At 32.4% G+C, this 57,671-nt stretch carries 58 protein-coding genes (1 of these 58 running past the window's edge); 56 read left to right on the forward strand and 2 right to left on the reverse strand.

Annotated elements, in window-relative coordinates:
- Positions 1-188: 188 nt before the first annotated feature.
- The 18 genes from ACZM4J_RS07240 to ACZM4J_RS07325 all read left to right on the forward strand — a co-directional run bounded on the left by ACZM4J_RS07240 (position 189) and on the right by ACZM4J_RS07325 (position 18,480).
- Positions 189-932, forward strand: a complete 744-nt coding sequence (locus tag ACZM4J_RS07240) for a segregation and condensation protein A (RefSeq protein WP_022165305.1) — start codon at positions 189-191, stop codon at positions 930-932.
- A gap of 2 nt (positions 933-934) precedes the next feature.
- Complete coding sequence (gene scpB / locus ACZM4J_RS07245) at positions 935-1,501, forward strand: SMC-Scp complex subunit ScpB (RefSeq protein WP_022165306.1); 567 nt, start codon at positions 935-937, stop codon at positions 1,499-1,501.
- Positions 1,502-1,705: 204 nt separating this feature from the next.
- Positions 1,706-2,917: a D-alanyl-D-alanine carboxypeptidase family protein gene (locus ACZM4J_RS07250; RefSeq protein ID WP_022165307.1), complete on the forward strand. Its 1,212-nt coding sequence runs from the start codon at positions 1,706-1,708 to the stop codon at positions 2,915-2,917.
- A 139-nt stretch (positions 2,918-3,056) separates the two neighbouring features.
- Positions 3,057-3,890, forward strand: coding sequence for a diaminopimelate epimerase (dapF, locus tag ACZM4J_RS07255; protein WP_412622577.1), 834 nt, complete (start codon positions 3,057-3,059; stop codon positions 3,888-3,890).
- A 101-nt stretch (positions 3,891-3,991) separates the two neighbouring features.
- Positions 3,992-5,467, forward strand: a complete 1,476-nt coding sequence (locus ACZM4J_RS07260; RefSeq protein WP_428244682.1) for a UDP-N-acetylmuramoyl-L-alanyl-D-glutamate--2,6-diaminopimelate ligase — start codon at positions 3,992-3,994, stop codon at positions 5,465-5,467.
- A 29-nt stretch (positions 5,468-5,496) separates the two neighbouring features.
- Positions 5,497-7,380: an asparagine synthase (glutamine-hydrolyzing) gene (asnB, locus tag ACZM4J_RS07265; protein ID WP_428244681.1), complete on the forward strand. Its 1,884-nt coding sequence runs from the start codon at positions 5,497-5,499 to the stop codon at positions 7,378-7,380.
- 187 nt (positions 7,381-7,567) lie between these two features.
- Entirely contained in the window at positions 7,568-8,980 is a 1,413-nt protein-coding gene (locus ACZM4J_RS07270) for an acyl-CoA carboxylase subunit beta (RefSeq protein WP_428244680.1), read from the forward strand.
- A gap of 9 nt (positions 8,981-8,989) precedes the next feature.
- A complete protein-coding gene (locus ACZM4J_RS07275) occupies positions 8,990-9,823 on the forward strand; it encodes an OadG family protein (RefSeq protein ID WP_302689671.1) in 834 nt (277 codons plus the stop codon).
- 32 nt (positions 9,824-9,855) lie between these two features.
- Complete coding sequence (locus ACZM4J_RS07280; RefSeq protein ID WP_117999545.1) at positions 9,856-10,218, forward strand: acyl-CoA carboxylase biotin carboxyl carrier protein subunit; 363 nt, start codon at positions 9,856-9,858, stop codon at positions 10,216-10,218.
- A gap of 28 nt (positions 10,219-10,246) precedes the next feature.
- Positions 10,247-11,386 carry a sodium ion-translocating decarboxylase subunit beta gene (locus ACZM4J_RS07285; protein WP_302689670.1) on the forward strand — a complete coding sequence of 380 codons (1,140 nt, stop codon included), beginning with the start codon at positions 10,247-10,249 and terminating at the stop codon, positions 11,384-11,386.
- 40 nt (positions 11,387-11,426) lie between these two features.
- Positions 11,427-12,833: an oxaloacetate decarboxylase subunit alpha gene (locus ACZM4J_RS07290; RefSeq protein ID WP_022166043.1), complete on the forward strand. Its 1,407-nt coding sequence runs from the start codon at positions 11,427-11,429 to the stop codon at positions 12,831-12,833.
- A gap of 76 nt (positions 12,834-12,909) precedes the next feature.
- Positions 12,910-14,139, forward strand: a complete 1,230-nt coding sequence (locus ACZM4J_RS07295; protein WP_428244679.1) for a BaiN/RdsA family NAD(P)/FAD-dependent oxidoreductase — start codon at positions 12,910-12,912, stop codon at positions 14,137-14,139.
- Positions 14,140-14,154: 15 nt separating this feature from the next.
- Positions 14,155-14,808: a (d)CMP kinase gene (cmk, locus tag ACZM4J_RS07300; protein ID WP_022166045.1), complete on the forward strand. Its 654-nt coding sequence runs from the start codon at positions 14,155-14,157 to the stop codon at positions 14,806-14,808.
- A 20-nt stretch (positions 14,809-14,828) separates the two neighbouring features.
- Positions 14,829-15,680 (forward strand): 4-hydroxy-3-methylbut-2-enyl diphosphate reductase, encoded by an 852-nt coding sequence (gene ispH, locus ACZM4J_RS07305; protein ID WP_022166046.1) that lies wholly within the window; start codon positions 14,829-14,831, stop codon positions 15,678-15,680.
- Positions 15,661-16,761: a 30S ribosomal protein S1 gene (rpsA, locus tag ACZM4J_RS07310; protein ID WP_022166047.1), complete on the forward strand. Its 1,101-nt coding sequence runs from the start codon at positions 15,661-15,663 to the stop codon at positions 16,759-16,761. Before ispH ends, rpsA begins: the two co-directional genes overlap by 20 nt.
- Before the next feature lie 72 nt (positions 16,762-16,833).
- A complete protein-coding gene (rsmD, locus tag ACZM4J_RS07315) occupies positions 16,834-17,394 on the forward strand; it encodes a 16S rRNA (guanine(966)-N(2))-methyltransferase RsmD (RefSeq protein ID WP_022166048.1) in 561 nt (186 codons plus the stop codon).
- A gap of 1 nt (position 17,395) precedes the next feature.
- Positions 17,396-17,884, forward strand: a complete 489-nt coding sequence (gene coaD / locus ACZM4J_RS07320; protein WP_022166049.1) for a pantetheine-phosphate adenylyltransferase — start codon at positions 17,396-17,398, stop codon at positions 17,882-17,884.
- Positions 17,885-17,886: 2 nt separating this feature from the next.
- Positions 17,887-18,480, forward strand: a complete 594-nt coding sequence (locus ACZM4J_RS07325) for an ATP synthase subunit B family protein (RefSeq protein ID WP_022166050.1) — start codon at positions 17,887-17,889, stop codon at positions 18,478-18,480.
- Positions 18,481-18,637: 157 nt separating this feature from the next.
- Here ACZM4J_RS07325 and ACZM4J_RS07330 read toward each other — a convergent pair whose 3' ends face one another.
- Positions 18,638-19,570: a hypothetical protein gene (locus ACZM4J_RS07330; RefSeq protein WP_489485922.1), complete on the reverse strand. Its 933-nt coding sequence runs from the start codon at positions 19,568-19,570 to the stop codon at positions 18,638-18,640.
- Between the two features lie 108 nt (positions 19,571-19,678).
- On the opposite strand from ACZM4J_RS07330, the gene ACZM4J_RS07335 reads away from it, so the two are divergent.
- From ACZM4J_RS07335 to ACZM4J_RS07345, 3 genes are read left to right on the forward strand one after another with little or no spacing between them, the layout of a single operon-like run.
- Positions 19,679-20,485 carry an MBL fold metallo-hydrolase gene (locus tag ACZM4J_RS07335; protein ID WP_022166052.1) on the forward strand — a complete coding sequence of 269 codons (807 nt, stop codon included), beginning with the start codon at positions 19,679-19,681 and terminating at the stop codon, positions 20,483-20,485.
- Between the two features lie 32 nt (positions 20,486-20,517).
- Entirely contained in the window at positions 20,518-20,790 is a 273-nt protein-coding gene (locus ACZM4J_RS07340; protein ID WP_117999554.1) for an ACT domain-containing protein, read from the forward strand.
- Positions 20,791-20,807: 17 nt separating this feature from the next.
- Positions 20,808-22,172 carry a PFL family protein gene (locus tag ACZM4J_RS07345; protein WP_022166054.1) on the forward strand — a complete coding sequence of 455 codons (1,365 nt, stop codon included), beginning with the start codon at positions 20,808-20,810 and terminating at the stop codon, positions 22,170-22,172.
- 181 nt (positions 22,173-22,353) lie between these two features.
- Here ACZM4J_RS07345 and ACZM4J_RS07350 read toward each other — a convergent pair whose 3' ends face one another.
- Complete coding sequence (locus tag ACZM4J_RS07350) at positions 22,354-23,571, reverse strand: nucleotidyltransferase (RefSeq protein ID WP_428244678.1); 1,218 nt, start codon at positions 23,569-23,571, stop codon at positions 22,354-22,356.
- Between the two features lie 143 nt (positions 23,572-23,714).
- On the opposite strand from ACZM4J_RS07350, the gene pta reads away from it, so the two are divergent.
- From pta to ACZM4J_RS07525, 35 genes are all read left to right on the forward strand, one after another.
- Positions 23,715-24,710, forward strand: coding sequence for a phosphate acetyltransferase (gene pta, locus ACZM4J_RS07355; RefSeq protein WP_428244677.1), 996 nt, complete (start codon positions 23,715-23,717; stop codon positions 24,708-24,710).
- A 135-nt stretch (positions 24,711-24,845) separates the two neighbouring features.
- Entirely contained in the window at positions 24,846-26,039 is a 1,194-nt protein-coding gene (locus ACZM4J_RS07360) for an acetate/propionate family kinase (RefSeq protein WP_412335002.1), read from the forward strand.
- 150 nt (positions 26,040-26,189) lie between these two features.
- Positions 26,190-26,714, forward strand: a complete 525-nt coding sequence (locus ACZM4J_RS07365; protein WP_022166058.1) for a YceD family protein — start codon at positions 26,190-26,192, stop codon at positions 26,712-26,714.
- A 3-nt stretch (positions 26,715-26,717) separates the two neighbouring features.
- Positions 26,718-26,897 (forward strand): 50S ribosomal protein L32, encoded by a 180-nt coding sequence (gene rpmF, locus ACZM4J_RS07370; RefSeq protein ID WP_022166059.1) that lies wholly within the window; start codon positions 26,718-26,720, stop codon positions 26,895-26,897.
- Positions 26,898-27,074: 177 nt separating this feature from the next.
- Positions 27,075-28,088, forward strand: coding sequence for a phosphate acyltransferase PlsX (gene plsX, locus ACZM4J_RS07375; RefSeq protein WP_022166060.1), 1,014 nt, complete (start codon positions 27,075-27,077; stop codon positions 28,086-28,088).
- Positions 28,089-28,090: 2 nt separating this feature from the next.
- The gene (gene acpP / locus ACZM4J_RS07380; protein WP_022166061.1) at positions 28,091-28,318 is read left to right on the forward strand and encodes an acyl carrier protein; all 228 of its coding nucleotides are present in this window, start codon (positions 28,091-28,093) and stop codon (positions 28,316-28,318) included.
- Between the two features lie 71 nt (positions 28,319-28,389).
- Positions 28,390-29,079, forward strand: a complete 690-nt coding sequence (gene rnc / locus ACZM4J_RS07385) for a ribonuclease III (protein ID WP_022166062.1) — start codon at positions 28,390-28,392, stop codon at positions 29,077-29,079.
- Between the two features lies 1 nt (position 29,080).
- Complete coding sequence (gene smc, locus ACZM4J_RS07390) at positions 29,081-32,641, forward strand: chromosome segregation protein SMC (protein ID WP_428244676.1); 3,561 nt, start codon at positions 29,081-29,083, stop codon at positions 32,639-32,641.
- A gap of 14 nt (positions 32,642-32,655) precedes the next feature.
- Entirely contained in the window at positions 32,656-33,573 is a 918-nt protein-coding gene (gene ftsY / locus ACZM4J_RS07395; protein ID WP_302689661.1) for a signal recognition particle-docking protein FtsY, read from the forward strand.
- A 19-nt stretch (positions 33,574-33,592) separates the two neighbouring features.
- Positions 33,593-34,813, forward strand: coding sequence for a threonine ammonia-lyase (gene ilvA, locus ACZM4J_RS07400; RefSeq protein ID WP_022166065.1), 1,221 nt, complete (start codon positions 33,593-33,595; stop codon positions 34,811-34,813).
- A gap of 103 nt (positions 34,814-34,916) precedes the next feature.
- On the forward strand, positions 34,917-35,249 hold the full coding sequence (ylxM, locus tag ACZM4J_RS07405) for a YlxM family DNA-binding protein (RefSeq protein WP_022166066.1): 333 nt from the start codon (positions 34,917-34,919) through the stop codon (positions 35,247-35,249).
- Positions 35,250-35,260: 11 nt separating this feature from the next.
- Positions 35,261-36,610: a signal recognition particle protein gene (gene ffh / locus ACZM4J_RS07410; protein ID WP_022166067.1), complete on the forward strand. Its 1,350-nt coding sequence runs from the start codon at positions 35,261-35,263 to the stop codon at positions 36,608-36,610.
- Positions 36,611-36,655: 45 nt separating this feature from the next.
- A complete protein-coding gene (gene rpsP / locus ACZM4J_RS07415; protein WP_022166068.1) occupies positions 36,656-36,901 on the forward strand; it encodes a 30S ribosomal protein S16 in 246 nt (81 codons plus the stop codon).
- Between the two features lie 17 nt (positions 36,902-36,918).
- On the forward strand, positions 36,919-37,146 hold the full coding sequence (locus ACZM4J_RS07420) for a KH domain-containing protein (RefSeq protein ID WP_022166069.1): 228 nt from the start codon (positions 36,919-36,921) through the stop codon (positions 37,144-37,146).
- Positions 37,147-37,245: 99 nt separating this feature from the next.
- Positions 37,246-37,755 (forward strand): ribosome maturation factor RimM, encoded by a 510-nt coding sequence (gene rimM, locus ACZM4J_RS07425; RefSeq protein WP_022166070.1) that lies wholly within the window; start codon positions 37,246-37,248, stop codon positions 37,753-37,755.
- Positions 37,755-38,483, forward strand: coding sequence for a tRNA (guanosine(37)-N1)-methyltransferase TrmD (gene trmD, locus ACZM4J_RS07430; protein ID WP_428244675.1), 729 nt, complete (start codon positions 37,755-37,757; stop codon positions 38,481-38,483). The genes rimM and trmD overlap by 1 nt, the downstream gene beginning before the upstream one ends.
- A gap of 95 nt (positions 38,484-38,578) precedes the next feature.
- Positions 38,579-38,923 carry a 50S ribosomal protein L19 gene (gene rplS / locus ACZM4J_RS07435; protein WP_022166072.1) on the forward strand — a complete coding sequence of 115 codons (345 nt, stop codon included), beginning with the start codon at positions 38,579-38,581 and terminating at the stop codon, positions 38,921-38,923.
- A gap of 72 nt (positions 38,924-38,995) precedes the next feature.
- Positions 38,996-39,835 carry a ribosome biogenesis GTPase YlqF gene (gene ylqF, locus ACZM4J_RS07440; protein ID WP_022166073.1) on the forward strand — a complete coding sequence of 280 codons (840 nt, stop codon included), beginning with the start codon at positions 38,996-38,998 and terminating at the stop codon, positions 39,833-39,835.
- 12 nt (positions 39,836-39,847) lie between these two features.
- The gene (rnhB, locus tag ACZM4J_RS07445; protein WP_022166074.1) at positions 39,848-40,606 is read left to right on the forward strand and encodes a ribonuclease HII; all 759 of its coding nucleotides are present in this window, start codon (positions 39,848-39,850) and stop codon (positions 40,604-40,606) included.
- An 87-nt stretch (positions 40,607-40,693) separates the two neighbouring features.
- The gene (locus ACZM4J_RS07450; protein ID WP_022166075.1) at positions 40,694-41,044 is read left to right on the forward strand and encodes a YraN family protein; all 351 of its coding nucleotides are present in this window, start codon (positions 40,694-40,696) and stop codon (positions 41,042-41,044) included.
- The gene (pgeF, locus tag ACZM4J_RS07455; protein WP_022166076.1) at positions 41,044-41,892 is read left to right on the forward strand and encodes a peptidoglycan editing factor PgeF; all 849 of its coding nucleotides are present in this window, start codon (positions 41,044-41,046) and stop codon (positions 41,890-41,892) included. The genes ACZM4J_RS07450 and pgeF overlap by 1 nt, the downstream gene beginning before the upstream one ends.
- A gap of 54 nt (positions 41,893-41,946) precedes the next feature.
- A complete protein-coding gene (gene der / locus ACZM4J_RS07460; RefSeq protein ID WP_022166077.1) occupies positions 41,947-43,269 on the forward strand; it encodes a ribosome biogenesis GTPase Der in 1,323 nt (440 codons plus the stop codon).
- 26 nt (positions 43,270-43,295) lie between these two features.
- A complete protein-coding gene (plsY, locus tag ACZM4J_RS07465; protein ID WP_022166078.1) occupies positions 43,296-43,955 on the forward strand; it encodes a glycerol-3-phosphate 1-O-acyltransferase PlsY in 660 nt (219 codons plus the stop codon).
- Position 43,956: 1 nt separating this feature from the next.
- On the forward strand, positions 43,957-44,967 hold the full coding sequence (locus ACZM4J_RS07470; RefSeq protein ID WP_022166079.1) for an NAD(P)H-dependent glycerol-3-phosphate dehydrogenase: 1,011 nt from the start codon (positions 43,957-43,959) through the stop codon (positions 44,965-44,967).
- A gap of 41 nt (positions 44,968-45,008) precedes the next feature.
- The gene (gene cls / locus ACZM4J_RS07475) at positions 45,009-46,577 is read left to right on the forward strand and encodes a cardiolipin synthase (RefSeq protein ID WP_302689656.1); all 1,569 of its coding nucleotides are present in this window, start codon (positions 45,009-45,011) and stop codon (positions 46,575-46,577) included.
- 64 nt (positions 46,578-46,641) lie between these two features.
- Positions 46,642-48,108 (forward strand): stage IV sporulation protein A, encoded by a 1,467-nt coding sequence (gene spoIVA, locus ACZM4J_RS07480; RefSeq protein WP_428244674.1) that lies wholly within the window; start codon positions 46,642-46,644, stop codon positions 48,106-48,108.
- 95 nt (positions 48,109-48,203) lie between these two features.
- Positions 48,204-49,430 carry a tyrosine--tRNA ligase gene (gene tyrS, locus ACZM4J_RS07485; protein WP_022166083.1) on the forward strand — a complete coding sequence of 409 codons (1,227 nt, stop codon included), beginning with the start codon at positions 48,204-48,206 and terminating at the stop codon, positions 49,428-49,430.
- A 17-nt stretch (positions 49,431-49,447) separates the two neighbouring features.
- Entirely contained in the window at positions 49,448-52,084 is a 2,637-nt protein-coding gene (gene alaS, locus ACZM4J_RS07490; RefSeq protein ID WP_428244673.1) for an alanine--tRNA ligase, read from the forward strand.
- A 119-nt stretch (positions 52,085-52,203) separates the two neighbouring features.
- Positions 52,204-52,380 (forward strand): 30S ribosomal protein S21, encoded by a 177-nt coding sequence (gene rpsU, locus ACZM4J_RS07495; protein ID WP_005362674.1) that lies wholly within the window; start codon positions 52,204-52,206, stop codon positions 52,378-52,380.
- Between the two features lie 124 nt (positions 52,381-52,504).
- Entirely contained in the window at positions 52,505-52,756 is a 252-nt protein-coding gene (locus ACZM4J_RS07500; protein ID WP_022166085.1) for a YabP/YqfC family sporulation protein, read from the forward strand.
- On the forward strand, positions 52,737-53,960 hold the full coding sequence (locus ACZM4J_RS07505) for a sporulation protein YqfD (RefSeq protein WP_302689652.1): 1,224 nt from the start codon (positions 52,737-52,739) through the stop codon (positions 53,958-53,960). Before ACZM4J_RS07500 ends, ACZM4J_RS07505 begins: the two co-directional genes overlap by 20 nt.
- A gap of 4 nt (positions 53,961-53,964) precedes the next feature.
- Positions 53,965-54,969 carry a PhoH family protein gene (locus ACZM4J_RS07510; RefSeq protein ID WP_302689674.1) on the forward strand — a complete coding sequence of 335 codons (1,005 nt, stop codon included), beginning with the start codon at positions 53,965-53,967 and terminating at the stop codon, positions 54,967-54,969.
- Positions 54,970-55,054: 85 nt separating this feature from the next.
- Positions 55,055-55,552: an rRNA maturation RNase YbeY gene (ybeY, locus tag ACZM4J_RS07515; protein WP_412622142.1), complete on the forward strand. Its 498-nt coding sequence runs from the start codon at positions 55,055-55,057 to the stop codon at positions 55,550-55,552.
- 2 nt (positions 55,553-55,554) lie between these two features.
- Positions 55,555-56,640: a DUF3048 domain-containing protein gene (locus ACZM4J_RS07520; protein WP_022166089.1), complete on the forward strand. Its 1,086-nt coding sequence runs from the start codon at positions 55,555-55,557 to the stop codon at positions 56,638-56,640.
- A 50-nt stretch (positions 56,641-56,690) separates the two neighbouring features.
- Positions 56,691-57,671 carry the 5' portion of a putative polysaccharide biosynthesis protein gene (locus ACZM4J_RS07525; RefSeq protein WP_428244670.1) on the forward strand. The gene runs 675 nt beyond the window's last position, so only the first 981 of its 1,656 coding nucleotides appear in the window; the start codon lies at positions 56,691-56,693; the stop codon falls past the right edge of the window.

The raw sequence follows: 57,671 nt of genomic DNA on the forward strand, positions 1-57,671 counted from the left end.
AAAGAGAAACCCGACAGGGTTTATTTGGCATACAAAAAAGTAGATAATAATCGTATAGAAAAAGAGAAAAGGAAAGTTGCCAACGATTACTTGACACAAACGTATGTATAATAAAAGTTGAAAAAAATCTGATTTTTTTGTACAATACTATTTTGAGTAAAAATATAAATTATGAGGATTAATATTTAATGGAATTAGAAGTAAAGTTAGAAGCGTTTGAAGGTCCGTTGGATTTGCTTTTACATTTGATTGAAAAAAATAAGGTTGATATATACGATATACCAATTGTTGAAATTACAGAACAATATTTGGATTATGTAAGTAAAATGCCAAAAGATGATTTAGATCTTGCAAGTGAATTTCTTGTAATGGCTGCAACTCTTATTGATATAAAAAGTAAAATGCTCTTACCTAAAGAAATTGACGAAAATGGGGAAGAGATTGATCCAAGAGCCGAACTTGTTGAAAAATTAATTGAATATAAAATGTATAAATATGCATCTGTTGAGTTACGTGACATGCAGGTTTATGCCGGAAAGTCCTTATACAAAGAACCTACAATTCCTGAAGAAGTTAGCAAGTATCAGCAACCTGTTGATTTAGACCAACTTTTAGAGGGTGTTGATTTATCTAAACTTAATGAAATATTTCAGATGGTTTTAAAACGTCAGGTAGATAAAATTGATCCTGTTCGTAGTAAATTTGGAAAAATTGAAATGGAAGAAGTAAGTTTGCCGGACAAAATTGATTATGTGGCAAACACTGTAAGGAAAAAGAAAAAATGTAGCTTTAAACAATTACTTGAAAAATCAAAGTCAAAAGTTGAAGTTATTGTTTCTTTTTTGGCTGTTTTAGAATTAATAAAGATAGGAGAAATTGAGGTTCATCAGGAGAAAACTTTTGGTGATATATATATTGACTCAATAGTATAATTATGGAAATAAGTTACAAAGCACAGGTAGAGGCGATTCTTTTTACAATGGGAGAATCAGTTGAAAAAAATAGAATTGCAAAAGCTCTTGACATAACACAGGGACAATTGAAAAAAATTGTAAAAGAAATGCAGGAAGATTATGCAAAGGATGAAAGAGGAATTAAAATCATAGAATTGGAAAATTCCTATCAGTTATGTACAAAGCCTGAATTATATGAAACTTTAATAAAAGTGGCTAAGCAACCTAAGAGACAGGTTTTAACAGATGTCATGATGGAAACATTGTCAATTATTGCATATAAACAGCCTATTACTAAGTCAGAAATTGAAAGAATAAGAGGCGTTAAATCTGATTTCGCAGTTAATAAATTAGTAGAGTATATGCTTGTTGAGGAAGTTGGCAGATTACAGACTCCAGGAAGACCCCTTCTTTTTGGAACAACGGAAGAATTTTTAAGAAGATTTGGAGTTGAGTCTTCAGATAAATTACCAATTATATCTCCTGATATGATTGAAGAGTTTAAACATGAGGCAGAAGACGAAATAACATTGAAATCAAATGACTAATAAAATTATGCCTAAAAAGTCAGAAGAATAATTAAAGTTAAGACATAGATATGTATTTTAGCAACAATGTAAGAAGAATAAATAAGTAAAAAGAAAAATGATATGTATTCCTGTAATAAAGTAAGGAGACATATCATTTTTTTGTGTAATAAAAAATAAAACCATGAATATATTTAATAGATAACAATTAAACAGGTATATGGTATGCTACGTGAGAAAACAATATTTATTAAATTAACTAAAATAATATTTACTAAATCAACTAAAATATCAAAAAGAAAAATAAGTAGAATGGTTATATTTGCTCTTTTGTGTTCTTCTATAAATTTTGTAAATAATACATATGCAAAAGAGAGAAGTATAGATGAAAGTGATTTGTCAGCCAAGGCTGCTGTCTTAATTGATGGTGAAAATGGTAGGATTCTTTTTGGAAAAAATGAAAAAGAAAAAAGAGCAATGGCAAGTACCACGAAAATTATGACTTGCATTGTAGCACTGGAAAACTGCAAAGCAAATCAAGTTGTGGAAATAAGTTCAAAGGCTGCATCCATGCCGAAAGTGAAAATGAATGTTATAAAAGGTGAGCAATATTACCTGAAAGATTTACTATATGCAATGATGCTTGAATCTTATAATGATGTAGCTGTTGCAGTGGCAGAGAGCATTGGTGGAAATGTTGAAAACTTCGCAAAGATGATGAATGAAAAAGCAAAAAAAATCGGTGCAAATAATACAAGTTTTGTAACTCCAAACGGATTAGATGCAAAGGAACATTATTCCACAGCCTATGATATGGCAAAAATCGGAGCCTATGCCATAAAAAATAAAAGTTTTTTAGAAATTATAAATACAAAAAAATATAATTTGACGGAAATAAAAAACAAACGTAACATAACGGTGTTTAATAAAGACAATTTTTTGAATTTAGAAAATGATGCCATAGGAATTAAAACAGGCTTTACATGTAATGCAGGATATTGCTTTGTAGGTGCAATAAAAAATAATAGTCGGACATTTGTATCCTGCGTTTTGGCTTCCGGTTGGCCACCAAATAAAGGGTATAAATGGAAGGATACTATTAAACTTATGGATTACGGAAAAGATAACTACGAATTCAAGAATATTATTGAAAAGAACAAACCGATAATGCTACCTGTTGAAAACGGAATAAAAAGTGAAATAAAGTGTACTTTAGATTCTTCCCTGAAAGCACTTGTTAGTAATGAAGATAAAATAAACATAAAAACAAAAATAGATTACAAACTTCCTATTAATGTTAAAGATAAAGTAGGAAGTGTGTGGGTTTATATAAACAACAAAAAAGTAAAAAACATTAAAATTATCTCAAAAGAAAAAGTATATAAATTTGATTTTACTTATTGTTTAAGAAAAGCTCTTTCGTATTTTATTTTGTAAGAAAATAGTAAAAGGAATAAAGCAAATATATTGTAATATTAACTTTATTTATATAGTTAGATGTGGTATATTTAAAGCTAATGTGGGTGTAAAAAAACTTACATGAATAATGGTAGATGACGCATATTTAGGAGGCATTATGGAATTTACAAAAATGCAAGGGTGTGGAAACGATTATGTTTACGTGAATGGCTTTGAAAATAAAATTGATAATCCAAATAAATTATCAGAAATAGTTAGCGACAGACATTTTGGCATTGGCTCAGATGGACTTATTGTTATTAATCCTTCAGAAAAGGCAGATTTTAAAATGAGCATGTATAATGCAGATGGCTCAGAAGGAAAAATGTGTGGCAATGGAATTAGATGTGTGGCAAAGTATGTTTATGATAACAAGATGACTGATAAAACAACAATTACAGTTGAAACTCTTTCAGGTATAAAAACTTTAGAATTAAATGTTAAGAATGATAAAGTTGAAACTGTAAAGGTTAATATGGGAACACCTATTTTGTTACCAAAATATGTGCCGGTTGTTTCTGATAAAGATAAGGTTGTTGACGAACCTATTGTTATTGATGATAAAGAATATAGAATCACATGTGTTTCTATGGGAAATCCACATGCTATAACATTTATAGAGAACACTGATGATTTGGAAATAGAAACAATTGGACCGAAGTTTGAAAATAATCCTATTTTCCCAGACAGAGTTAATACAGAATTTATTCAGGTATTAGACAGAAATACTGTTAAGATGCGCGTGTGGGAAAGAGGTTCAGGTGAAACATTTGCCTGTGGTACAGGTGCCTGTGCAACAGTTGTGGCCTGCGTGCTTAATGGATTAACAGACGACAAAGTTACAGTGAAACTTTTAGGTGGTGACTTGTTTATTGAATATAACAGAGAAGAAAATACTGTTTATATGACAGGTCCGGCAAAAGTTTCTTTTACAGGAAAAATTGAAGTTTAAGTTAGTGGAAAATGTACTAATAGCTTTATGTGTAGGCAATGTTATACAGAAGGTTTGTACACGAAAATATTTATACAAAGTTTTTTAAAGAAGGCGGAAATATGTTATTAAAAGATTTATTGGAAAAACTTGAATATAAAGTTGTAAATGGTGATGATTCCGTAGAAATCAATCACTTACAGAATGATTCAAGAAAAGTAGAAAAAAACGATGTTTTTGTTTGCATTAAAGGTGCAGGTTTTGACGGACATAAATTTGTCAAAGATGTTTATGATAAAGGCGCAGTAGCTGTAGTAGTTATGGAAGATGTAGAACCTGTAGAGGGGCTTACAATAATTAAGGTTGAAGATACAAGACTTGCTTTGGCATATATGTCTGCTGCATATTTTGGCAATCCTGCAGAAAAAATTATTACTGTAGGTATTACAGGAACAAAAGGTAAAACAACTACTACATATATGGTAAGACAGGTTCTTGAAAGTGTTGGTATTAAAACAGGTTTAATTGGTACAATTGAAACTATTATTGGCGATAAAGTTATACCGGCAAAAAATACAACCCCTGAGTCCTATGTTGTACAGGAAACTTTTGCTGAAATGGTAAAAGAAGGTTGTAAGTGTGTTGTAATGGAGGTTTCATCACAGGGACTAATGCTTCACAGAGTGTCAGGCTTTACATTTGATTATGGTATTTTTACAAACATTGAACCGGACCATATTGGCCCAAATGAACATAAGGATTTTGATGATTATCTAAGATGCAAGAGCATGTTATTGAAACAATGTAAACATGGCATTGTAAATATGGATGCAGATTTTATTGATCAGGTTCTTGAAGGCCATACCTGCGATTTGGAAACATTTGGCGTTAACGGAGATTATGATTTTAAGGCTTCTGATATTAATTTGTTTACTAAACCCGGTTGCCTATGTGTTTCATATAATTTGTCAGGCAAGATGAACTTCTCGGTGGAAATTCATGTTCCGGGAAATTTCAGTGTATATAATTCCCTTTGTGCCATTGCAATTTGCAGTCATTTTACACAGGATATTGAGGCGATAAAACAGGGACTTTTAGATGTTAGGGTAAAAGGCCGAGTTGAAATTGTACCGGTTTCAAAAAGATTTACTTTAATGATTGATTATGCTCATAATGCCATGAGCTTAGAAAGTCTTTTGACAAGTTTAAGAGAGTACAATCCTAAACGTTTGGTAACTGTGTTTGGCTGTGGTGGTAACAGGTCAAGAGACAGACGTTTTGAAATGGGTGAAGTTTCATCAAAACTTGCAGATTTTACAATAGTAACATCTGATAATCCAAGATTTGAAGAACCTATGGATATTATAAATGACATTTTAGTTGGTATTAAAAAAGGTGACGGAGAACATGTTACCGTTCCTGATAGAAAAGATGCTATCAGATATGCAATACAACACGCAAAAGACGGCGATGTAATTGTTCTTGCAGGTAAAGGACATGAAGATTACCAGGAAATTAGAGGTGTTAAACATCCAATGGATGAACGTGTTTTAATAAAGGAAATTATTAATGAAGATGAAATAAAAGCAATTTTGTAAATAATAACTAATGAAAGAGAGAATTTATTATGTGTGGAATTTGTGGCTTTATAGGAGAAGTTGAAAACAGTAAAGCAGTTTTAAAAAGAATGATGGACAAGATTGCCCATAGGGGACCTGATGACGAGGGAATGTATGTTGATGAACATGCTGCAATCGGTCATAGAAGACTTAGTATTATTGATTTAAATCATGGTGCACAGCCAATGTACAACGAAACAGGAGACATTGCTATTGTGTTTAATGGAGAAATATATAACCATTTAGATGTAAGAAAAGAACTTATTGCAAAAGGACATGTTTTTGCAAATGAGTCTGATACAGAATGTTTGGTACATGCTTATGAAGAGTACGGTACAGACATGCTGTCAAAACTTCGTGGTATGTTTTCTTTTGTGATTTGGGACAGCAAAAACAAAACAGCATTTGGTGCAAGAGACCATTTTGGAATTAAACCTTTTTATTATTCACAAATTAATGGCTCTTTAGCATTTTCATCAGAAATAAAAGCAATTTTGGAATTTCCGGGCTTTAAGAAGGAAGTAAATGAAGAAGCTCTTGAACAGTATTTAAGTTTCCAGTATTCTGTTCTTCCTGAGTGTTTCTTTAAGGGAGTGTATAAACTTCCGGCAGGACATTATATGATTTATAAAAATGGTGAAATGACTGTTAAAAGATATTTTGACCCGATGATGGAACCAAAGGAAAAGGGTGATTTGGAAAAAACTGTATCAAAGATAGAAGAAATTGTTGACAATACAGTAAATGCGCATATGATTGCTGACGTAGAAGTAGGTTCACTTTTATCAAGTGGTGTTGATTCAAGTTATGTTGTTTCAGAGTTCCCTGGAACAAAAACTTTTACAGTAGGATTTCTTGATAAACAAAGCAAGTACAATGAAATACGTTATGCTGAAAGTCTTGTTGATGAATTAGGAAAAGAAAATTACAGTAAAACAATTGACAGTGATGAATATTTTGATTCTATTTCATCAGTAATGTATTATATGGATGAGCCTTTAGCAGATCCATCATGTATAGCTCTTTATTTTGTTGACCAGCTTGCGGCTGAACAAATTAAGGTAGTTTTATCAGGTGAGGGGGCTGACGAATTCTTTGGGGGGTACAATATTTATCATGAACCATTGTCATTAAAAGGTTATCAGAAGATACCTAAGTGTATAAGAAAAGGTTTAGCTAAAGTTGCAAGTGTTATGCCTGATATAAAAGGGCGTGATTTTATTATAAGAGGTAGCAAAACAGTTGAAGAGAGATTTATTGGTAACGCTAATATGTTCTCAGTAAAAGACAGAGAAAAACTTCTTAAGACAAAATTAACACACAAGTCACCACAGGACATCGTTGCTCCAACATATAAGAAAGTAAGTCATTTAAATGATATAGCTAAAATGCAGTATATTGATACAAATTTCTGGCTTCAGGGAGATATCCTATTGAAAGCAGATAAAATGAGTATGGCTCATTGTCTGGAATCAAGAGTACCTTTCCTTGATGTTGAAGTGTTCAATTATGCAAAAACATTACCTATTGATTTTAGATGTAATGAAGAGGCTACAAAGAGAGCTTTTAGAATTGCAGCTAAGAGACATATACCTGAAAAAACAGCGAACAAGAAAAAATTAGGCTTCCCTGTTCCAATCAGAGTATGGTTAAAAGAGGAGAAATATTACAACAAAGTAATGGAAACATTAACATCAGATGCATCAAAGAAATTCTTTAATACTGACATTTTGGTTAAGTTAATGGAAGACCACAGAAACGGAAAAGCAGATAACAGCAGAAGAATCTGGACTGTATATGTTTTCCTTGTTTGGTATAATGTTTACTTTGAAACAGAGGACTTTAAACCTATTAATAGTGAATGGATTAAAAACAGAATAAGAACAGCATAAAATAATTAAGTTTTTGTTTGGAAAAATTTTGAAATATAAATTGCTATTTGACACGAAAAGTGTTAATCTATACAAGGCGAAAAAGTGGTTGTTTTTTGCAAACACAAGTAAAGCCAATGACGGTATTTAGAATATTGTCAGTGGCTTTTACTATGTAAAACTTTATTAATATAATGGAGGACTGATTATGAGTACATCAGCTAAAACTTCAGCAAGAACGAGAATTGAAGCTCTTCTTGATGACAACAGTTTTGTTGAAATCGGTGCATTAGTAACAGCTAGAAGCACAGATTTTAACATCAAAGCCATTGATACTCCATCAGACGGTGTTGTTACCGGTTATGGATTAATTAATGGTAGATTAGTTTATGTATTTAGCCAGGATTCATCAGTGCTTGGTGGCTCTGTTGGTGAAATGCATGCTAAGAAAATTTCAAATATCTATGATATGGCTCTAAAAATGGGAGCACCTGTTATTGGTTTAGTGGATAGCACAGGCCTTAGATTACAGGAATCAGTAGATGGACTTGAAGCATTTGGTTCAATTTATATGAAACAAAGCGAAGCTTCAGGAGTAATTCCTATGGTAACAGCCATATTTGGAAATTGCGGTGGAGCATTAAGTGTAATGGCAAATCTTTCTGATTTTACATTTATGGAGAAAGATAATGCTGCATTATTTGTTAACTCACCTAATGCTATTGATGAAAACAGAAAAGAAGTATGTGATACTTCAGCAGCTAAATTCCAGAGCGAAGAAGCTGGTAATGTAGATTTTGTTGGAACAGAATCAGAAATAATTTCAGGTATTATTAACTTGGTTTCAATTTTACCTTCAAATTATGAAGATGAAGTTTTGTCAGACTGCACAGATGATTTAAACAGAGCAGCAACAGGCTTTGATTCAGGATTAGAAGATACAAAGTTAGCTTTAACAGCTATTTCTGATGACGGTTTCGTTGTTGAAACAAAGAGTGCTTACGCACCTGAAATGTTAACTGCATTTATAAAATTAAATGGAGCAACAGTTGGTGTAGTAGCTAATAGAACAAAAGTTTACGACGACAATATGGAAGTTGTAGCAGAATACGAACCTAAGCTTACAGCTAATGGTTGCGATAAGGCTGCACAGTTTGTATATTTTTGTGATGATTTTTCAATTCCTGTTCTTACACTCACAAATGCTACAGGATTCAAAGCATGCAAGTGTCAGGAAAAACGTGGCGCTAAGGCAACTGCAAGATTAACTTATGCATTTGCAAGTGCGACAGTTCCAAAAGTAAATGTTATTATTGGTGAAGCTTTTGGTAGTGCCTATGTAACAATGAACAGCAAGTCAATTGGTGCAGATATGGTATTTGCTCTTCCAACTGCAAAGGTAGGAATGATGGATGCAAACGCTGCAGCAAAGATTATGTATGCAAAAGAAATTGAAGAAGATGCAAGCGTTCTTGCTGAAAAGACAGCAGAATATGCTCAGTTACAGGGAAGTGTAACAAAGGCAGCATCAAGAGGATATGTTGATAATATCGTAGAACCTGTTGATGTAAGAAAATATGTTATCGGTGCCCTTGAAATGTTATACACAAAGAGACAGTAGGAGGATATTATGAAGGTTATGAAAAGATTGCGTTTAGTAATTTCTCTTGCTTCATTACTTATGTGTTTAGTATTTTCAAACACATGTGTTTTTGCAGATCAAACTGTTGATTTAGGTGGCACAAATGCTGCTGAAACAACTTTATCAGCAGAAGATCAGAAAACATTTGCAAACGGTAAAATTACAATGGCACAGATTAAGTCATTGTTTGAAAACTATGTAACAAACGGATTAGCTAATTATGGAGAATGTTCTAAGGATGAGTTAGACTATCTTGGTGAATATTATAGTTCACAGACAGATATGTTTGAAAACTTTGCTAAAACTGTTGGAGATGAACCTTGTGGTACATACAAAGACTATGGCAAGATTGAAGTAACAGAAAATGAAGATGGAACAATTGATGCAACTTCAATGTTACATTTTGAAAATAAAGATTTAAAGATGATTATGCATATTTCTTTATTTGATACTTTAGGACCACAGGCTACATCTGTAGAATTCAGTTTGCCTGACACAGCAGAAAATTCTATCGGAGCAAAAATGGCTTCTGCAGGAGCTAATACATTAATGGGAATGGGAACAGTATTCGCTGTACTTATTTTTATTTCATTAATTATTTCATGCTTTAAGGTTATTCCAAAGATTACTGAAGCTAGAGCAAATAAAAACAAAAAAGCAAATATTACAACAGAAGAAGGCAAGTCTGAAACTGTATCAGCAAATGAAACAGTTGATGCGTCAGATGATTTGGAATTAATTGCTGTTATTGCATCAGCTATTGCAGCCAGTGAAAATACATCAACAGACAGCTTCGTTGTAAGATCAATTAGAAGAAGATAAATTACTTTTGTAAATTTAGGAGGAATTTAAAAATGAAAAGTTATACAATAACAGTAAATGGTAATGTTTATGACGTTACTGTAGAAGAAACAGGTTCTACACCTAGTGCACCTGTAAAGGCAGCTGCACCTGCAAAGGCTCCAGCCGCTGCTCCAGCTCCAGCTGCAACAGGCAGTGAAGGAAGCGTTAAGGTAACAGCACCAATGCCTGGTAAGGTATTATCAATTAATGCTAACCCTGGACAGTCAGTAAAGAAGGGTGACACAATTTTAGTATTTGAAGCAATGAAAATGGAAAACTCTGTAGTTGCTCCTGAAGATGGAACAGTTGCAAGTGTTGCATTTGGCGTAGGTGATTCATTTGAAGCAGGCGCAGTTATTGCAACATTAAATTAGTTGTTTTACAAAGAACTGGAGGTAACAAATGAACATCTTAGATACATTGGGAAATTTGGTAAACCAAACAGCATTTTTCAGCTTAACTGTTGGAAACTACATTATGATTTTGGTTGCCTGTGTTTTCCTATATTTAGCAATAAAAAAAGGATATGAACCATTGCTTTTGGTTCCAATCGCTTTTGGTATGCTATTAGTTAATATGTATCCGGACATTATTAAAGCTCCTGTAGGAGATGAAGCAGGTGGATTACTTCACTATTTTTATATTTTAGATGAATGGAGTATTTTACCATCACTTATTTTTATGGGTGTAGGTGCAATGACTGACTTTGGTCCGCTTATTGCAAACCCTAAGAGTTTCTTACTTGGTGCTGCAGCACAGTTTGGTATATATTCAGCATACTTTTTGGCAATTTTCATGGGATTTGGTGGAAAGGCAGCTGCTGCAATTTCAATTATCGGTGGAGCTGATGGACCTACATCAATCTTCCTTGCTGGTAAATTAGGTCAGACAGATCTACTTGGACCTATTGCTGTTGCGGCTTATTCATACATGGCATTAGTTCCAATTATACAGCCACCAATTATGAAATTGTTCACAACTGAAAAAGAAAGAAAAATCAAAATGGAACAGCTTAGACCTGTTTCAAAGTTAGAAAAGATTCTTTTCCCAATTATTGTTACAATAATTGTAGTAATGATTTTACCTACAACAGCACCATTAGTAGGTATGCTTATGTTAGGTAATTTATTTAGAGAATCTGGTGTTGTTAAACAGTTACAGGAAACAGCTAGTAATGCACTTATGTATATCGTAGTTATTTTACTTGGTACAAGTGTAGGTGCAACAACATCTGCTGAAGCATTCTTAAATGTTAGTACAATTAAGATTGTTATTTTAGGACTTGTAGCATTTGCTGTTGGTACAGCGGCAGGTGTACTGTTTGGTAAATTATTGTGTTTAGCAACTCATGGTAAGGTTAACCCACTTATTGGTTCAGCTGGTGTATCAGCGGTACCAATGGCAGCAAGAGTTTCACAGAAGGTTGGAGCAGAAGCTGATCCAACAAACTTCTTATTGATGCATGCTATGGGACCAAACGTAGCCGGTGTAATTGGTACTGCAGTAGCAGCCGGTACATTTATGGCTATTTTTGGAATCTAAAGTTATCCTATTACATGAGAAATATTGGAGGAAAATTAAAATGGCAGAAAAAAGACCAGTAAAAATTACTGAAACTATATTACGTGATGCTCATCAGTCATTAATCGCAACAAGAATGCCTACTGAAGAAATGCTTCCTATCATTGATACAATGGATAAGGTTGGATATCATGCTGTAGAATGTTGGGGTGGTGCAACTTTTGATGCTTCACTTAGATTCTTAAAAGAAGATCCATGGGAAAGATTAAGAAAATTAAGAGATGGATTTAAGAATACAAAATTACAGATGCTTTTTAGAGGACAGAATATTTTAGGATACAGCCATTATTCAGATGATGTTGTTGAATATTTTGTTCAAAAGTCAATTGCTAATGGTATTGATATTATTAGAATTTTTGACTGCTTAAATGACTTAAGAAACTTAGAAACAGCAGTAAAGGCTGCTAATAAGGAAAATGGTCATGCACAGATTGCATTATCATACACACTTGGTGATGCGTATACACTTGATTATTGGAAAGAAACAGCTAAGAGAATCGAAGATATGGGTGCTAACTCACTTTGTATCAAGGATATGGCCGGCCTTCTTACACCATATAAGGCAACTGAATTAGTTCAGGCTTTAAGAGAAGGAACAGATATCCCTATTGATCTTCATACACACTATACATCAGGTGTTGCAGCTATGACATACATGAAGGCTGTAGAAGCAGGATGCGATATTATCGATACTGCAATTTCACCATTCTCAATGGGTACATCTCAGCCTGCTACAGAAGTTATGGTAGAAACATTTAAGGGAACACCATACGATACAGGCTTAGATCAGAAGTTATTAAAAGAAATAGCAGATTACTTCAAACCATATAGAGAAGAATGTTTAGCTAATGGATTATTAAATCCAAAGGTTATGGGTGTTAATATCAATACACTTCTTTATCAGGTACCAGGTGGTATGCTTTCAAACCTTGTTTCACAGTTGGATGAAATGGGTGCGTCAGATAAGTTTGATCAGGTGTTAGAAGAAGTTCCTAGAGTTCGTAAAGACTTTGGTGAACCACCACTTGTTACACCATCAAGCCAGATTGTTGGTACACAGGCAGTTCTTAACGTAGTTATGGGCGAAAGATATAAGATGATTAACCAGCAGGCTAAAGATCTTCTTGCAGGAAAATATGGCCAGACAGTTAAGCCATTTAACGAAGAAGTTCAGAAGAAGGCTATCGGTGATGAAGAAGCTATTACATGCAGACCTGCAGATTTACTTGAACCATCACTTGATAAGTTCGAAAAGGAATGTGCTCAGTGGAAACAGCAGGATGAAGATGTGTTAACATACGCTTTATTCCCACAGGTTGCAAAAGAATTCTTTGAATACAGAGAAGCTCAGCAGACAAAGGTTGATCCATCTGTAGCAGACAAAGAAAACGGAGCATATCCAGTTTAAATTTGTATTATATGACACCTTATGCTTTAATAGGCATAGGTGTCATATTTATATAACGATTAGGATGTTTTAATATATGAGTAGTGTTTTAATTATTGGCGGTGGAGCTGCTGGAATGATGGCTGCGATTGCTGCCGGATATAATGGAAATGAAGTTCATTTATTTGAAAAAAATGACAGATTAGGTAAAAAAATTTTTATAACAGGAAAAGGCAGATGCAATATTACAAATGCATCTTCAATTGAAAATCATTTTTCGAATATAATTTATAATGAAAAATTTCTGTACAGTGCATATAATAATTTTTCCAGTGAAGATATATGCAATATGATAGAAAGTACAGGCGTAGAAACAAAGATAGAAAGAGGGAACAGAGTTTTTCCTTTAAGTGATAAATCATCTGACGTTATATGGGCGCTTGATAAAATGATGAAAGATATTGGCGTTAAGGTTCATTTAAAGTCAGAGATTATTAAAATTGAAAATTCTAACAATAAGGTTATTTTAATAGATAAACACAATAATAAGTTTGCAGGTGATAAATGTATAGTGGCTACAGGTGGTATGTCTTATGAGTCTACCGGGTCAACAGGTGATGGCTATAAGTTCGCAGAAAAAATGGGACATACTGTAAGTAAAACATATCCATCACTTGTGCCTTTCAATATTAAAGAAGAAATGTGCAAGCGATTGCAGGGGCTTTCCCTGAAAAATATAAAACTTACTATAACCGATGAAAAGGGAAAGGTTTATTTCCAGGAACAGGGCGAAATGCTTTTTACTCATTTTGGTATAAGCGGGCCCCTTGTATTATCAGCAAGCTGTTATATATGCGATAAATTTAAAGAGCATGATTTTTATGCATATATAGATTTGAAACCAGCATTGGATAAAGAAACTTTAGATAAGAGAATTCTAAAAGATTTTAATGAAAATATAAATAAGAATTTCAATAATTCTTTGGACAAGTTATTGCCTAAAAAGATGATTGAACCAATTATTGAATTGTGCAATATAGATCCTTATAAAAAAGTCAATGAAATTACAAAAGAAGAACGAGAAATTCTTATTGAAAACATAAAAAACATACCTTTAACAATTTCAGGAACGAGAGGATTTAATGAGGCAATTATAACCAGAGGAGGAATTTCTGTTAAAGATATTAATCCGAAAACAATGGAGTCGAAAATTGTTCCGAATATGTACTTTGTTGGTGAAGTATTGGATTTGGATGCAAAAACAGGTGGCTATAACCTGCAAATCGCCTGGAGCACAGGATATTTGGCAGGAAGTAGTATATATTAAATAGTGGAGGAACAAATGTATAATATAGCAATTGATGGTCCTGCAGGAGCGGGAAAAAGTACAATAGCAAAAATTGTGGCAAAGGAGTTAGGCTTTATTTATGTTGACACAGGTGCAATGTATAGAACAATGGCTTTAGCTTGTTATAGAGAAGGCATTAGTGCAAAAGAACATAAAAAGGTGGCAGAAAAATGTGAGTCCGTAGATGTTTCCCTTGGCTATGAAGATGGAACACAGAAAGTATTTCTTAATGGAGAAGATGTGAGTACATTAATTAGACAGGAAGAAATTGGTAATATGACAAGTGCTATTGCAGTATATCCTGAAGTTAGAAAAATTTTGGTTGAAATGCAAAAGAAACTTGCAAAAGAAAACAATGTAGTTATGGATGGCAGAGATATTGGTACAGCAGTATTACCAAATGCTGATTTGAAAATATATTTAACTGCCAGCTCAAGAACAAGAGCAATGAGACGTTATAAAGAACTTGTGGAAAAGGGAGAACAATGTGATGTTGATGCAATAGAGGCAGACATCAAAGACAGAGATTATAGAGACATGCATAGAGAAGTTTCTCCCCTTTGTCAGGCAGAAGATGCAGTGCTAGTTGATTCATCTGACATGTCAATTGAACAGGTTGTGGAAAAAATTACAGGTTTAGTTAAATAAAAAATTACACAGGTGTTTAAATGGAAATATTAGTGGCAAAAAGCGCCGGATTTTGCTTTGGAGTTGAAAAAGCGATTGAAAGTGTTTATAAAGAAATTGAAACAGGAAAGAAACCGATATATACTTTTGGACCGATAATTCATAACGAACAGGTTGTGGAAGATTTGGAGAAAAAAGGCATTTCGGTTATTGATACAGTTGAAGAACTTGAAAATCTTCAATCAGGAAGTGTTGTAATCAGATCCCATGGTGTTCCAAAGAAAATCTATGATGCCATAGAAAAACAAAATTTGGAAATAGTAGATGCTACCTGTCCTTTCGTTAAAAAGATTCATAACATTGTTAAGAAAGAAAGCGAAGAAGGTAAAAGAATTGTAATCATAGGAAATGACAATCACCCTGAAGTTGAAGGTATAAAAGGTTGGGTTGTAGGTGAAGCTATAGTTATAAAAGATGAGGAAGACATAGAAAAAATAGATTCCTTTAGAAATGAAAGTATATGTATTGTTTCACAAACGACATTTAACTACAATAAATTTAAATATTTAGTTGAAATTATAACTAAAAAGGGTTATGATATAAATGTTGTAAATACGATTTGCAATGCGACACACTTAAGACAAGTTGAGGCAAAAGAAATTGCATCAAAAGTGGATGCAATGATTGTTATTGGAGGTAAGAATAGTTCCAATACACAGAAGTTATATGACATATGTAAGAATGAGTGCAAGGATACTTATTATATACAAACTGTTAGTAACCTTAATTTGAAGAATGTCGATTCATTGAGGTCTATAGGTATTACAGCAGGGGCATCGACCCCAAAGAAAATTATTGAGGAGGTCGTTCTTAATGTCAGAGATGAGTTTTGAACAAATGTTGGATGAATCATTCAAGACAATTCATAATGGAGAAGTTCTTGAAGGAAAGGTAATCAGTGTAAGAGAAGACTATGCAGTTCTTAATGTTGGATATAAGGCTGACGGTATTCTTACAAGAGATGAATACTCTAACACACCAGTAGATCTGACAACTGTAATTTCAGTAGGCGATGAACTGACAGTTAAAGTTCTCAAGGTAAACGACGGCGAAGGTCAGGTTGCTTTATCTTATAAGAGACTTGCTGCAGAGAAAGCAAATGAGAAGATTAAAGAAGCTTTTGAAAATAAAGAAGTTCTTAAAGCACCAGTTGTACAGATTTTAAAAGGTGGTTTGAGTGTTGATGTTGAAGGTGGTAGAGTATTTATACCTGCAAGCCTTGTATCAGACGTATTCGAAAGAGATTTAGATAAATATTTAAATCAGGAAATCGAATTTGTAGTAACTGAATTTGATCCAAGAAGAAGACGTATTATTGGAGACAGAAAGCAGTTAGTTGTTGCAGAAAAAGAAGCAGCTAAGAAAGCTTTATTTGAAAAGATTCAGGTTGGAGACACAGTTGAAGGTGTAGTTAAGAGCGTTGTTGATTTTGGAGCATTCATTGATATCGGTGGTGCTGACGGACTTTTACATATCTCAGAAATGTCATGGGGTAGAGTTGGAAATCCTAGAAAGTTATTTAAGCCGGGCGACAAGGTTACAACATTTATTAAAGAAATTAATGGTGATAAGATTGCATTAAGCTTAAAGTTCGAAGATACAAATCCTTGGGCTAACGCTGAAGAAAAATTTGCAGTTGGAGCAATTGTTACAGGTAAGGTAGCAAGAATGACAGACTTTGGAGCATTCGTTGAAATCGAACCTGGTGTTGATGCTTTACTTCATGTATCACAGATTGCAAAACACCATGTTGAAAAGCCATCTGATGAATTAAAGGTTGGTCAGGAAATTGAAGCTAAGATTGTTGATTTTAATGAAGAAGAAAAGAAAATCAGCTTAAGTATCAAAGCTTTACTTCCAGATGAAGACGAAACTGAAGATGTTCAGGAAGATGTAGCTTCAGAAGAAGAATAATTTTTAAACAATATAGATTAAAGGCAGGCATTTTTTGCTTGCTTTTAATTTTATAAGGCTTATGGAGAATTAATGAGAGTAATAGCAGGAACAGCAAGAAGAATACAATTAGAAACAGTTAAAGGAAATAATACAAGACCTACAACTGATAGAATTAAAGAAACATTGTTTAATATTATAAATAATGATTTATATGATATTGATTTTTTGGATTTATTTAGTGGAAGTGGCGCTATTGGAATTGAAGCTTTAAGTCGTGGAGCTAGTAGTGCAACTTTTGTAGAAAATAATAGAAATGCTATTAAATGTATAGAGGCTAATTTGGAAAAAACTCATCTAAAAGAACAGGGAAATGTTGTTTTTGGTGATGTTATGCGAGCACTTGAAAGTTTACAATTAAAAAAACAGACATTTCACATTATTTTCATGGATCCACCTTATAATAAGCAATTAGAAAACAAGGTTTTAGAGTTTCTAAAAGATTCATGTATTTTAGATAATGACACTTTGATAATTGTTGAAGCTTCGTTGGAGACTGATTTCTCTTTTGCTTTGAATTTAGGATACGAAATTATAAAAGAAAAAATATACAAAACAAACAAACATATATTTTTGAAAAAACTAGGAGAATAATATGACAAGAGCAATTTATCCTGGAAGTTTTGACCCGGTTACGCTAGGACATTTAGATATTATTAAAAGAGCATCTAAAATATTTGATGAACTAATAGTAGGTGTTTTAAATAATAATTCTAAATCTCCGTTGTTTTCAGTTGAAAAACGTGTTAAAATGTTAAATGATGTTGTAAAAGATTTACCAAATGTCAAGGTTATGTCTTTTGAGGGATTACTTGTGGATTTTGCAAGAAAAGTAGATGCTCAAATTATTGTTAGAGGTTTAAGAGCTGTGACAGATTTTGAGTATGAACTTCAAATGTCTCAGACAAACACAGTTTTAAATGAAAATGTAGATACAATATTTTTTACAACAAGCTTGGAATATGCTTACCTTAGCTCAAGTACAGTAAGGGAAGCAGCGTATTTTGGAGCTGATATTAGCAAATTTGTACCAGAATCTGTTGTACAACAGGTTTACGATAAATTTAAGGAAAGAGGAGAATAAAAATGAGTAGTAAGATTGAACAGATTATTACAGAAATTGAGGAATATATTGATAACTGTAAGTTTCAGCCTTTATCAACATCTAAGATTGTAGTAAATAAAGACGATATTGATGAATTATTAGCTGAATTAAGATTAAGAACTCCTGATGAAATCAAGAAATATCAGAAGATTATTGCTAATAAGGATGCAATCTTAAACGATGCTAAGGAAAGATCAGAAGCTATGATTGCTGAAGCTACAGCACACATTAATCAGTTGGTTAGTGAACATGAAATTATGCAGAAAGCATATGATGAAGCTAACAAGGTTATTGAACAGGCACAGCAGGAAGCTCAGGATATTTTGAACAATGCTACATCAGAAGCAAATGATTATAGAATGAGAGCTATGCAGTATACAGATGATATTTTATCAAATGTTCAGAGCATACTTACAACAGGTATGAATAGCTTTGAAAATGCACAGAGCCAGATGATGACATCGTTAAACAGTTCATTAAATGTTGTTGTTGAAAGCAGAAAAGAATTAAATGGTCAGGATGAAGATAATTCACAGCCTGAAAATAATGATGACATTGCAGTTGATTTAATGTAATTATTATACTTTATACAGAAAAGAAAGCTATGTTTAGCTTTCTTTTTTGTATATTTAAATAACACTAAGAAAATTATTTACTATTTCTATTTATGAAATTGTTATTTGTTATTACCGTTGCATAAAAAATGTTGTTTGTTATAACTATCACACAAAATTACAAACTATAGATAATTAAATATAAAATAGTAAAAAATAAACAACATTCTATTTTGCCTAAAACATAATATAACATAATTGATTTATCTTTTATTTGGGATAAGGATTGCATAAAAATAGAAATACCACCCAATATTACACATAGAAGCATAAAATATATTTTATAAACATCCTCTAATTGACACTTTGTTATAAGAAAGCAACCGTTTGTAATTTCTAAAAATGAAATTGCTATATTTTTTTGAAAAAAAGATAGTGGTATGATATTGATTAACTGCGTTAATGCTGAAAAAAATATAACGTATGTACATAATGTCATTATAGAAAAATATGTTTTTTTAATTATGTTTTCGTTTTTGCTTAATGTGTTTATGCTTGTTTGAAAAGCGGGATAATGTGTTTCTCTAAAATTTAGAATTAATTTATTTAATATCCCGGTTATGATGGAAGGCAGAAAAACAAACAAAACAATATGCAAAGTGGTAAGTTTAGTATCACCCAAAACTGGTAACGAACTTTTCAAACATGTGCATATTATATAATTTATAAGAAAAGAGATGCTTGTGTTATTACAAAAAGTTATAAGGTATTTCCCTTCGGCTTTTGAAATATTGCCCGATGAGACCATTTCTCCAATAACTTTTGCACCTAACGGATAGCCTGACAAAAAGCCCACAAGTATAATGTAAGCACCATTTATTGTTACTTTGAAGAAAAAATTTAGTAATGGATACAAAAGTTTTCCGATGTAATAGCATAAACCTTTTTCGTACATATAATTAGTAATTAGTATGAAAGGTAATAGCGATGGAATTACAGAGTACAATGAAAGTATAATGCCTTTTTTTATACCTGCAGAAATTTCAACGGGAAAAGTTAAAGTTAAAGTTATGCATAGTGCACAAAATATTAATAAATATAATTTTTTCATAGGCCTTTTTTATTATAATATTATTTTGAAACAAATTATATTACTTTAATGTGTTGAAATTAATTGCAAAATACAATAAAATATATGGAGAAGAATTGAGGTATATATATGGAATTATTTTCAATTTCCAGTAGCAGTAAAGGAAATTGTATTTTATTAGATAATAAAGAAACAACATTGATGATAGATGTTGGAATAAGTAGGAAAAGAGTTGTCGAAGGGTTTGAGCATTTTGACAAAGATCCGGAAGATTTAGATGGGATATTAATTTCTCATGAACATAGTGACCATATTAAAGGGTTGGGAGTATTTTTGAGAAAATATCATATTCCTGTTTATGCTACTGAAGATACAATAGACTATATTTTAAATAAATCATCCATTGGAGAAGTTGATAAAGAATTATTTTTTCCAATAGAAAAAAATAAAAGCTTTTACATAAAAAATACTAAAATATCACCGCTTCAAATTAGCCATGATGCTGTTGATCCTGTATGCTATAGGTTTGATGATGACTCTGTGGACAATTCATCAGGTGCCATAGTTACGGATTTAGGTACATATGATGGAAAGTTGGTTAATGGCTTACAGGAGTTAGACAGTATTTTAGTGGAATCAAATCATGATGTAAGAATGTTACAGATGGGCCCATATCCCTTTCGTTTGAAACAAAGAATATGGGGAACTAAAGGTCATTTGTCAAATGAAGCATGTGGTGATTTTCTTAATAAAATCATTAATAAAAGAATGAAACATATTATTTTGGGTCATTTAAGTGGCGAAAATAATTATCCCGAATTAGCGTTTCAGGCTGTAAAAAACGAGTTGAATTTTGCCAAGGCGGTAGAGGATGTAAATCAAATTGATTTAAAAGTTGCAAGTAGGTACGAACCTTCCTGCAATATTAAATTTTAAATATATAATATCATAATTACTAGGAGGAACTTATGAAAAAGACAATTATTACAGTGGTAGGTAAAGACACAGTAGGCATTATAGCAGCGGTATGTTCATACTTAGCAGACAATAAAGTAAACATACTTGATATTTCTCAGACAATTGTTCAGGAATATTTTAACATGATGATGATTGTTGATTGCAATAACGCATCAAAGCCTGTGCATGAATTATCAGATGATTTAGAAAAAATCGGCGATGAAATCGGTGTTGTAATTAAAATGCAGCATGAAGATATTTTTAACAGTATGCACAGAATCTAGTTAATGGGAGAAAAAACATGATTAATAAATTTGAAGTTATTGAAACTAATAAAATGATTGACGATTACAATCTGGATGTAAGAACTATTACATTAGGTATTAGTCTTATGGATTGTATTAGTAATGATTTAGAAACGTTAAATAATAATATTTATAATAAAATTAAAAAACTTGCAGGTAATTTAGTTCAAACAGGAGAAGATATCTCAAAAGAATACGGTATTCCTATTGTTAATAAAAGAATTTCCGTTACACCAATTGGTTTAGTTGGGGCAAGTGCCTGTAAGACACCTGATGATTTTGTGACTATTGCAAAAACATTAGACAAGGTAGCAAAGGAAGTTGGTGTTAATTTCCTTGGTGGATACACAGCATTAGTTAGCAAGGGTATGTCAAAGGCAGAAGAAAATCTTATTAAATCTATACCAAAGGCTTTAGCTTGCACAGAACGTGTATGCAGTTCAGTTAATGTTGGTTCAACAAAAACAGGTATTAACATGGATGCTGTAAGATTAATGGGAGAAATTGTTAAGGAAACAGCAGAAGAATCAAAAGAGGATGATTCATTAGGTTGCGCTAAACTTGTTGTTTTTTGTAATGCTCCTGACGACAATCCTTTTATGGCAGGTGCTTTCCATGGTGTTACTGAAGCAGATGCAATTATTAATGTAGGTGTTTCAGGACCTGGCGTTGTAAGACATGCATTAAAGAAAGTTCGTGGAGAAAACTTCGAGGTTCTATGTGATACAATCAAAAAGACAGCTTTCAAGATTACAAGAGTTGGCCAGTTAGTTGCAAAGGAAGCTTCGAAGAGATTAAATGTTCCTTTTGGTATTATAGATTTATCTTTGGCACCTACACCTGCAATTGGTGATAGTGTGGCTGATATTTTAGAGGAAATTGGTTTACAGAGAGCCGGTGCGCCTGGTACAACAGCAGCTCTTGCACTGTTAAACGATCAGGTTAAAAAAGGTGGCGTAATGGCATCTTCATATGTTGGAGGTTTAAGTGGTGCCTTTATTCCTGTAAGTGAAGATCAGGGTATGATTGATGCTGTAAAAGAAGGCGCTTTAACTATTGAAAAATTAGAAGCAATGACATGCGTATGCTCAGTTGGACTTGACATGATAGCAATTCCGGGAGATACAAAGGCTACAACAATTGCCGGTATTATTGCAGATGAATCAGCAATTGGTATGGTCAATGCTAAAACAACAGCTGTAAGAATTATTCCTGTAATTGGAAAGGGAGTTGGAGAAACAGTAGAATTTGGTGGCTTACTTGGATATGCACCTATTATACCTGTAAATAATTTCTCTTGCGATAATTTCGTAAATAGAACAGGTCGTATTCCTGCACCAATTCATAGCTTTAAAAATTAATATTATATTTGAATTTTATAATATATAGAAAATATAGAAAAATAAAAAAGTTGGCTTATGTTTTCTATCAAATTTAATATAAGTACAAAAAAGAAGATTATAAAACAATTGCTTTTATAATCTTCTTTTTGTTGTGAATACAAGTGATGATTATTCTAAAATGTTTATTTTAAATTACATATTATAAAACAATAATTTTTCTTTGAAATTCCCTTGGAATCTTCTTTTGGCATTTATTCATGTAAACTAATCGGTATAAATCATCAGCCTGCAAGGATAAGTTTAACATCTTTTTTGTTAAACCTGATGAATAGTTGTAGTAGCTTGAAAATTTTCCAATTAAGTCTATGGATGCGTTCTTTTTTAATAATCTCATTATAGATGAATCTCTGTTAAAACCTAAAACTCTTGCGTAGAAAACATAGCCGTTGGAAATAAAGGAATTTACGTCTTCCTGCTTAATGTTAAGTGCAATATGCATTAAAACTCTTGATAATCCGGCACAAGTATAATTTTTTGATTGTAAATCTTTTATAAATTCTTCTACATTACAAAAATTATATTTCAAATTATTGATTCGATTGCTTAAATCTTCGTTTATATCATAATAAACAGTAAAATCTTCTTCGCTTAAAAGTTTGTAAGCAAGTATTTGACTAAAATCATTTAGTTCCAAATAATTGTTACCATATAAATTATTACAGTTTGAAGGAATCAGGCTTTCAATGGGATTACCTGATGCTATTTCATTTCTTATACCTGTAGCAGAAGCAAAAGTTGTGTTAGTCTTTTTAGAATTATATCCTGCACCCACTCTTTTTATGGCAACTGGTTTGATACTTGAATTTAATCTTTTAATAGCCTTTAAATATTCAATAGCAAGAATATTATTAGGTTTGTTAAGAAGATTATCCAATTCATCAAATTGTAAAATATTATTTTCTAAACAATAATCTGTAAGAGCTTTGGCTCTTGCTTTTGGAAAAGAATATCCGTTTTTTAAATATAATGACAGCATATTTTTGAAATCATCAGGTTCCTTTAAAAGAATACTTACGATATTAGGTAAAACTTTTATGTTGTCAGTTTCGCAGCCGAAACACAAATAGTCCACACAATTTAAACTGTCCAAAAGTTTAACTGCTGATGCTGCGAAAGTTTCTGCAGAAGCAGTTGCATAGCAACATGGAAGTTCTAAAACAACATCTGCACCATTTCTCAATGCTGCTTTGGTGCGAAGGGATTTATCATAAAAAGCAGGCATCCCCCTTTGAACATAATTGCCGCTGCAAACTATAATGGCATTTTCGGCACCTGTAATTTTTTTAGCTTTTTCTATTAAATATTTATGTCCGTTGTGAAACGGATTGAATTCTGCTATAATTCCCATTGTTTTCATATATTGTCACCTCACAAGTGAATATTTTATCATTATTGCACCAACCTTTCAACAAATTAGGGCACTTTTAGGTGTTGTTTAAAATTTATGCTTATACTATAATAAATATTGGATTGAAGAATAATTTTTAGAAGGAGAAAAATATGAGCTTTATTGAAGAGTTAAAAGAAAAAGCAAGAAAGAACAGAAAAAAGATTGTATTACCGGAAGGAATGGACAAACGTACATACGAGGCTGCTGAACAAATTATAAAAGAAGATTTTGCGGACATTATAATTTTAGCAACTGACGAAGAATTAGAAACATATGGAAGTGGTTATAACATTGAGGGTGCTACGATAATTAATCCTTTAAATTATGAAAAAACAAAGGAGTATGCTGAAGGTTTTTATGAGTTAAGAAAAGCAAAAGGAATGACACAACCCCAGGCTTTAGCCATGGTTGTTAGTGATCATATGTATTTTGCATGTATGATGGTTAAATGTGGAGATGCAGACGGCGTAGTATCAGGTGCGTGCCACTCATCAGCTAACACACTTAGACCTTCACTTCAGATTATAAAGACAAAACCTGGTAGCAAGTTAGTATCAGCATTTTTTGTAGTTTGTGTAAAGAATAAAGATATGGGAGCTAATGGTGTATTTGTTATGGGAGATTGTGGTCTGAATCAGAATCCTAACCCAACACAGCTTGCAGATATTGCTGCAAGTAGTGCAGAGTCATTTGAATATTTAGTTGGTAAAAAGGCGAGAGTAGCAATGTTATCACATTCTTCATACGGAAGTGCTGCTCATAACGATGTGGATAAAGTTGTTGAAGCAACAGCTATTGCAAAGAAAGAATATCCACAGTTCTTAATAGATGGCGAATTGCAGACAGATGCAGCTTTAATTCCTGAAATTGCAGAATTTAAAGCACCGGGAAGTCCTGTTGCAGGAAAAGCTAATGTTTTGGTTTTCCCTGATTTGGATGCAGGAAATATCGGTTATAAATTATTACAGAGATTAGGTGGTGCAGAAGCTTACGGACCATTATGTCAGGGAATTGCAAAACCTATTAATGACTTATCAAGAGGTTGTAGTGCAATGGATATTGTTGGTGTAGTAGCAATTACAGCAGTTCAGGCAAAAATAGTTTAATTTTTATTTGAAAAATCTTTTGAATTTGATATTATAATATATGTATTTATTAGCTTGTATTTTTTTAATACAAGCTAATTTTTAGGATAACAGAAAATATAATTATATTTAAAACAATTTATATGGGAGGAGCAAATGGAAGTATTAGTTATAAATTGTGGAAGCTCATCACTTAAATTTCAGTTAATTGATTCAGAAAAAGAGCATGTTTTAGCTAAAGGTTTGTGTGAGAGAATAGGAATTGATAAAAGTTCTATTACATACCAGAGCGATAAATGTGAGAAAATGACTAAAGAAGTTGACATGCCTACTCACAATGAAGCAATCAATGCGGTTATATCTGCTTTAACAGATGAAAAAACAGGTGTTATAAATGATATGAGCGAAGTTAAGGCTGTTGGTCATAGAGTTGTTCATGGTGGAGAATATTTTTCATCTTCAGCTATTGTTGATGAAGATGTTCTTGAAAAGATTGAAAAGTGCAATTATTTAGCACCTCTTCATAATCCGGCAAATGTAATTGGAATTAAGGCGTGTATGAAGATAATGAAAGATACACCAAACGTTGTTGTGTTTGATACAGCCTTTCATCAGACTATGCCAGAAGAAGCATATTTATATGGTATTCCAAGAGAATACTATGAAAAACATAAGATAAGACGTTATGGTTTCCATGGTACTTCGCATAGTTATGTATCAAAGAGAGTTGCTCAAATTATGAATAAGCCTGTAGAAGAACTTAAAACAATTGTTTGCCATTTAGGAAACGGTGCAAGTATTTGTGCAGTAGATGGGGGAAAGTCGGTTGATACAAGTATGGGACTTACACCCCTTGCAGGAGTTATGATGGGTACAAGATCAGGTGATATTGATCCCGGAATTTTAGAAGTATTAGCTAAAATGGAAAACAAAGATGTATCTGAAATAACTAATATTCTTAATAAAAAATCGGGTGTTGCCGGCTTGTCACAGGTTTCAAGTGACTTCAGAGATATAACTAAAGCTATTGAAGAAGGCAATGCAGTTGCAAAATCAGCCCTTGATGCTTACATTAGAACTGTTGTAAGATTTGTTGGTGCTTATGTTGCCGTTATGAATGGTGTTGATACAATTGTATTTACAGCAGGTGTTGGCGAAAATAACAGTGCAGTAAGAGCAGGAGTTGTAAAGCATCTTAAATATTTAGGTGTAGAGTTAGATGAAGAAGCTAATAAGATAAGAGGTGAAGAGAAACTTATCTCAACTGCAGACTCAAAAGTTAAAGTTTATGTAGTGCCAACTAATGAAGAATTAGCTATTGCAAGAGAAACAGTAGAACTTGTTAAGTAAAGCAATTTTGTAAGATATAAGCGTTTTTCAAGCTTGTTATTACAAAATTAAATATAAAACAATTCTTAAATTATATAAAAAAATAATGACGCTTGACAAATATATGATGGATATGTATAATTGTTTAGGTGTCTTTGAAGAAGGAATATTATGATAATTGATTTATATGAACTTCTACAGGAAGAAGACGGGGAGAAAGTTTTTTCTCCAACTTATGAAAATGAGAAATTCAAAACTAAAAGAGAATCATATCCTGTAAAGGATTGTGATATTAAGTTTATTTTTCATAATGATGGTAAGAAGCATATTGCTTTTACATCAAAGGGATATGTTGTATTGGCTATTCCTTGTAATAAGTGTTTAGAACCTGTAGATTACAAGATTAATATTGACAGTTTCAAGGACTTAGATTTGAATAAAACATCTGAACAACGTATAGCAGATCTGGATGAAACTAATTATCTGGACGGTACAAAGATTGATTCAGAGGTATTTATTAATAACGAGATTCTGGTTAATTTTCCTATGAAAGTTCTTTGCAGTGAAAACTGTAAGGGAATTTGTAATAGATGCGGCGCAAATCTCAATTTGAGATCCTGTAATTGCGAAGACGCAAAACCAGGAACGGGAATGTCGAAAATATTAGATGTTTTTAATCAGTTTAAGGAGGTGTAAACCATGTCTATCTGTCCAAAGAACAAATCTTCAAAAGGAAGAAGAGATAAGAGAAGAGCAAACTGGAAGATGTCAGCTCCAAACCTTGTAAAGTGCAGCAAGTGTGGAACATTAATGATGCCACATAGAGTATGCAAGGCATGCGGAAGCTACAACAAAAAAGAAATAGTTTCAGTTGACTAATTATAAAAATAAGACTTTGTGAGTTTTCACAGAGTCTTATTTTTGTGTGATAGGAAGTTTTGATACTGTATATTGCTATACATATAGCATGTACAGTATTTTTCTTTTAGTATATGTTTCTTGATTTTATTAGGATTTTTTAGTATATTATCATTATGCGTAAAAGGAGGACTATATATGTCGAAGACTATAATTGCATTAGATTGCATGGGTGGAGATAATGCACCTGGTGAAATAGTAAAGGGAGCTGTTTTAGCTGCTAATGAAAATAAAGATATGCTAATAAAGCTTGTTGGTAGGGAAGACGATATAAAAAAAGAACTTGAAAAATATCCTTCATCTGACAAGTTGGAGATAGTTGATGCTAAAGAAGTTATTGAAACAGGAGAACCCCCAGTGGCAGCTATTAGAAAGAAAAAAGATTCTTCTTTAGTGAAATGTATGTATATGGTCAAAAAAGGTGAAGCAGATGCTATGGTTTCCGCAGGTAGTACAGGAGCCAATCTTGTTGGTGGACATGTTATTATTGGCAGAATAAAAGGTGTCGAAAGACCTCCTCTAGCACCATTAATTCCCACAAAAACAGGTTTTTCTTTATTAATTGACTGTGGAGCAAATGTAGACGCAAGACCATCACATTTATTACAGTTTGCTAAGATGGGTTCCGTTTATATGGAAAATGTTGTTGGAGTAAAGAATCCAAAAGTCGCACTTGTTAATATTGGTGCTGAAGAAGAAAAAGGAAATGCTTTAGTTAAAGAAACATACCCACTATTAAAAGAAATGGAAGGCATTAATTTTATTGGCAATATAGAAGCAAGAGACATTCCTAACGGGGATGCAGATGTTATTGTTTGTGATGCTTTTGTAGGTAATGTAATTCTTAAATTATATGAAGGTGTTGCAAGTGTTTTAATTGACAAGATTAAAGGTTCTATGATGAATTCTATCAAAACAAAGATTGGAGCACTTTTAATTAAGAAAGATTTAAAGAAAACTCTTAAGGGATTTTCTTTGGAAGAACATGGTGGAGCACCGTTATTAGGACTAAATGGGTTGTTAGTTAAGACACATGGAAGTTCAAAAGCAATTGAAATTAAAAATTCAATTTTACAATGTATAACATTTAATGAATTGGATATTAACAATAAATTTAAGGAAAAGCTTTCATTAGAAAGCAAGGAGGATTAATTATGGAATTAGATAGACTTATTAATGCCATTGCAGAGGTTTTAGATTTAGACAAGGATAAAATTACTGCCGACAGTAAGTTTGTAGATGATTTAGGAGCAGATTCACTTGATGTTTTAGAAATAATTATGGGAATTGAAGATGAATTTGGTATTGAAATTCCAACAGATCAGGCAGAATCAATTGTAACAGTTGGAGATGCTTACGAAAAGATAAAGGAAGCTCTTTAAGAACAAAACATTACAAGTATACTAAAGCCCTATTTTAATAGGGCTTTAAGTTGCGTTATAGAGGTATTTTTATGAACACAGATTATTCTATTTTGGAAGACAATATAAATTATGTATTTAAAGATAAAGATTTATTGATAAATGCTCTTACACATACGTCTTTTGCAAATGAACATAAGGTTAAGAAAATCAAAGATAATGAAAGATTGGAATTTTTAGGCGATGCCGTACTTGAAATGGTTTCAAGCGAATTTTTATTTGAAAACATGAATGAAATGCCTGAGGGAGAAATGACAAAACTTCGAGCAAGTCTTGTGTGTGAACCTACTTTGGCAATTGACGCAAGAGAAATTGAATTGGAGTCTTTTATTTATCTTGGAAAAGGTGAGGAAGCAACAGGCGGTAGAAAACGTGATTCCATAGTTTCAGATGCTTTTGAAGCTTTAATCGGTGCAATATTCCTAGATGGGGGTGTTGATGCTGCAAGAAGTTTTATTTTACAGTTTGCATTAAATGATATTGAAAAGAAAAGATTATTCCATGACTGCAAGACTGTTTTGCAGGAAAGAGTAAATATGGTGAAAATAGGAAATCTGTCTTATGAGATTGTAGGCGAAAGTGGACCGGACCATGACAAAAATTATGAAGCTGTTGCCAAAATTGACGAACAGGTAATTGGACGAGGTAGTGGTCATACTAAGAAAGCTGCTGAACAGCAGGCAGCGTATAATGCACTTAAAACTTTAGATAACAGGAGTTAGTATGTATTTAAAAAATATAGAAATTCATGGATTTAAGTCCTTTGCAAATAAAATAAATTTTCAGTTTCATAACGGAATTACAGGTATTGTAGGACCAAACGGTTCAGGAAAAAGTAATGTTGCTGATGCGGTAAGATGGGTACTTGGTGAGCAGAAAACAAAACAGCTTCGTAGTTCAAAAATGGAAGATGTTATTTTCGCCGGTACAGAAAACAGAAAACCTATGGGTTATGCTTATGTGGCAATTACTTTTGATAATGCAGACCATAAGCTCAACATTGATTATGATGAAGTTACAGTATCAAGAAGACTTTTCCGTTCAGGTGAAAGTGAATACATGATTAATGGTACACAGGTGCGATTAAAAGATGTAAATGAACTTTTCTATGATACAGGTATTGGTAAAGAAGGTTATTCCATTATTGGACAGGGGCAGATTGATCAGATTCTAAGCGGTAAACCGGAAGAGAGAAGAGAACTTTTTGATGAAGCTGCAGGAATTGTTAAGTTTAAGCGTCGTAAAAATGATGCCATGAAAAAACTTGATGACCAAAATCAGAATCTTGTTCGTGTTACGGATATTTTAGGAGAACTTGAACGACAGGTTATACCTCTTGAGAAACAGTGTGAAAAGGCTAAAAGGTATTTACTTTTAAAAGAAGACTTGAAAGTAAATGATGTAAATATGTTCTTAATTGAATTTGATGAAATTAAAAACAGATTAGTTCAATTAGATGAAAAAATAAAAATTGCTTCATCAGACATGCAAATTGCAAACGATGAATTTGAAAATATAAAGAAAGATTACACAAAGTTAGAGCAGATAATAGAAGATATTAATAGTTCAATTGAGACTAAAAAGGCTACTTTAAATGAGACAATTTTAAACATTGAGAAATTTGAAGGTCAGATTAATGTTATTAAGGAACAGATTAATTCTGCCAAAAACAATGAGTCATATATTAACCAGAGAATTGATTCAATTACAAAGGAAATTGAACAACAGTCAAAAGAATTAGATGACTCCACAAAAGAAAAAGAAGAAAATGAAAAGCAGTTAAATGAGATTATCGAAACACAAACAAAGTCTAATGGAGAAATTGCAAGTGTTAATGACGAAATATCTCATTTAGAACAGGAAATTGAGCATGATAAAGAAGAAATAATTAATCTTTTAAATACAAAGTCATCTATCAAAAGCAAAATTCAAAGATTTGATACTTTGTTAGAGCAGATTAATATTAGAAAGTCACAGCTTAATCAGAAACTGATTGATTTTCAAAATAGAAAAGATGGTCAGGAAAATGCTATTAAACAGTTTGAAGAACAGTTAGAAGATGTTAATAAGGAAATTAAAGAAGTTCAGGGAAAACTTCAGGAATACAAAGAAAAAATAGTTTCTCTTAGAATTGAAAACAGTAAATTAAGTAAACGTTTATCTGAAAATCAGGAGAAATATCATAAATTAAAATCTAATTTAGAAACTTTAAAGAATATTACTGAAAGATACGAAGGCTACGGCAATAGTATTAAGAGAGTAATGGAACTTAAGGAATCTAAAAAAGGTATCATTGGTGTTGTTGCGGATATTATTAAGGTTGATAAAAAATATGAAGTGGCAATTGAAACAGCCCTTGGCGGAAATATTCAAAATATTGTAACTGATACAGAAACAACAGCCAAAGGTACAATTGAATATTTGAAGAAAAACAGATATGGTAGAGCCACATTTCTTCCTTTAAGCAGTATGAGTAATAAGACAAACTTTAATGCTCCGGATGCTTTGGAAGAAAAAGGAGTTGTAGGTCTTGCCAGTGACTTAGTGGAAATAAAGAAAGAATATGAGGGTGTTGCTAAATATCTTTTAGGAAGGGTTATGGTTGTTGATACAATTGATAATGCCATTTCCATTGAAAGAAAATATAGATACACTGTTAGAATTGTAACTCTTGAAGGTGAATACTTAAATGTAGGTGGTTCTATTTCAGGTGGTGCATTTAAGAATAACAGCAATCTTTTAGGAAGACGTAGAGAAATTGAAGAAATCGAAAAGTCTTTAACTAAATTAAAAAAGGAAAAAGAAGATTTAGACAAACAACTTTTAAAAAATAAAAGTGAGTCAGGTGTTTTAAGTGAAGAGGAAGAAAAAATAAATAAAGCTCTTCAGGAACAAATGATTATTAAAAACACATTGGAAATTAATCTTAAGCAGGCTAATGCACGAAAAGACAGTATTATGCTTGAGTATCAGAGTTTCGAACAGGAAAATTCTGATATGCAGTCTGAAATTAGTGACATTAGTAAAAACAACACACAGTTAAACGAAGAACTAACCGGAACTGAAAATAAAAACAGTGAATTAGAAGAACAGGTAGTTGAAAAGACTAAGAAGTTAAATTCTCTAAAAGAAAGTATTGGTGAGAAGAGCTCAATTTTAGAAGAAATTAACATTGAAATTGCTAACTATAAGCAAAAGCATGAATTTATTGTTGAAAAAATCAATAAGGCAAAAGATGTTATTAATTCCCTTACAAAAGAACTTGATAACATAAAAAATAATTCGGAAGAAAACAATGTTGAAATTTCTGCAAGATTGGAAGCTATAGAAAATCTCACGAAAGAGGCTAATAAAGCAAGAGATTTAACTGAACAGTTAAATAAAGAGATTGAAGAGGCAATTACTGAAAAAGAAAATCAAAGTAAAGAACATAAGGAATTCTTTGAGAAGAGAGAACAATTGTCAGAAAGAATTTCATCTCTTGATAAAGAAATTTATCGTTTAAGTAGCCAAAAAGAAGCTCTGGAAGAAAAGAGTGAAAACAAAGAAGCTTATATGTGGAATGAATATGAAATCACATATAGAACAGCTGCTGAAATGAAAAATTCTGATTTTACAAATAAGAGTGAAATTAGAGACAACATTAATTCAATTAGAAAGCAAATGAAGTCTTTAGGTGATGTAAATATTAATGCCATTGAAGAATTTAAGGAAGTAAATGAGCGTTATCAGTTTATGAAATCGCAACATGAAGACTTAATGGAAGCAAAAGAAAATCTTCTTAAAATAATTGATGAGCTTGAAGTTGGAATGCGTAAGCAGTTCAAAGAAAAGTTCGAAGAAATAAAAACAGAATTTGATATTGTGTTTAAGGAATTATTTGGTGGTGGAAAAGGAACAATTGAATTAACTGATGCTGAAGATATTTTAGATGCAGGAATTAATATTATTTCTCAACCACCAGGCAAAAAACTTCAAAATATGATGCAGTTATCCGGTGGTGAAAAAGCATTAACTGCCATTAGTTTGTTATTTGCAATACAGAATTTGAAACCATCGCCTTTCTGTCTGTTAGACGAAATTGAGGCAGCGCTTGATGGTTCTAACGTTGTAAGATTTGCTGAATATTTACATAAACTTACAAAGAACACTCAGTTTATTGTAATTACACACAGACGTGGTACAATGAATTGCACAGACCGCTTGTATGGTATTACAATGCAGGAAAAGGGTATTTCAGCTCTTGTTTCTGTAGACTTACTTGAAAATGATTTAGATAAATAAAATAGGAGGAAGTTATGGCAGGAAAATTCTTTTCGAAACTTGTATCAGGATTAACAAAAACAAGAAATAATATTGTTTCAGGTTTGAATTCTATTTTTACAGGTTTTTCTCACATTGATGAAGATTTCTATGAGGAATTAGAAGAAATCCTTATTATGAGTGACATTGGTGTTAATACAACAGAAGAAATCCTTGATAATTTGCGTGCTCAGGTAAAAGAAAAAAATATAAAAGAGCCTATGGAATGTAAGGAATTACTTATTGAAAACATAAAAGAACAAATGTACATTGGCGAAAACGCTTATGATTTTGAAAATGAAAAATCTGTTATTTTAATGATTGGTGTAAATGGTGTAGGTAAAACAACATCAATAGGTAAACTTGCAAGCCAGTTTAAGAATAATGGTAAGAAAGTAGTTTTAGCTGCTGGGGATACATTTAGAGCTGCTGCTGCGGATCAGCTTATAGAATGGGCTAATAGGGCAGGGGTTGATATTGTATCAGGAAAGGAAGGTTCCGATCCTGGTTCAGTATTATTCGATGCAATTAGTTCTGCTAAAAATAAAAATGCAGATATTTTACTTTGTGATACAGCAGGCAGACTCCATAATAAGAAGAATTTAATGGAAGAATTAAAAAAGTTAAATCGAATTATTGACAAAGAATTTCCAGGAACAAGACGTGAGAATTTTATTGTACTTGATGCAACAACCGGTCAGAATGCTCTGGAACAGGCAAGACAGTTTAAGGAATGTGCTGATATAACAGGTGTAATTCTTACTAAAATGGATGGCTCGGCAAAGGGTGGTATAGCAATAGCAATACAGGCTGAACTTGGGATACCGGTTAAATATATTGGTGTTGGTGAACAGATTGATGATTTACAGAGATTCGATTCAAAAGAGTTTGTAGAGGCTCTATTTACAGAATAAAAAGAAAGTGTGGACAAAAATGAGTGACAAATTAGATTTAAAAAAATTTGAAGAAGCTAGTGAAATAGTAAAAAAAGTAACATTGAATACTAATTTAATTTACAGTGATTATTTTAGTGAACAGACAGGAAATAATGTTTATATTAAACCTGAAAACATGCAGTTTACAGGTGCCTATAAGGTAAGAGGTTCTTACTACAAAATAAGTACTTTATCTGAAGCAGAAAGAGAAAGAGGTCTTATTACTGCTTCGGCCGGTAACCATGCACAAGGCGTTGCCTATGCTGCAAAACTCTTTGGCGTTAAGGCAACAGTAGTTATGCCAACTATAACACCTTTAATGAAAGTAAACAGAACAAAGAATTATGGGGCAGATGTTATTTTATATGGGGATGTATATGATGATGCATGCAAGTATGCTCTTAACCTTGCACAAAAAGAAGGTTATACATTTATTCATCCATTTGATGATTTAGATGTTGCTGCGGGTCAGGGTAGTATTGCAATGGAAATTTTCAAGGAACTACCAACAGTTGATTATATTTTAGTTCCAATTGGTGGTGGTGGACTTGCAACAGGTGTAAGTACACTTGCCAAGCTTTTAAATCCTAGAATTAAGGTAATTGGTGTTGAACCTGAAAATGCAGCCTGCATGAAAGCAAGCTTAGAAGCAGGACATATTGTAACTTTACCAAGTGCCAACACTATCGCTGACGGTACAGCTGTAAAAACACCGGGAGAAAATATTTTCCCATACATACAGAAAAATATTGATGAAATTATCACCATTAAAGACGATGAATTAATAGATGCGTTCCTTGATATGGTAGAAAATCATAAATTAGTTGCTGAAAACTCAGGTCTTCTTACAATTGCTGCATTAAAGCATTTGAAATGTAAGGATAAGAAGATTGTTTCAATTATCAGTGGTGGTAATATGGATATTATTACAATGTCCTCTACATTACAGCATGGTTTAATTCAAAGAGGACGTGTATTTACAGTTTCTGTTTTACTTCCTGATAAGCCAGGCGAACTTGTTAAGGTTGCAAATACAATTGCAAAACAGCAGGGTAATGTAATTAAGCTTGACCATAACCAGTTTGTATCAGTAAACAGAAATGCGGCTGTGGAACTTAAAGTTACATTAGAATGTTTCGGTCATGACCATAAGGAACAGATATTAAAAGCATTAAGCAAAGCAGGCTATAATCCTGTAGAGCAGGCTCCAAACTTATAGAAAATAAATTGCTGAAAAATAAAGCTGGAAGGTGTCAAGAAAAAATACTTGACACCTTCTTTTCTTTAGTGTAATATATGTCAGGTAGGCAAGGTGCGTTTTTATGAAAGATATATTTAAAAGTTCTTTATTATATGATTTTTATGGAGAACTATTAACTAATCATCAAAAAGAAATATATGAAGATTTTATTTTAAATGACTTAAGTTTAGGAGAAATCGCAGAAGAAAGAGGTATATCCAGACAGGGTGTACACGATTTAGTAAAAAGATGTGACAAGACTTTGAATGGTTATGAAGAAAAGTTACATTTACTTGAAAGATTTTCCAAAACTAAAGAGGATGTTGAAAAAATATGTCAGTTAGCAGACAGCGGTGACAAGAACAACATTCATGAAATAAAAACAATTGCACAGGAAATTTTAGATAATTACTAGGAGGTAGGGCTTTGGCATTTGAAAGCTTATCCGATAAATTACAAAATATATTCAAAAATTTGCGTGGCAAGGGGCGTCTTACAGAAGAAGATGTTAAAGTAGCTTTAAAAGAAGTAAAGATTGCTTTACTTGAGGCTGACGTAAACTTTAAGGTTGTTAAAGATTTTATTAAAAAAGTAAATGAAAGAGCCATTGGTCAGGATGTTTTAACAAGTTTAACACCAGGTCAGATGGTTATAAAGATTGTAAACGAAGAACTTACAGCTTTAATGGGTTCTGAAACAACAGAACTTAAATTGTTACCGGATAATGAAATTACCGTTATTATGATGATGGGACTTCAGGGTGCCGGTAAAACTACAACAACTGCTAAGATTGCAGGCAAGCTTAAAGGAAGAGGTAAGAAACCTTTACTTGTAGCCTGTGACGTTTACAGACCGGCTGCCATTGAGCAGTTAAAGATTAACGGTGAAAAACAGCAGGTACCTGTTTTCTCAATGGGAGATAAACAAAAGCCTTTAAATATTACAAAGGCAGCTATTGAACATGCAAAGAAAAATGGCAACAATGTTGTAATCCTTGATACAGCAGGTCGTTTACATGTAGATGAAGACATGATGAACGAACTTGTGGAGATTAGAGATAATGTAGACATTACACAAACTGTTTTGGTTGTAGATGCTATGACAGGACAGGATGCAGTTAATGTTGCAAAAGAATTTAACGATAAGATTGGTATTGACGGTATTATTGTTACAAAATTAGACGGTGATACAAGAGGTGGTGCTGCTCTTTCAATTAAGGCAGTTACAGGCAAGCCAATTTTATATATAGGTATGGGCGAAAAGTTATCAGATTTAGAACAATTTCATCCGGACCGTATGGCATCAAGAATTTTAGGAATGGGAGATGTTCTTTCTCTTATTGAAAAGGCTGAGCAGTCAATTGATCAGGATAAGGCAAAAGAAATGGAACAGAGGCTTAAGAAAGCCCAGTTTACTTTTGATGATTATCTTGAATATATGGCTCAGATTAGAAACATGGGTGGTTTATCATCCTTGCTTAAGATGATACCGGGAGTTGGTGGTCAGATAAAGGAAGATATGCTTCCTGATGATAAACATCTTGGAAAGATTGAAGCAATTATTTATTCGATGACGAAAGAAGAAAGAGGCAATCCTGACCTTATGAATCCTTCAAGAAAGAAGAGAATTGCAAAGGGTGCCGGTGTTGATATAAGCGAAGTTAATAAGCTTGTAAAACAGTTTGAACAGGCAAGAAAAATGATGAAGACCATGCCTGGCATGATGGGTGGAAAAGGAAAACGTAAAGGTGGATTTAAAATGCCTTTTGGCTTTTAAACATAAATATTAGAAATTAAATTATTTTACGGAGGTAAAGAAAAAATGGCAGTAAAGATTAGATTAAAGAGAATGGGAAAGAAGAGACATCCAATCTACAGAATAGTAGTTGCTGACTCAAGAGCACCTAGAGATGGAAGATTCATCGAAGAAATCGGAACATACGATCCAAATCAGGAACCAAGTATATTTGATTTAAACGAAGAAGCTACAAAGAAATGGTTATCAACAGGAGCACAGCCAACAGAAACAGTTGGAAAGCTTTTAAAGATTGCTGGTATTGAAAAATAATATCGGAGGGCAAATTCATGAAAGAATTGGTAGAAACAATTGCAAAAGCACTTGTTGACTCTCCTGATGAAGTTGTAGTATCTGAAACTGAAAACGAAAGAGAAATACTTATTACTTTACATGTTGCCAGTGACGATATGGGAAAAGTAATCGGAAAGCAGGGAAGAATTGCTAAGGCTATTCGTTCAGTAGTTAAGGCTGCATCTTCTAAAAGCGACAAAAAAGTTAAAGTTGAAATTCAATAAAATCACTTTAGTACAAGTGCAACAAGGCTGGAAAATTTTCCAGCCTTGTTATGTATAGAAGACAATGTCCAAGTTCATTTTATGTGAGAGGGAGAAATTATGGAACAGTATTTAAGAGTTGGAGTTATTACAAACTCTCATGGAATAAAAGGAGAAGTTAAAGTATTTCCTACTACAGATGATATAAAAAGATTTGATTATTTAGAAGAAGCTGTAATTAATACGGGAAAAGAATATATAAATGTAAATGTAACAGGTGTAAAATATTTCAAAAATATGGTTATTTTAAAATTTAAGCAATACGATAACATTAATGATATTTTGAAATTTAAAGGGCTGGATTTGCTTGTGTCTAGAGAAAATGCAATTCCATTAGGCGAAGATGAACATTTTATCGTTGATTTAATAGGGTGCAATGTTGTTGATGAAGAAAAAAATTACATTGGTGAACTGGTTGATGTAATGGAAACAGGCGCCAATGGGGTATATGTAGTAAAAACACCTGAAGGTAGGGAAGTACTGTTCCCTGTTATAGAGCAATGTGTTTTAAATAAGGATATTGAAAATAAAACTATTACAGTTCATGTTATGAAAGGATTAATGGATTAATGAATTTTCATGTTTTAACATTATTCCCTGAAATGATTAATCAGGGAGTAAATACAAGTATTACCGGTCGTGCCATTAAAAACGGTCTCATTAGCTTGAATGCTATAAATATAAGAGATTTTGCCGGCAATAAATATGGTCAGGTAGATGATTATCCCTACGGTGGTGGGGCAGGCATGGTAATGCAACCATTACCTGTATATAAAAGTTATGAATCGGTAGTAGAACAAATTGGTTATAAACCAAGGGTTGTATACTTAACTCCACAGGGAAAAGTTTTTAATCAGTTAATGGCGGAAGAGTTTTCAAATGAAAAAGATTTAGTGTTTTTGTGTGGTCATTATGAAGGCATTGATGAAAGAGTTCTTGAAATGATAGTTACAGATAATGTCTCAATAGGAGATTATGTCCTTACAGGTGGTGAATTGCCTTCCATGGTTATGATTGATGCAATTTCAAGACTTGTTCCCGGAGTGTTAAATAATGAGGTGTCTGCAGAGTTTGAGTCATTTAATGATAATTTACTTGAATACCCACAATACACACGACCTGCTGAATTTATGGGCAAGGAAGTACCACCTATTCTTTTATCGGGGAATCATCTGAAGGTTGATGAATGGAGAAGGAAACAATCTATTATTAGAACAATTGAAAGACGTCCTGATTTAATGGAAGAAGCTAATTTGACAAAAGAAGATATAAAATTCATAAAAACACTTGATAAATAAAGTTTTTTATGTTATTATAACAAACGCTGTATAAAAAAAGATGGTCCTCTGTTACATTATGTATTAAGAACATCGGAATAAATAAGGAGGAAATTATGCAGGAATTAATTAAAGAAATTGAAGATGCACAGATTAAGGAAGTAACACCTTTTAACGTAGGTGACACAATTAAGGTTCACGCTAAGATCGTTGAAGGAAACAGAGAAAGAATTCAGATTTTCGAAGGTCTTGTACTTAAGAAACAGGGTGGAAGCAACAGAGCTACTTTCACAGTAAGAAAGAATTCAAACGGTATTGGTGTAGAAAGAACTTGGCCTTTATACTCACCAAACATTGCTAAGATTGAAGTAGTAAGACAGGGTAAAGTAAGACGTGCTAAACTTAACTACATTAGAAGCAGAGTTGGTAAGGCTGCTAAGGTAAAAGAATTAGTTAAATAATTATTACTTTAAAAAAGGAGCGGGTTTATTCTCGTTCCTTTTTTATTTAATAGAAAATTTAGGAGAAAGATTATGGATTATCAATGGTTTCCGGGACACATGACAAAAGCCATGCGTCAAATGAAGGAAGATATAAAATTAATAGATTTAATAATTGAATTATTAGATGCAAGAATTCCGTTAAGTAGTAGGAATCCTGAAATTGACAATCTTGGTCAGAATAAGGCAAGACTTGTTTTATTAAATAAAGCTGATTTAGCAGATGAAAAGCAAAATAATAAATGGATTGAATATTTTAAGGAAAAAGGAATTGTTGCTTTAAAAATCAATTCTAAAAATAAGCAGGGCATTAAGGAAATTAATAATGCTGTTAATATTGCCTGTAAAGATAAAATAGAAAGGAATTTAAAAAGAGGCATAAAAAACAGACCAATTAGAGCTATGGTAGTTGGTATACCAAATGTTGGTAAATCTACTTTTATTAACGCTTATGCAGGAAAGAACTGTGCAAAAACAGGTAACAAGCCGGGAGTAACAAAAGGAAAACAATGGATTCGACTTAATAAGAATCTTGAACTTTTGGACACACCGGGGGTTTTATGGCCTAAATTTGATGACCAGAAAATCGGTATGCATTTAGCTTTTATTGGCTCAATGAATGATAATATTTTAGATGTATCTGAACTTGCATTCCAGCTAATTAAACTATTAGAAAACTTATATCCAAATGCAATCAAAGACAGATATAGTATTGAAGGCGATGATAACATTCTACAGATTATGTATCAGATAGCAGAGGTAAGAGGTTGCAAATTGAAAGGAAATCAGCCTGATTTGGACAAAACAAGTAAGATAGTTTTAGATGACTTTAGAAGTGGAAAATTAGGCAGAATCACTTTAGATAGAAATTAAAAGGTAGAAACAATGGGAAAAAGTATTGTAGATATTAAAAAAGAATTATCATTTTTGGATGAAAAAGACTTATTACAGTTTGCTGAAGAATATAAAAGTGATGAAAGAAGCGGTGTTTTAAAGTTAGTTGAAAAGGCAAGGAAAGACCATCAAAAGTATCTTTTAGAGTTAGAAAGAATTTATAATTTACAATATTTTGAAAGAAAATATTCTGATTATGAATTAATATGCGGTATAGATGAGGTTGGTAGAGGTCCTTTGGCCGGTCCTGTTGTTGCAGGAGCTGTGATTTTACCAAAAGAATGTAATATTTTATACATTAATGACTCAAAAAAACTTTCTGCCAAAAAAAGAGAAGAGTTGTATCCACAAATAATGGAAAAAGCCATATGTGCAAAAACTGCTCAATCAAGTCCTGAGAGAATAGATGAAATCGATATTTTACAGGCAACATACGAGGCAATGAGAAAAGCAATTGCTTCAATGGAAAAACAGCCTGATTTGTTGTTAAACGATGCTGTAAACATTCCGGGGCTTGATATGAAGCAGGTTCCCATTATAAAGGGTGATGCAAAAAGCATTTCCATTGGTGCAGCAAGTATAATAGCAAAAGTTACAAGAGATGCAATGATGGTTGAATACGATAAGATTTATCCTGAATACGATTTTGCTTCAAACAAAGGTTATGGTTCGGCAAAACATATTGAAGCTTTGAAAAAAGTAGGTCCATGTCCTATACATAGAAAAACTTTTATAAAGAATTTTGTGTAGATTATTATAATTTACCCTTTATTTGTTTGTAAAAAGATAAATGATTTATTAAATTATTTTTGTAAGATAATGATTTTAAGGGGGACTATGAATACAAGAAAAGTTGGTAGTTTTTACGAGAAAAAAGCCATTGAATATTTGAAAAAAGAGAATTTCAAAATTATTGCATCAAACTATTCCTGTAAAATAGGGGAAATCGATGTAATTGCATCTAAGGAAGATACATTGCATTTTATTGAAATAAAATATAGAAAAAATCTTATGTATGGCAATCCTTTAGATGCGGTAAATTATAGAAAACAACAGAAAATCTACAAAACAGCAATGTGGTTTTTAAATGAAAACCAGATTTTTATGGATTTTCAGTGCAGTTTTGATGTTATAGCAATAACAGAGGAGCAAATTCGGTATATTTATAATTGTTTTGGAGTAATGTAATGAATATAGTATTGTTAAACAAAAAAAGCAGAAATTCAACTGTTATAAAATTTAAAAACGATGTTCCATATATTTCATATAAAGCAATGGATGAAATACCATGGCTTACACATGGCTTTTCCACAAGAATAGGTGGTGTAAGCCAGGGAGTTTTAAGTTCTATGAATTTAGGCTTTGGTCGAGGCGATTTAGAAGAAAATGTAGTAAATAATCACAAGATAATTGCAAATGCAATTGGGTTTGAAAGTAAAAATATCGTTTGTAGTAAACAGACTCATACTACAAATGTAGCTGTAGTTGGAAAAGAATTTAAGGGAAACGGTATTTATAAAGAAAATTGTTTTACTGACATTGATGGAATGATTACAAATGAAAAGAATGTAGTTTTGGCAACATATTTTGCAGACTGTGTTCCATTATATATGGTAGATGTAAAAAACAAGGCCATAGGTCTTTCTCATTCCGGCTGGAGAGGTACAGTTGGGAAAATAGGCGCATGTACTCTAAAGAAAATGAAGGAAAACTACGGTACTGATTCCAAGGATGTTATTGCCTGCATTGGTCCTTCAATATGTATGAGTTGCTATGAAATTAGTGAAGATGTGGCTAATGAATTTAAGATGGCATTTCCTGACAATATAGACAATATCCTTTTGAATAAAGGAAATGGTAAATATATGTTGGACTTATGGGAGTGTAACAGAATAGTTTTCAGGGAATGTGGTGTATTAGAAGAGAATATTCATTTACCTGATATTTGTACATGCTGTAACGATAAGATGCTCTTTTCCCATAGAGCCACTAACGGAAAAAGAGGAAATCTGGCGGCTTTTTTGGAAATAAAATAAGCAATTTACAAATAATGGTACTTATTGTAAAATCTAATGGTGAGGTGAGAGAATATGAGTAAACCAATTGTGGCTATAGTAGGTAGACCTAATGTTGGAAAATCAACATTATTTAATGCTTTAGCAGGACAAAAAATTTCGATTGTAAAAGACACACCGGGTGTCACAAGAGACAGAATATATGCTGATATTGATTGGCTTAATTATAATTTCACAATGATTGATACAGGTGGTATTGAACCTGACAGCAGTGACATTATTTTAGCACAGATGCGTGAGCAGGCGCAGATTGCCATTGATACAGCAGATGTTATTATATTTATGACAGATGTAAAGCAGGGCTTAATTGATGCTGATGCAAAGGTTGCAGATATGCTTCGCAGAAGTCAGAAACCGGTTGTTTTAGTAGTAAATAAAGTAGATAATTTTAATAAAATGATGGCAGATGTTTATGAATTCTATAATTTAGGTATAGGTGATCCTGTTCCAATTTCTGCATCACAGAGAAGTGGTATAGGTGACATGCTTGATAAGGTTGTTGAACATTTTAAATCACTTGATTTAGAAGAAGATGAAGATGACAGGCCAAAGGTCGCCATTGTTGGTAAGCCAAATGTTGGAAAATCATCAATTATCAATAAACTAACAGGTGAAAGCCGAGTTATTGTTTCTAATATTGCAGGCACAACAAGAGATGCCATTGACACTGATGTTAAATGGAATGGAAAAGAATATGTTTTTATTGATACTGCAGGTATTAGAAGAAAATCAAAAGTAAAAGAAGATATTGAAAGATACAGTGTTATTAGAACTGTTACTGCTGTAGAAAGAGCAGACGTGGTGGTTATTGTTATTGATGCAACTGAAGGGGTTACTGAACAGGATGCAAAAATTGCTGGGATTGCCCATGAAAATGGAAAAGGTATAATTATTGCCGTAAATAAATGGGATGCAATTGAGAAAAATGACAAGACTGTTTATGAGTATACTAATAAAGTAAGACAGATTCTTTCTTTTATGCAGTATGCAGAAATTATGTTTATTTCAGCAAAAACAGGTCAAAGATTACCTAAGTTGTTTGATATGATTGATATGGTAATTGAAAATCACACTATGAGAATAGAAACAGGTGTTGTAAATGAAATTATGGCAGAAGCAGTAGCAATGCAACAGCCACCATCAGATAAGGGTAAACGTTTAAGACTTTACTATATTACTCAGGTATCAGTAAAGCCGCCAACATTTGTTATTTTTGTAAATGATAAGGAATTAATGCATTTCTCCTATACAAGATACATTGAAAACCGTATCAGAGAAGCTTTTGGTTTCAGAGGAACTCCATTAAGATTTATTATTAGAGAAAGAAAAGAAAAATAAACATTTTAATTTAAGGAGTATTTGCGATGGTTTGGCAGAAAATAATTTGCATTGTTATCGGTTATATTTTCGGCTTATTTCAAACAGGTTTTATAATTGGTAAAATGCATAATATAGACATTAGAGAATTTGGCAGTGGCAATTCAGGAACAACGAATGCCATGCGTACACTTGGGAAAAAATATGGTTTTATGACATTTTTTGGCGATGCACTTAAAGCTGTTTTTGCCGTAGGTGTTACATATTTACTTTTTAGAAATTCATGTAATGACAGTTTAATTGCAATTGCCTTATATACAGGGCTTGGGACAATTTTAGGCCATAATTTTCCTTTTTATATGAATTTTAAAGGTGGGAAAGGCATTGCAGCATCATCAGGAGTTATTTTCTCACTTGTCTTTTTTGACTGGAAATTTTTAGCTCTTGGCATAATAACTTTTTTTGTTGCACTTGCTTTAACTAAATATGTTTCGTTTAGTTCATTATGCTTAATGACAGGTTTCTTTTTGGAAATGATAATATTCGGTCAGTTAAACATGGTGCATAACTTAAATCAAAGTGAAAAATTAGAATCGTATATTTTGGTTGGAATCATGATGGTTTTGTCTTATATACGACATAAAGATAATATAAAAAGACTGGCCAATGGAACAGAACGAAAAATTGGTCAGAAAAAGGAGGCGTAATATGTCAAAAGTTACAGTATTAGGCGGTGGTGGTTGGGCCATTGCTCTTGCAAAAATATTATATGGAAACGGACATAATGTAACAATATGGTCTGCATTGCAGAAAGAAGTAGATTTATTAAGCAAAGATAGAGAAAATAAAATAAGTTTGCCTGGAATAAAAATTCCAGAAGATATTATAATTACAAATAATATTGAAGAAGCTGTTAAGAATTCTGAATTAATCGTTATGGCAGTTGCTTCATCATTTGTGAGAAGTACATCTAAATTATTAAAAGATATTATACCTGACGGTCAGATAATTGTTGATGTTGCAAAAGGAATTGAAGATAAGACTTTTGATACAATGACAGAAATTATGGAAGAAGAATTACCAACATGCGAGGCTGTTGTACTTTCAGGTCCAAGCCATGCTGAAGAGGTAGGACGTAACATACCTACAGTTGTAGTTATTGGTGCTAAGAAGAAAGAAGTAGCACAGAAAGTTCAGACAATGTTTGCAAATAAATATTTTAGAACATATATAAGTCCTGACAGAAAGAGTATTGAATTAGGTGGCTCTTTAAAGAATGTTATAGCCCTTGCAGCCGGCATAATTGACGGCCTTGGTTTTGGTGATAATACAGAGGCTGCTTTAATTACAAGAGGTATCAAGGAAATTACAGCTCTTGGTGTTAAAATGGGTGGTCATTCAAGAACTTTCAATGGCCTATCAGGAATTGGAGACTTAATTGTAACATGCAACAGTAAGCACTCAAGAAACAGAAGAGCCGGTGTCCTTATTGGCAAAGGCTACACATTAGATGAGGCTGTTAAAGAAGTAAAAATGGTTGTTGAAGGTGCAGTTTCAGCTAAAGCCGCTTTAGAACTTGCAAAAAAATATAATGTGGACATGCCTATAGTAGAAGCTGTAAATGAAGTCCTTTTTGACAACAAACCTGCTGAAGAAGCAATGTGGGAATTAATGGAGCGTGAACAGACAAACGAATTTCATGATTTAGAATGGAGATAAATTAATATAATATAACATATATTATATTCAAGGGGAGTTTAATGGATAAGACCAAATTAGATAAGACAAAAAATAAAGGAAAAAAAGGCATTGCAACATTTTTATTTAGTCGAATTTTTATATTTGCCTTAATGATTATCATACAAGTTTTATTTTTTTGGGCAGTTGCCTACAATGCTGTTTTAGATAAAAGCGTTTCTTACGTTGTAACATTGTTACAGGTTTTATCGGTTGTATATATAGTTAGCGATAAATCAGATCCCACAATGAAACTGATATGGGTTATTTTTATCGTTGTAGTTCCGGGATTTGGTGTTTTGATGTATTTGTACACTAAATTGCAACCTGGTTCAATAAAACTTCGAAAAAAAATAGAACATATTGATTTAAAGTCTCAACGATATTTGCAACCTGAACAGCAAATATACAATGATTTACAAATACAGGATAAACAGGTCTCGATGATTGCAAAGTATGTTTATGACTACACCGGTTGTCCTGTTTATAAAAATACTGATGTTACATATTTTAGTTGTGGAGAGGAAAAGTACACAGCCTTAATTGAAGAATTGGAGAATGCCACAGATTTTATTTTTATGGAATATTTTATTATTCAGCAGGGAAAAGTCTGGGACTCAGTTCTTAATATTCTTGAAAGAAAGGCAAAAGAAGGCGTAGAAGTAAGAGTAATGTATGATGGCCTTTGTTCCCTTACAAAGTTACCGGTTGGCTATTATAAGAAACTACGTCAAATGGGCATAAAGTCAAAAACCTTTGCTCCTGCGAGACCTTTTTTTACAACTGAGCAAAACAACAGAGATCATAGAAAGATTCTTGTTATTGACGGTAAAGTTGCTTTTACCGGTGGTATTAATCTGGCAGATGAATATATGAACCTTGTTGAAAAATTCGGTTATTGGAAAGATACTGCGGTTATGTTAAAAGGTGATGCAGTAAAAAGTTATACACTTTTATTCTTACAAATGTGGAATGTAACAGAGCGGACAATTGGAAATTTTGACAGATATTTAGATATAAAAATTCCAAAAATATATGACGATAATGGTTATATAATAGGCTACGGTGATGAGCCGGTTGGAAAAGAAAGAGTTGGTGAATCTGTTTATTTTCATATGATTAATACAGCCAACAGATATCTTCATATTGTCACACCATATTTAATTTTGGATAATGTTATGATGTCTGCGTTAAAATTTGCGGCAAAACGTGGTGTAGATGTAAAAATTGTCATGCCAGGTATACCTGACAAACCATACGCTTATTGTATAGCAAGAACATATTACAGTGAGTTAATCGAAGCTGGTGTGGAAATTTATGAATACACACCCGGTTTTACTCATGCTAAAATGTTTATTAGTGATGATGAAAAAGCAACTGTTGGAACAATTAATTTAGACTATAGAAGTTTATATTTACATTTTGAAAATGGATGCTTTATTTATAAAAATAATGTAATTTATGATATAGAAGCCGACTATGAAAATATGCTTGCTGTATCAAAAAAGGTTTCTTTAATAGAATGTAGAAACAGGCCTTTATGGTATAAAGTATGTGGGAAATTATTAAGACTAATTTCTCCGTTAATGTAAAAAGTAATAAAAAACCTCTCATTGCCATATATTTTAGTATTAATATATGCACTGGGAGGTTTTTATGGATTTTAATGTATATAATGACATTGAAAAAAGAACAAAGGGGGAAATTTACATAGGGGTTGTGGGGCCTGTTAGAACTGGAAAATCAACTTTTATTAAGAATTTTATGGATGTGGCTGTAATGCCAAATATAAAAGATGAAAATGAGGTTAAACGAGCAATGGATGAGCTGCCACAATCGTCAGCCGGTAAAACAATAATGACAACAGAGCCTAAATTTATACCTAATAAAGCGGTGACAATTAATATTGGTAACAAAGCTAATATTAATGTTAGACTAATAGACTGTGTTGGCTTTATGGTTGATGGGGCTACAGGTCACATGGAGGAAGATTCTGAAAGAATGGTAAAAACACCTTGGTTTGAACAGTCAATTCCTTTTTCAAAAGCTGCTGAAATTGGTACAGAGAAAGTAATTTCAGAACACTCAACAATTGGTGTAGTTATAACAAGTGACGGAAGTTTTACTGACTTGAATGTTGAAGACTACAACAAGGCATTAGATAAAACAGTTAATGAGTTAAAAAAAATTAATAAGCCTTTTATTATTCTTGTTAATTCAATGGAGCCTACATCAAAAGAGTGTCTGGAATTGAAAAAAACTATTGAAAGCAAATATGATGTATCAACAATAGCAATAAACTGTCTTAAATTAAACGAAGATGACATTAATAATATTTTAGAAAATATATTATTTGAATTTCCAATTACCGAAATAGTATTTAATGTTCCAAAATGGCTTGAAATAATCAATTTAGACAGTGATCTGATGAAATACATAATAGAATATTCTAAACAGATTTTAGAAAAAATTACTAAAATTAAAGATATAAAAAATTTTATTTTTAGTCCTGACAAAAATTATGTAAAAAACATGTCTGTATCAATGGTTGAGTTATCCAATGGTAAAGTTGTTATGGACTTTTCTGTGGACGAAAGTTCTTATTATGACACATTATCAGAAATTACAGGCAGCAAAATTGAAAATCAGTTGCATCTTATAAGATTTATCAAAGAGCTTGCAGCAAAAAAAACAGGTTATGATAAAGTGAATTCTGCCATAACAAAAGTGAAGGAAACAGGTTATGGAATTGTTATGCCTGACAAGGAAGAAATAGTTTTAGATAGTCCCGAATTAATAAAGAACGGTAGCAATTATGGTGTAAAAATAAAAGCAACAGCACCGTCTATTCATTTTGTAAAAGCGAATATATTAACTGAAATTTCTCCAATTATAGGTAACGAAGAGCAGGCGAAGGATTTAATAGAATTTATAAATGCCAATGAAGAACATGATGATATTTGGGATACAAATATTTTCGGAAAAACAATTGGTCAGATAGTGGAAGAAGGCATTAGCAATAAAATTGATAATTTAACTGAAGATACAAGAGCCAGAATGCAGGGGACTGTTGAAAAAATAACAAATGATCAAAGCAAAGGAGTTATTTGTATTTTGCTTTAAATAACGAAAAGGGGTTATTGTAAAATTTTAACTACTATGATAAAATTGTTATTTGATTGAGCATAAATAATGCTATAGAAGGAGAAGATAAGATTATGAACACATACGAAGAGTTGAAAGCGCGTGGCCTTATAGCACAGGTTACTGATGAAAAATTAATTAGTGATTTAATAAATAAAGGTGAAGCTGTTTTCTATATTGGCTTTGATCCAACAGCAGACAGTCTTCATGTAGGTCATTTTATGGCTTTATGTCTTATGAAGAGACTTCAAATGGCCGGCAATAAACCAATAGCTCTTTTAGGTGGCGGAACTGCAATGATTGGTGACCCATCAGGAAAGACTGATATGAGAAAAATGATGACAAAAGAAACTATTGACCACAACATTGAATGTTTCAAGAAACAGATGAGCAAATTTATCGACTTTTCTGACGGAAAAGCATTAATGGTAAACAATGCAGACTGGTTAATGGATTTAAATTATATTGATGTTTTAAGAGAAGTTGGACCACATTTCAGTGTAAACAGAATGCTTACTGCTGAATGTTACAAGCAGAGAATGGAAAGAGGACTTAGCTTCTTAGAATTCAACTATATGATTATGCAGAGTTATGACTTCTACAAATTATTCCAGGATTATGGTTGTAATCTTCAGTTTGGTGGAGATGACCAGTGGAGTAATATGCTTGGTGGTACAGAACTTATTAGACGTAAATTAGGAAAAGATGCCTCAGCTATGACAATTACATTACTTCTTAACTCAGAAGGTAAGAAGATGGGTAAGACAGTTAGTGGTGCAGTTTGGCTTGATCCTGAAAAAACATCACCATACGAATTCTTCCAGTATTGGAGAAACGTTGATGATGCAGATGTTATTAAATGCTTGAAGATGCTTACATTCCTTCCATTAGAAGAAATTGAAGAAATGGGAAAATGGCAGGGTGCTGAACTTAATAAGGCAAAAGAAATTTTAGGCTATGAATTAACTAAGTTAGTTCATGGTGAAGAAGAAGCTAAAAAAGCATTAGATGCAGCTAAGAATATATTTGCTAAAGGAGGAATTTCAGGTGATATTCCTACAACAACATATGCAAAGGCTGAATTAGAACAGGGAATTGATATTTTAACAATTTTAGTAGATACAAAACTTGCAAAATCAAGAAGTGAAGCAAGAACTTTAGTAAACCAGAACAGTGTTTCTGTTAATGGTGAAAAAGTAAATGCTATAGATAAAACATTAACTACAGCTGATTTTAATGATGAAGGTGTTATCTTAATTAAGAAGGGTAAAAAAGCTTTCCATCAGATTAAAGCTGATTAGTTTAGGAGGAACTTACAATGAAGAAATACGGATTAAATGAATTAAGACAAATGTTCCTTGATTTCTTTGAGTCAAAAGGACATTTAGTAAAAAGCAGTTATTCATTAGTGCCACACAATGATAACAGTTTATTGCTTATTAATGCAGGTATGGCGCCTTTAAAGCCTTATTTTACAGGGCAGGAAGTTCCACCTAGAACAAGAATGGCGACATGTCAGAAATGTATTAGAACAGGCGATATTGAAAATATTGGTAAGACTGCAAGACATGGTACATTCTTTGAAATGCTTGGTAATTTTTCATTTGGAGATTATTTTAAACATGAAGCTATTCATTGGTCTTGGGAATTTTTAACAGAAGTTGTTGGACTTGAAGCTGACAGATTATACCCTTCTGTTTATTTAGAAGATGATGAAGCTTTTGATATTTGGAATAAAGAAATGGGTATTCCAAAAGACAGAATTTTCAAATTCGGTAAAGAAGATAACTTCTGGGAACATGGTGCAGGCCCTTGTGGTCCTTGTTCAGAAATTTATTATGACCGTGGTGAAAAATATGGTTGTGGTAAACCAGATTGTACTGTAGGTTGCGAATGTGACAGATATATTGAAATCTGGAACAACGTATTTACTCAGTTTGAAAATGACGGCAAAGGAAATTATACAACATTAAAGCAGAAGAACATAGATACAGGTATGGGACTTGAAAGACTTGCAACAGTCGTTCAGGATGTTGATTCTATTTTTGATGTTGATACTATTAAAGCTTTACGTGATAAAGTATGCGAAATTTCAGGAAAAGAATATAAGAAAGAATATAAATGGGATGTTTCAATAAGAATCATTACTGATCATATCCGTTCAGCTACATTTATGATTTCTGACGGTATTATGCCATCAAATGAAGGTAGAGGATATGTATTAAGAAGATTAATCAGACGTGCTGCAAGACATGGAAGATTATTAGGTATTGATGGAATGTTCCTTTCAGACCTTTCAAAAACTGTAATTGAAAGTTCTAAAGATGGTTATCCTGAACTTGAAGAAAAGAAAAATATGATCTTCAAAGTATTAACTGAAGAAGAAAATAAATTTAATAAAACAATTGATACAGGTCTTAATATTTTGGCTGAAATGGAAGCAAAAATTTCAGAAGAAGGAAACAAGACTTTATCAGGGGACGATGCCTTTAAGTTATATGATACTTATGGATTCCCACTTGATCTTACAAAAGAAATTCTTGAAGAAAAAGGATTTAGCGTAGATGAAGAAGGTTTCAAAAAAGCTATGGAAGTTCAGAGAGAAAAGGCAAGAAATGCCCGTAAGACAACTAACTACATGGGTGCAGATGAAACAGTATACGAAAGTCTTGATAAGAATTTAACATCAAAGTTTGTTGGATATGACAAATTGGAAAATGAATCAGAAATTACAGCTTTAACAACAGAAAAAGAAGTTGTTCAGGCATTAGCTGAAGGCGATAATGGCACAATTCTTGTAAATGAGACTCCATTTTATGCAACAATGGGCGGTCAGACAGGTGATAAAGGTATTATTGAAACAGCTAACGGAAAATTTAAAGTTGTAGATACAATTAAGCTTCATGGCTCAATGATTGGACATGTTGGATATGTTGCAGAAGGTATGGTAAAGGTTGGAGATAAAGCAGCTCTTAAAGTTTACAGTGCTAACAGAGAAGCAATTGCTAAAAACCATAGTGCAACACATTTATTACAGAAGGCATTAAAACTTGTTTTAGGCGAACATGTTGAGCAGGCAGGTTCTTATGTTGATGCTGAAAGATTAAGATTTGACTTTACACATTTCCAGGCAATGACAAAAGAAGAAATTGCCAAAGTTGAATCTATTGTCAATGAACAGATTGCTAATGGATTAGATGTTGTCACAAAAGAAATGACATTAGAAGAAGCTAAGAAAACAGGTGCTATGGCATTATTTGGAGAAAAATACGGAGATACAGTTAGAGTTGTATCTATGGGAGATTTCTCTATTGAATTATGTGGTGGTACTCATGTTTCAAACACAAAGGAAATTTCATACTTAAAGGTTATTTCTGAAGCCGGTATTTCTGCAGGTGTTAGAAGAATTGAAGCCTTAACAGGAAATGGTTTAATTAAGCATTTTGAAGAAATGGAAAAATTATTAAATGAAGCTGCAAAGGCTGCCAAAAGTGATGCACATAATTTAACAAAGAAGATTCATTCATTAAATGATGAAATCAAATCATTATCAAGTGAAAATGAAAAGTTAAAAGCAAAATTAGCTAACGAATCTGTTGGAGACGCATTAGACAACGTTGTAGAAGTAAAGGGAGTTAAACTTCTTGCTACAAAGGTAGCTGATGTGGATATGAATGGTTTAAGAAATCTTGGTGATCAGTTAAAAGAAAAAATGGGTGGCGGAGTTGTTGTTATTGTTTCAACAACAAATGACAAAGCCAATGTAATTGTTATGGCTGATGATGATGCGATTTCAAAGGGAGCTCATGCCGGAAATATGATTAAAGAAATTGCTAAATGTGTCGGAGGTGGCGGCGGTGGTCGTCCAAACATGGCTCAAGCAGGTGGTAAAAATCCAGCTGGTGCTGATATGGCAATTGAAAAGGCAAAAGAGATTTTGGAAAGCCAGTTATAATTTTGTATTATTTCAAAAATAAGGTTGACGCATTGAAAAAATATGTTATAATATTTAAGGTGTTTTAACACAAATACCTACAGTTTTAGGAATCTATAACTGAAGGGAGGGAAGAACAGATGTCAAGCGTTATCGTAAAAGAAAACGAATCAATCGACAGTGCATTACGTCGATTCAAGAGAAATTGCGCAAAGGCTGGTATTCAGCAGGAGATTCGTAAAAGAGAACATTACGAAAAACCAAGCGTAAAGCGTAAGAAGAAATCAGAAGCTGCTAGAAAGCGCAAATATAATTAATTATAAAAAGTCAGGACTTATGTCCTGGCTTTTTTATGTAATAAAATCTTTACCTTTAACATAATCTAATAAATATAAATAATCTGCTTAATACTGCCTAATTAATTCCAAAGGAGCAAACGCCATGTTTAATGTTGATGATAAATACGACCTTCCAAGAGACGTTGTACATAAAGATTCGTTAATAGAAATTATTGGCAGAAATGAATTTGTTGTAGAAAACTATAGATGTTTAAAAGAGATAAAAGATAATGAAATATTAATTATGTGCAAAAAATATAATTTATTAATAAAAGGCGAAAAGTTAAACATAAAATATTACAATAGCGAGTCTATGGTTGTAAGTGGGGTATTAAATGAAATTTCATTTATATAGAATAACAATAAATTCCAAACATATTTACAGATTCTTAAACAATACTAAAGAGATAAAAATAAGAGATATAACTTTCAATCAAAATGGAAATGATTCCCTGGCATCTTTTACAATTAATTCGTCAGATTATAATACTGTTACAGAAATAGCGAAAGATAATAATATAAAAATAATAAATGTTCACGAGTTTGGTTTGTATAAAACAATTACTCATAGTTTTTTTATTAAATTAGCTGCCACATTTGCTATATTTTTTATTTTATTTATAGTTATTTGCACTCAATTTATTTGGAAGATAACAATAAACGGCAACTATTCATATACCCAAAAAGAAATTTTAGATTATGTCAGCTGCCTTAATGTAACAGAAGGGGTTTTGAAAAATAAAGTAAATTGCGAAAATATAGAAAAAAACATCAGAGAAAATTATAATGACATAAGTTGGGTATGTGCTGAAATAAAAGGCACTAATCTTATAATTCACATAAAGGAAAATTATATTACTGAAATTGCAAAAAAAGAAAGCCGTCCTTATAACATTGTTTCCAAATATTCAGGAAAAATTCAATCTATAGTGGTTAGAAAAGGTACGCCATTAGTTAAGAAAAATCAATATGTACATAAAAATCAAATTCTTATTAAGGGTGTAACAGACGTTGCAGATGAATCAGGTCAAAAGCTTTACTCGGTTATTACCGGCTCTGACGGAGATATTTTAGGGAAAATTAAATTTAATTATAATGACCAAATTCCTGTTAAACATAAATATAAAATATATAATTCGTCTAAAACCTATTACATCCCTTTTATAAAAAACTACAGATGGCATATTAAAAGTAAAAAAAATAAAGATATTGAATACAGCGAATCAAAAATAAAATTTTTTGAAAATTATTATTTTCCAATAGGCTTTAGCAAGTATGTAAGCAAAGATTATACAATAAAAACTGCAAATTATTCAAAAAAGCAGGCAGAAAAAGTTTTATCCTCTAAGTTAAACAATAAATTAGCAATATTAGAACAAAAAGGCTACAAAATATTAGCAAAAAATGTTAGAATAGTACGGAAAAAAGAATTTTACCAATATAAGGGTGATGTTATATGCATTTTACCAGTTGGCAAGGTGCAATACATAAAAGATTCAACCTTAAACAAAATAAAACAAGAAAAGGAATCTGTTGAGCAGACAACAGCAGACAGGTAAATTAATGAGTGTAATAGAAAATATTATAGATATTCCTGCAGAATATGAGAAAACTGTATTTGGTCAATTTGATTATAATATTAAGAAGATTGAAAAGACCTTACATGTTACGATTATTTCACGAGATGGAGATTTGAAAATAATCGGTGGTGAAACGGCCACCAAAAGAGCTAAAAGCGTGTTTAACCAATTAATTGAATTGGCAAAAAGAGGAAATGAAATCACAGAACAAAATGTTGATTATGCATTGTCTTTAAGCTTTGAGGAAAAAGAATCTGCAATAGTTGAATTAGATGATAACATTATTTGTAGAACAATAATGGGGAAGCCTATTAAACCCAAAACATTAGGTCAAAAGAAATATGTAGACTTAATAAGAGATAAAATGATAGTTTTTGGTGTAGGGCCTGCCGGTACAGGTAAAACCTATCTGGCAATGGCAATGGCAATTACAGCCTTAAGAAATAATGAAGTAAATAAAATTATTTTAACAAGACCTGCCATTGAAGCCGGTGAGAATTTAGGCTTTTTGCCAGGAGATTTACAAAGCAAGGTTGATCCCTATTTGCGCCCGTTATATGATGCCCTTTATCAGATTATGGGAGCCGAAAGTTTTATTTCTAATTCAGAAAAAGGAATTATTGAAGTTGCACCACTTGCTTACATGCGTGGTAGAACTTTAGATAATGCTTTCATAATACTTGACGAAGCTCAAAATACAACACCTGCTCAGATGAAAATGTTCTTAACCAGAATAGGTTTCGGTTCAAAGGTTATAGTTACCGGTGATAGAACCCAGAAGGATTTACCAAGAGATGTTGTATCAGGTTTGGATATAGCACTTAAAGTTTTGTCGAAAGTGGATGATATTGGCTTTGCCTTTTTAGATAACAACGATGTTGTCAGACATCCTTTAGTTCAAAAAATTGTCAAGGCATACGAAGAATATGAAAATAGAAAATCATCATATTCAAAAAATAAAACAAATGGCAAAACTAAGGATAAATAAAAAAGATTGGCAAAAAAATAATTAAAAACTCGTACAGAGTTAATTAATAATGTTAATTCAATCAGATAATAAAAAAGGAAAAAACATGAATATATATATTGAAAATCAATACAAAAATAATATTGACATTGATTACGAAAATTTAATTAATATGGTTGTATCAGAAGCTATTGATTATGTAAAATGTCCCTACGAATGTGAGGTGAATGTTACTATAGTTGACAACGATGAAATACATGAAATAAACAACAGTCAACGAAATATTGACAGACCTACAGATGTTTTATCATTTCCAATGCTGGAATATGATAAACCAGGTGATTTTGATAAATTCGGAAATGATTTATATGCTTTTGATCCTGACACAGGAGAACTTACATTAGGAGATATTGTGATTTCCTACGACAAAGTGATTTCTCAGGCAGAAGAGTATAATCATTCTGTTAAAAGAGAGTTTGCTTTTTTAGTGGCACATAGTATGCTTCATTTATTTGGCTATGACCATATTGATGATAACGAAAGAATGGAAATGGAACGAAAGCAAAAAGAAATTTTAAATAATTTAGGAATAACAAGGGAGTAATTATGAAGAGAAACAAAATCATAGCTATAACAATTTTAGTTGCAGTAATAATAGTTGGTGTTATTCTTGCAGTTGTGTTTGGTAGTGCCAAAAAGCAGACAAATACGCCTACAACAACACCTGAACAGACAACAGTTACTGAAACAACTACAGCAGATCCAAATGCAGGCAAGGTAATCAGTAAATTAACAGGAGAGTATGTTAAGAAATCTATTGCCAATAAAAGACCTGTTGCTTTAATGTATAACAACATTATTAACGCAATTCCACATTCAGGACTTTATAATGCAGATGTATGTTATGAAGCACCGGTAGAAGGCTCAATTACAAGAATTATGGGCATTTTTGAAAATTATTCAAAACTCAAGAAAATGGGTTCGGTTAGAAGCTGCAGAATATATTATTGTGCCTTTGCAAATGAGTGGGATGCTATTTACAGTCACTTTGGACAGTCAAAATATGCACTTGATTATTTAAAAAGTGGTTCAATTGACAAAGTAGGTTCACTAAATGCTGAGTCAGCTTTTTATCGTACATCAGACAGAGTTGCCCCTCATAACTGTTTTACATCAGGAAAAGGACTTGATTCTGCAATTAAAAAGTTTAAATATAGAACTTCATACAAGAAAAAATATACATCTCATTTCAACTTTGCAAAAAGTGGAAGCAAGATTGCTTTAGACAGTAAAAAAACAGCTAAAAAAGTTGAAATTGGTTATAGAATAAATCATACATATTTTGTATATAACAAAAAAGACGGTCAATATTACAGATATCAATATAACCAGAAGCATATTGATGATCAGAACAAGAAGCAGTTACATTGTTCTAACATTATTGTTCAGTTTGTAAACTATACATTATATCCTGATAATAAGAGCTTGGATATTACTCTAACAGGCAAGGGTAGTGGCTGGTTTATTACAAATGGCAAAGCCGAAAAAATTACCTGGTCAAAAGATAAAAAAATGACAGGCAGAACAAAATACCTTGATAAGAATGGAAAAGAAATAACATTAAACACAGGTAAGACATGGATATGCGTTGTGGGAAATGATGACAAAGCTAATTTTAAAATTTCAAAATAAACAACCAAATATAACAAGACAATAACATAAGGAAAATGGAAGATAAAAAAATGAGTAGTAAGTCTAAAAAAGATAGTTTTATAATACAGGGCAGCATTTTGGCAATGGCAGGTATACTTGTTCGTGTAATAGGATTAATTTATAGAATACCTTTAAACAGAATTTTAGGGGATGTTGGTTTAGGATATTATGGCACAGCTTTTGAGTTTTACAATGTGTTGATTTTGTTATCATCACAAAGTATGCCATTAGCCGTATCAAAGATAGTATCTGAAAAGCTTGAAAAAAAGGAATATAAAAACGCTCACAAGGTTTTTAAGGGAGCATTATTTTATGGTGGTTTTATAGGACTTGCCTTTGGACTATTCTTGTTCTTTGGAGCAGATTTCATTGCAGGAGTTTACAAACAGCCACCAATAGCAATAGCATTAAGAGTATTGGCACCAACCCTTACAATTGCCTGTGTTTTAGGTGTAGTAAGAGGCTATTTTCAGGGTATGGGCAATATGGTTCCAACTGCTGTTTCGCAGATTTTTGAGCAGATAGTAAATGCCGTAGTCAGTGTTATAGCTGCTTATGAATTAGGTGCCTACGGTTATACTTTATCAAAAATTGCCAGTGAGCAGAAAGTATTAAAAAGTTCTTATGCTGCTGCCGGGGGAACATTAGGAACATTATCAGGTGCTTTAATTGCATTGATTTTTATGTTCTTTATAGTATATGTAAATAGAAATTATTTCCGCAAAAAAATGAAGAAAGACAGAACAGGAGTCCAGGACAGCTATGGTCAGATTACCAAAGTTATTCTTTTAACAATTACTCCGGTTTTGTTTAGTACAACAATATACAATATTGGGAATCTTTTGGACAACCCAATATATCAGAATATAATGTCAAGTATCTTCCACGTAAGTGAAACAACCAATAGTGCTGCATGGGGCGTTTATTCAGGCTATTACAGACTTTTGACTACAATGCCAATAGCAATAGCCTCTTCCCTGTCGACGGCTATTGTACCATCATTAGTTAGG

The organism is Eubacterium sp. (assembly GCF_057858645.1).

What these genes read in the sequence shown, in the direction of transcription:
- alaS (WP_428244673.1), top strand. Translation starts at nt 49,448, where the DNA reads ATGAAGAAATACGGATTAAATGAATTAAGACAAATGTTCCTTGATTTC.
- ACZM4J_RS07350 (WP_428244678.1), bottom strand. Translation starts at nt 23,571, where the DNA reads ATGAAAACAATGGGAATTATAGCAGAATTCAATCCGTTTCACAACGGA.
- ACZM4J_RS07330 (WP_489485922.1), bottom strand. Translation starts at nt 19,570, where the DNA reads ATGAAAAAATTATATTTATTAATATTTTGTGCACTATGCATAACTTTA.
- rplS (WP_022166072.1), top strand. Translation starts at nt 38,579, where the DNA reads ATGCAGGAATTAATTAAAGAAATTGAAGATGCACAGATTAAGGAAGTA.
- ACZM4J_RS07335 (WP_022166052.1), top strand. Translation starts at nt 19,679, where the DNA reads ATGGAATTATTTTCAATTTCCAGTAGCAGTAAAGGAAATTGTATTTTA.
- ACZM4J_RS07250 (WP_022165307.1), top strand. Translation starts at nt 1,706, where the DNA reads ATGCTACGTGAGAAAACAATATTTATTAAATTAACTAAAATAATATTT.
- scpB (WP_022165306.1), top strand. Translation starts at nt 935, where the DNA reads ATGGAAATAAGTTACAAAGCACAGGTAGAGGCGATTCTTTTTACAATG.
- ilvA (WP_022166065.1), top strand. Translation starts at nt 33,593, where the DNA reads ATGAGTGACAAATTAGATTTAAAAAAATTTGAAGAAGCTAGTGAAATA.
- plsX (WP_022166060.1), top strand. Translation starts at nt 27,075, where the DNA reads ATGTCGAAGACTATAATTGCATTAGATTGCATGGGTGGAGATAATGCA.
- ACZM4J_RS07290 (WP_022166043.1), top strand. Translation starts at nt 11,427, where the DNA reads ATGGCAGAAAAAAGACCAGTAAAAATTACTGAAACTATATTACGTGAT.
- ylxM (WP_022166066.1), top strand. Translation starts at nt 34,917, where the DNA reads ATGAAAGATATATTTAAAAGTTCTTTATTATATGATTTTTATGGAGAA.
- pgeF (WP_022166076.1), top strand. Translation starts at nt 41,044, where the DNA reads ATGAATATAGTATTGTTAAACAAAAAAAGCAGAAATTCAACTGTTATA.
- ACZM4J_RS07275 (WP_302689671.1), top strand. Translation starts at nt 8,990, where the DNA reads ATGAAGGTTATGAAAAGATTGCGTTTAGTAATTTCTCTTGCTTCATTA.
- plsY (WP_022166078.1), top strand. Translation starts at nt 43,296, where the DNA reads ATGGTTTGGCAGAAAATAATTTGCATTGTTATCGGTTATATTTTCGGC.
- dapF (WP_412622577.1), top strand. Translation starts at nt 3,057, where the DNA reads ATGGAATTTACAAAAATGCAAGGGTGTGGAAACGATTATGTTTACGTG.
- ispH (WP_022166046.1), top strand. Translation starts at nt 14,829, where the DNA reads ATGGAAATATTAGTGGCAAAAAGCGCCGGATTTTGCTTTGGAGTTGAA.
- ACZM4J_RS07510 (WP_302689674.1), top strand. Translation starts at nt 53,965, where the DNA reads ATGAGTGTAATAGAAAATATTATAGATATTCCTGCAGAATATGAGAAA.
- ACZM4J_RS07505 (WP_302689652.1), top strand. Translation starts at nt 52,737, where the DNA reads ATGAAATTTCATTTATATAGAATAACAATAAATTCCAAACATATTTAC.
- ACZM4J_RS07295 (WP_428244679.1), top strand. Translation starts at nt 12,910, where the DNA reads ATGAGTAGTGTTTTAATTATTGGCGGTGGAGCTGCTGGAATGATGGCT.
- rpsA (WP_022166047.1), top strand. Translation starts at nt 15,661, where the DNA reads ATGTCAGAGATGAGTTTTGAACAAATGTTGGATGAATCATTCAAGACA.
- rsmD (WP_022166048.1), top strand. Translation starts at nt 16,834, where the DNA reads ATGAGAGTAATAGCAGGAACAGCAAGAAGAATACAATTAGAAACAGTT.
- cls (WP_302689656.1), top strand. Translation starts at nt 45,009, where the DNA reads ATGGATAAGACCAAATTAGATAAGACAAAAAATAAAGGAAAAAAAGGC.
- ACZM4J_RS07360 (WP_412335002.1), top strand. Translation starts at nt 24,846, where the DNA reads ATGGAAGTATTAGTTATAAATTGTGGAAGCTCATCACTTAAATTTCAG.
- ACZM4J_RS07270 (WP_428244680.1), top strand. Translation starts at nt 7,568, where the DNA reads ATGAGTACATCAGCTAAAACTTCAGCAAGAACGAGAATTGAAGCTCTT.
- ACZM4J_RS07340 (WP_117999554.1), top strand. Translation starts at nt 20,518, where the DNA reads ATGAAAAAGACAATTATTACAGTGGTAGGTAAAGACACAGTAGGCATT.
- ACZM4J_RS07325 (WP_022166050.1), top strand. Translation starts at nt 17,887, where the DNA reads ATGAGTAGTAAGATTGAACAGATTATTACAGAAATTGAGGAATATATT.
- ACZM4J_RS07420 (WP_022166069.1), top strand. Translation starts at nt 36,919, where the DNA reads ATGAAAGAATTGGTAGAAACAATTGCAAAAGCACTTGTTGACTCTCCT.
- cmk (WP_022166045.1), top strand. Translation starts at nt 14,155, where the DNA reads ATGTATAATATAGCAATTGATGGTCCTGCAGGAGCGGGAAAAAGTACA.
- ACZM4J_RS07520 (WP_022166089.1), top strand. Translation starts at nt 55,555, where the DNA reads ATGAAGAGAAACAAAATCATAGCTATAACAATTTTAGTTGCAGTAATA.
- rimM (WP_022166070.1), top strand. Translation starts at nt 37,246, where the DNA reads ATGGAACAGTATTTAAGAGTTGGAGTTATTACAAACTCTCATGGAATA.
- acpP (WP_022166061.1), top strand. Translation starts at nt 28,091, where the DNA reads ATGGAATTAGATAGACTTATTAATGCCATTGCAGAGGTTTTAGATTTA.
- ACZM4J_RS07365 (WP_022166058.1), top strand. Translation starts at nt 26,190, where the DNA reads ATGATAATTGATTTATATGAACTTCTACAGGAAGAAGACGGGGAGAAA.
- ACZM4J_RS07470 (WP_022166079.1), top strand. Translation starts at nt 43,957, where the DNA reads ATGTCAAAAGTTACAGTATTAGGCGGTGGTGGTTGGGCCATTGCTCTT.
- ylqF (WP_022166073.1), top strand. Translation starts at nt 38,996, where the DNA reads ATGGATTATCAATGGTTTCCGGGACACATGACAAAAGCCATGCGTCAA.
- rpsU (WP_005362674.1), top strand. Translation starts at nt 52,204, where the DNA reads ATGTCAAGCGTTATCGTAAAAGAAAACGAATCAATCGACAGTGCATTA.
- ACZM4J_RS07285 (WP_302689670.1), top strand. Translation starts at nt 10,247, where the DNA reads ATGAACATCTTAGATACATTGGGAAATTTGGTAAACCAAACAGCATTT.
- rpmF (WP_022166059.1), top strand. Translation starts at nt 26,718, where the DNA reads ATGTCTATCTGTCCAAAGAACAAATCTTCAAAAGGAAGAAGAGATAAG.
- pta (WP_428244677.1), top strand. Translation starts at nt 23,715, where the DNA reads ATGAGCTTTATTGAAGAGTTAAAAGAAAAAGCAAGAAAGAACAGAAAA.
- trmD (WP_428244675.1), top strand. Translation starts at nt 37,755, where the DNA reads ATGAATTTTCATGTTTTAACATTATTCCCTGAAATGATTAATCAGGGA.
- smc (WP_428244676.1), top strand. Translation starts at nt 29,081, where the DNA reads ATGTATTTAAAAAATATAGAAATTCATGGATTTAAGTCCTTTGCAAAT.
- spoIVA (WP_428244674.1), top strand. Translation starts at nt 46,642, where the DNA reads ATGGATTTTAATGTATATAATGACATTGAAAAAAGAACAAAGGGGGAA.
- ACZM4J_RS07450 (WP_022166075.1), top strand. Translation starts at nt 40,694, where the DNA reads ATGAATACAAGAAAAGTTGGTAGTTTTTACGAGAAAAAAGCCATTGAA.
- coaD (WP_022166049.1), top strand. Translation starts at nt 17,396, where the DNA reads ATGACAAGAGCAATTTATCCTGGAAGTTTTGACCCGGTTACGCTAGGA.
- der (WP_022166077.1), top strand. Translation starts at nt 41,947, where the DNA reads ATGAGTAAACCAATTGTGGCTATAGTAGGTAGACCTAATGTTGGAAAA.
- rnhB (WP_022166074.1), top strand. Translation starts at nt 39,848, where the DNA reads ATGGGAAAAAGTATTGTAGATATTAAAAAAGAATTATCATTTTTGGAT.
- asnB (WP_428244681.1), top strand. Translation starts at nt 5,497, where the DNA reads ATGTGTGGAATTTGTGGCTTTATAGGAGAAGTTGAAAACAGTAAAGCA.
- ACZM4J_RS07260 (WP_428244682.1), top strand. Translation starts at nt 3,992, where the DNA reads ATGTTATTAAAAGATTTATTGGAAAAACTTGAATATAAAGTTGTAAAT.
- rpsP (WP_022166068.1), top strand. Translation starts at nt 36,656, where the DNA reads ATGGCAGTAAAGATTAGATTAAAGAGAATGGGAAAGAAGAGACATCCA.
- rnc (WP_022166062.1), top strand. Translation starts at nt 28,390, where the DNA reads ATGAACACAGATTATTCTATTTTGGAAGACAATATAAATTATGTATTT.
- ACZM4J_RS07345 (WP_022166054.1), top strand. Translation starts at nt 20,808, where the DNA reads ATGATTAATAAATTTGAAGTTATTGAAACTAATAAAATGATTGACGAT.
- ACZM4J_RS07500 (WP_022166085.1), top strand. Translation starts at nt 52,505, where the DNA reads ATGTTTAATGTTGATGATAAATACGACCTTCCAAGAGACGTTGTACAT.
- ybeY (WP_412622142.1), top strand. Translation starts at nt 55,055, where the DNA reads ATGAATATATATATTGAAAATCAATACAAAAATAATATTGACATTGAT.
- ACZM4J_RS07280 (WP_117999545.1), top strand. Translation starts at nt 9,856, where the DNA reads ATGAAAAGTTATACAATAACAGTAAATGGTAATGTTTATGACGTTACT.
- tyrS (WP_022166083.1), top strand. Translation starts at nt 48,204, where the DNA reads ATGAACACATACGAAGAGTTGAAAGCGCGTGGCCTTATAGCACAGGTT.
- ACZM4J_RS07240 (WP_022165305.1), top strand. Translation starts at nt 189, where the DNA reads ATGGAATTAGAAGTAAAGTTAGAAGCGTTTGAAGGTCCGTTGGATTTG.
- ftsY (WP_302689661.1), top strand. Translation starts at nt 32,656, where the DNA reads ATGGCAGGAAAATTCTTTTCGAAACTTGTATCAGGATTAACAAAAACA.